The organism is Limibacillus sp., assembly GCA_037379885.1.
Classification (GTDB): domain Bacteria; phylum Pseudomonadota; class Alphaproteobacteria; order Kiloniellales; family CECT-8803; genus JARRJC01.
On sequence record JARRJC010000009.1, the window covers coordinates 1 to 52,690 of the forward strand.

At 66.4% G+C, this 52,690-nt stretch carries 48 protein-coding genes, 1 tRNA gene, 1 pseudogene and 1 riboswitch; of the genes and pseudogenes, 29 read left to right on the forward strand and 21 right to left on the reverse strand.

What is annotated here, in order from left to right:
* The 11 genes from P8X75_04510 to P8X75_04560 form a co-directional block, all read left to right on the forward strand.
* Window positions 1-809 (forward strand): D-alanine--D-alanine ligase (locus P8X75_04510; GenBank protein MEJ1994464.1); only part of this gene is annotated, 809 nt, incomplete at its 5' end.
* Complete coding sequence (locus P8X75_04515; GenBank protein MEJ1994465.1) at window positions 797-1,642, forward strand: FtsQ-type POTRA domain-containing protein; 846 nt, start codon at window positions 797-799, stop codon at window positions 1,640-1,642. The genes P8X75_04510 and P8X75_04515, both read left to right, overlap by 13 nt.
* A gap of 34 nt (window positions 1,643-1,676) precedes the next feature.
* Entirely contained in the window at window positions 1,677-2,990 is a 1,314-nt protein-coding gene (ftsA, locus tag P8X75_04520) for a cell division protein FtsA (protein MEJ1994466.1), read from the forward strand.
* Window positions 2,991-3,131: 141 nt separating this feature from the next.
* Window positions 3,132-4,940: a cell division protein FtsZ gene (gene ftsZ / locus P8X75_04525; protein ID MEJ1994467.1), complete on the forward strand. Its 1,809-nt coding sequence runs from the start codon at window positions 3,132-3,134 to the stop codon at window positions 4,938-4,940.
* Between the two features lie 372 nt (window positions 4,941-5,312).
* A complete protein-coding gene (lpxC, locus tag P8X75_04530) occupies window positions 5,313-6,254 on the forward strand; it encodes a UDP-3-O-acyl-N-acetylglucosamine deacetylase (protein MEJ1994468.1) in 942 nt (313 codons plus the stop codon).
* 164 nt (window positions 6,255-6,418) lie between these two features.
* On the forward strand, window positions 6,419-7,285 hold the full coding sequence (locus P8X75_04535; GenBank protein MEJ1994469.1) for an outer membrane protein assembly factor BamD: 867 nt from the start codon (window positions 6,419-6,421) through the stop codon (window positions 7,283-7,285).
* Between the two features lie 31 nt (window positions 7,286-7,316).
* Window positions 7,317-8,981, forward strand: coding sequence for a DNA repair protein RecN (gene recN, locus P8X75_04540; GenBank protein ID MEJ1994470.1), 1,665 nt, complete (start codon window positions 7,317-7,319; stop codon window positions 8,979-8,981).
* A complete protein-coding gene (gene ligA, locus P8X75_04545; GenBank protein ID MEJ1994471.1) occupies window positions 8,978-11,071 on the forward strand; it encodes an NAD-dependent DNA ligase LigA in 2,094 nt (697 codons plus the stop codon). Before recN ends, ligA begins: the two co-directional genes overlap by 4 nt.
* Window positions 11,068-12,009, forward strand: coding sequence for a threonine/serine dehydratase (locus P8X75_04550; protein MEJ1994472.1), 942 nt, complete (start codon window positions 11,068-11,070; stop codon window positions 12,007-12,009). The genes ligA and P8X75_04550 overlap by 4 nt, the downstream gene beginning before the upstream one ends.
* On the forward strand, window positions 12,009-12,326 hold the full coding sequence (locus tag P8X75_04555; protein MEJ1994473.1) for a hypothetical protein: 318 nt from the start codon (window positions 12,009-12,011) through the stop codon (window positions 12,324-12,326). The genes P8X75_04550 and P8X75_04555 overlap by 1 nt, the downstream gene beginning before the upstream one ends.
* 29 nt (window positions 12,327-12,355) lie before the next feature.
* A complete protein-coding gene (locus P8X75_04560; protein ID MEJ1994474.1) occupies window positions 12,356-13,294 on the forward strand; it encodes an AEC family transporter in 939 nt (312 codons plus the stop codon).
* On the opposite strand, the gene P8X75_04565 is transcribed toward P8X75_04560, so the two are convergent.
* A complete protein-coding gene (locus P8X75_04565) occupies window positions 13,288-16,065 on the reverse strand; it encodes an ATP-dependent DNA helicase (protein ID MEJ1994475.1) in 2,778 nt (925 codons plus the stop codon). The two genes, P8X75_04560 and P8X75_04565, sit on opposite strands and share 7 nt — an antisense overlap.
* Before the next feature lie 112 nt (window positions 16,066-16,177).
* Here P8X75_04565 and P8X75_04570 point away from each other — a divergent pair, with 112 nt between their 5' ends.
* The 4 genes from P8X75_04570 (at window position 16,178) to P8X75_04585 (ending at window position 19,467) form a co-directional block, all read left to right on the forward strand.
* Complete coding sequence (locus tag P8X75_04570) at window positions 16,178-16,735, forward strand: sigma-70 family RNA polymerase sigma factor (GenBank protein ID MEJ1994476.1); 558 nt, start codon at window positions 16,178-16,180, stop codon at window positions 16,733-16,735.
* A 61-nt stretch (window positions 16,736-16,796) separates the two neighbouring features.
* Window positions 16,797-17,300: a hypothetical protein gene (locus P8X75_04575; protein ID MEJ1994477.1), complete on the forward strand. Its 504-nt coding sequence runs from the start codon at window positions 16,797-16,799 to the stop codon at window positions 17,298-17,300.
* A 15-nt stretch (window positions 17,301-17,315) separates the two neighbouring features.
* Window positions 17,316-17,795 carry a Spy/CpxP family protein refolding chaperone gene (locus tag P8X75_04580; protein ID MEJ1994478.1) on the forward strand — a complete coding sequence of 160 codons (480 nt, stop codon included), beginning with the start codon at window positions 17,316-17,318 and terminating at the stop codon, window positions 17,793-17,795.
* Window positions 17,796-17,868: 73 nt separating this feature from the next.
* A complete protein-coding gene (locus tag P8X75_04585; protein ID MEJ1994479.1) occupies window positions 17,869-19,467 on the forward strand; it encodes a lysine--tRNA ligase in 1,599 nt (532 codons plus the stop codon).
* A gap of 307 nt (window positions 19,468-19,774) precedes the next feature.
* On the opposite strand, the gene P8X75_04590 is transcribed toward P8X75_04585, so the two are convergent.
* The 7 genes and pseudogenes from P8X75_04590 to P8X75_04620 form a co-directional block, all read right to left on the reverse strand.
* A complete protein-coding gene (locus P8X75_04590; GenBank protein ID MEJ1994480.1) occupies window positions 19,775-20,224 on the reverse strand; it encodes a molybdenum cofactor biosynthesis protein MoaE in 450 nt (149 codons plus the stop codon).
* 13 nt (window positions 20,225-20,237) lie between these two features.
* Window positions 20,238-20,489: a molybdopterin converting factor subunit 1 gene (moaD, locus tag P8X75_04595; protein ID MEJ1994481.1), complete on the reverse strand. Its 252-nt coding sequence runs from the start codon at window positions 20,487-20,489 to the stop codon at window positions 20,238-20,240.
* 2 nt (window positions 20,490-20,491) lie between these two features.
* A complete protein-coding gene (locus P8X75_04600) occupies window positions 20,492-21,745 on the reverse strand; it encodes a molybdopterin molybdotransferase MoeA (protein MEJ1994482.1) in 1,254 nt (417 codons plus the stop codon).
* A gap of 5 nt (window positions 21,746-21,750) precedes the next feature.
* Window positions 21,751-22,266: a molybdopterin-guanine dinucleotide biosynthesis protein B gene (mobB, locus tag P8X75_04605; protein MEJ1994483.1), complete on the reverse strand. Its 516-nt coding sequence runs from the start codon at window positions 22,264-22,266 to the stop codon at window positions 21,751-21,753.
* Between the two features lie 97 nt (window positions 22,267-22,363).
* Entirely contained in the window at window positions 22,364-22,921 is a 558-nt protein-coding gene (gene pgsA, locus P8X75_04610) for a CDP-diacylglycerol--glycerol-3-phosphate 3-phosphatidyltransferase (GenBank protein ID MEJ1994484.1), read from the reverse strand.
* A gap of 95 nt (window positions 22,922-23,016) precedes the next feature.
* The gene (rsmD, locus tag P8X75_04615) at window positions 23,017-23,595 is read right to left on the reverse strand and encodes a 16S rRNA (guanine(966)-N(2))-methyltransferase RsmD (protein MEJ1994485.1); all 579 of its coding nucleotides are present in this window, start codon (window positions 23,593-23,595) and stop codon (window positions 23,017-23,019) included.
* A gap of 97 nt (window positions 23,596-23,692) precedes the next feature.
* Window positions 23,693-24,394 (reverse strand): annotated as a pseudogene (locus P8X75_04620) (pseudouridine synthase).
* A gap of 144 nt (window positions 24,395-24,538) precedes the next feature.
* Here P8X75_04620 and P8X75_04625 point away from each other — a divergent pair.
* Window positions 24,539-24,997 (forward strand): nucleoside deaminase, encoded by a 459-nt coding sequence (locus tag P8X75_04625; GenBank protein ID MEJ1994486.1) that lies wholly within the window; start codon window positions 24,539-24,541, stop codon window positions 24,995-24,997.
* On the opposite strand, the gene gluQRS is transcribed toward P8X75_04625, so the two are convergent.
* Entirely contained in the window at window positions 24,994-25,833 is an 840-nt protein-coding gene (gluQRS, locus tag P8X75_04630; GenBank protein ID MEJ1994487.1) for a tRNA glutamyl-Q(34) synthetase GluQRS, read from the reverse strand. The two genes, P8X75_04625 and gluQRS, sit on opposite strands and share 4 nt — an antisense overlap.
* Window positions 25,834-25,931: 98 nt before the next feature.
* On the opposite strand from gluQRS, the gene P8X75_04635 reads away from it, so the two are divergent.
* From P8X75_04635 to P8X75_04650, 4 genes are all read left to right on the forward strand, one after another.
* Window positions 25,932-27,677, forward strand: a complete 1,746-nt coding sequence (locus P8X75_04635) for an adenylate/guanylate cyclase domain-containing protein (GenBank protein ID MEJ1994488.1) — start codon at window positions 25,932-25,934, stop codon at window positions 27,675-27,677.
* Complete coding sequence (locus tag P8X75_04640) at window positions 27,674-28,327, forward strand: DNA-3-methyladenine glycosylase 2 family protein (GenBank protein MEJ1994489.1); 654 nt, start codon at window positions 27,674-27,676, stop codon at window positions 28,325-28,327. Before P8X75_04635 ends, P8X75_04640 begins: the two co-directional genes overlap by 4 nt.
* Before the next feature lie 75 nt (window positions 28,328-28,402).
* Entirely contained in the window at window positions 28,403-29,080 is a 678-nt protein-coding gene (locus P8X75_04645) for a dienelactone hydrolase family protein (protein MEJ1994490.1), read from the forward strand.
* A gap of 194 nt (window positions 29,081-29,274) precedes the next feature.
* Entirely contained in the window at window positions 29,275-29,829 is a 555-nt protein-coding gene (locus P8X75_04650; GenBank protein ID MEJ1994491.1) for an HNH endonuclease, read from the forward strand.
* 33 nt (window positions 29,830-29,862) lie between these two features.
* On the opposite strand, the gene P8X75_04655 is transcribed toward P8X75_04650, so the two are convergent.
* The 7 genes from P8X75_04655 to P8X75_04685 all read right to left on the reverse strand — a co-directional run bounded on the left by P8X75_04655 (window position 29,863) and on the right by P8X75_04685 (window position 35,281).
* The gene (locus P8X75_04655) at window positions 29,863-30,429 is read right to left on the reverse strand and encodes a demethoxyubiquinone hydroxylase family protein (GenBank protein MEJ1994492.1); all 567 of its coding nucleotides are present in this window, start codon (window positions 30,427-30,429) and stop codon (window positions 29,863-29,865) included.
* Between the two features lie 13 nt (window positions 30,430-30,442).
* The gene (locus P8X75_04660; GenBank protein MEJ1994493.1) at window positions 30,443-30,940 is read right to left on the reverse strand and encodes a disulfide bond formation protein B; all 498 of its coding nucleotides are present in this window, start codon (window positions 30,938-30,940) and stop codon (window positions 30,443-30,445) included.
* Window positions 30,941-30,976: 36 nt separating this feature from the next.
* Window positions 30,977-31,558: a DedA family protein gene (locus P8X75_04665; protein ID MEJ1994494.1), complete on the reverse strand. Its 582-nt coding sequence runs from the start codon at window positions 31,556-31,558 to the stop codon at window positions 30,977-30,979.
* A 139-nt stretch (window positions 31,559-31,697) separates the two neighbouring features.
* Window positions 31,698-32,462 carry a class I SAM-dependent methyltransferase gene (locus P8X75_04670; protein ID MEJ1994495.1) on the reverse strand — a complete coding sequence of 255 codons (765 nt, stop codon included), beginning with the start codon at window positions 32,460-32,462 and terminating at the stop codon, window positions 31,698-31,700.
* A 175-nt stretch (window positions 32,463-32,637) separates the two neighbouring features.
* Window positions 32,638-33,375: an ABC transporter ATP-binding protein gene (locus P8X75_04675; GenBank protein ID MEJ1994496.1), complete on the reverse strand. Its 738-nt coding sequence runs from the start codon at window positions 33,373-33,375 to the stop codon at window positions 32,638-32,640.
* The gene (locus P8X75_04680; protein ID MEJ1994497.1) at window positions 33,368-34,240 is read right to left on the reverse strand and encodes an ABC transporter permease; all 873 of its coding nucleotides are present in this window, start codon (window positions 34,238-34,240) and stop codon (window positions 33,368-33,370) included. Before P8X75_04680 ends, P8X75_04675 begins: the two co-directional genes overlap by 8 nt.
* A gap of 27 nt (window positions 34,241-34,267) precedes the next feature.
* Window positions 34,268-35,281 (reverse strand): aliphatic sulfonate ABC transporter substrate-binding protein, encoded by a 1,014-nt coding sequence (locus P8X75_04685; protein MEJ1994498.1) that lies wholly within the window; start codon window positions 35,279-35,281, stop codon window positions 34,268-34,270.
* A 164-nt stretch (window positions 35,282-35,445) separates the two neighbouring features.
* Window positions 35,446-35,524: riboswitch (SAM riboswitch) on the reverse strand.
* 159 nt (window positions 35,525-35,683) lie between these two features.
* On the opposite strand from P8X75_04685, the gene P8X75_04690 reads away from it, so the two are divergent.
* Both P8X75_04690 and P8X75_04695 read left to right on the forward strand, forming a co-directional pair.
* Window positions 35,684-35,770, forward strand: a tRNA-Leu gene (locus P8X75_04690).
* 152 nt (window positions 35,771-35,922) lie between these two features.
* A complete protein-coding gene (locus P8X75_04695) occupies window positions 35,923-37,032 on the forward strand; it encodes a hypothetical protein (protein ID MEJ1994499.1) in 1,110 nt (369 codons plus the stop codon).
* A 37-nt stretch (window positions 37,033-37,069) separates the two neighbouring features.
* Here the strand turns inward: P8X75_04695 and P8X75_04700 are convergent, their stop codons facing one another.
* The 3 genes from P8X75_04700 to P8X75_04710 all read right to left on the reverse strand — a co-directional run bounded on the left by P8X75_04700 (window position 37,070) and on the right by P8X75_04710 (window position 39,907).
* The gene (locus P8X75_04700; GenBank protein MEJ1994500.1) at window positions 37,070-38,653 is read right to left on the reverse strand and encodes a glycosyltransferase family 39 protein; all 1,584 of its coding nucleotides are present in this window, start codon (window positions 38,651-38,653) and stop codon (window positions 37,070-37,072) included.
* Window positions 38,654-38,722: 69 nt separating this feature from the next.
* The gene (locus P8X75_04705; protein MEJ1994501.1) at window positions 38,723-39,277 is read right to left on the reverse strand and encodes a hypothetical protein; all 555 of its coding nucleotides are present in this window, start codon (window positions 39,275-39,277) and stop codon (window positions 38,723-38,725) included.
* 144 nt (window positions 39,278-39,421) lie between these two features.
* Complete coding sequence (locus tag P8X75_04710; GenBank protein ID MEJ1994502.1) at window positions 39,422-39,907, reverse strand: hypothetical protein; 486 nt, start codon at window positions 39,905-39,907, stop codon at window positions 39,422-39,424.
* A gap of 298 nt (window positions 39,908-40,205) precedes the next feature.
* Here P8X75_04710 and P8X75_04715 point away from each other — a divergent pair, with 298 nt between their 5' ends.
* The 5 genes from P8X75_04715 to ccoS all read left to right on the forward strand — a co-directional run bounded on the left by P8X75_04715 (window position 40,206) and on the right by ccoS (window position 45,378).
* Entirely contained in the window at window positions 40,206-40,676 is a 471-nt protein-coding gene (locus tag P8X75_04715; GenBank protein ID MEJ1994503.1) for a MaoC family dehydratase, read from the forward strand.
* 224 nt (window positions 40,677-40,900) lie between these two features.
* Window positions 40,901-42,385, forward strand: a complete 1,485-nt coding sequence (gene ccoG / locus P8X75_04720; protein ID MEJ1994504.1) for a cytochrome c oxidase accessory protein CcoG — start codon at window positions 40,901-40,903, stop codon at window positions 42,383-42,385.
* 5 nt (window positions 42,386-42,390) lie between these two features.
* Window positions 42,391-42,912 (forward strand): FixH family protein, encoded by a 522-nt coding sequence (locus P8X75_04725; protein ID MEJ1994505.1) that lies wholly within the window; start codon window positions 42,391-42,393, stop codon window positions 42,910-42,912.
* Window positions 42,913-42,925: 13 nt separating this feature from the next.
* Entirely contained in the window at window positions 42,926-45,205 is a 2,280-nt protein-coding gene (locus tag P8X75_04730; GenBank protein ID MEJ1994506.1) for a heavy metal translocating P-type ATPase, read from the forward strand.
* On the forward strand, window positions 45,202-45,378 hold the full coding sequence (gene ccoS, locus P8X75_04735; GenBank protein ID MEJ1994507.1) for a cbb3-type cytochrome oxidase assembly protein CcoS: 177 nt from the start codon (window positions 45,202-45,204) through the stop codon (window positions 45,376-45,378). The genes P8X75_04730 and ccoS overlap by 4 nt, the downstream gene beginning before the upstream one ends.
* Window positions 45,379-45,405: 27 nt before the next feature.
* On the opposite strand, the gene P8X75_04740 is transcribed toward ccoS, so the two are convergent.
* The gene (locus P8X75_04740) at window positions 45,406-48,903 is read right to left on the reverse strand and encodes an indolepyruvate ferredoxin oxidoreductase family protein (GenBank protein ID MEJ1994508.1); all 3,498 of its coding nucleotides are present in this window, start codon (window positions 48,901-48,903) and stop codon (window positions 45,406-45,408) included.
* 235 nt (window positions 48,904-49,138) lie between these two features.
* Between P8X75_04740 and P8X75_04745 the strand changes: the two genes are divergently transcribed.
* Window positions 49,139-49,720: a LemA family protein gene (locus P8X75_04745; protein ID MEJ1994509.1), complete on the forward strand. Its 582-nt coding sequence runs from the start codon at window positions 49,139-49,141 to the stop codon at window positions 49,718-49,720.
* 1 nt (window position 49,721) lies between these two features.
* Entirely contained in the window at window positions 49,722-50,669 is a 948-nt protein-coding gene (locus P8X75_04750) for a DUF3137 domain-containing protein (GenBank protein ID MEJ1994510.1), read from the forward strand.
* A 3-nt stretch (window positions 50,670-50,672) separates the two neighbouring features.
* Here P8X75_04750 and P8X75_04755 read toward each other — a convergent pair whose 3' ends face one another.
* On the reverse strand, window positions 50,673-52,466 hold the full coding sequence (locus P8X75_04755; protein MEJ1994511.1) for a long-chain fatty acid--CoA ligase: 1,794 nt from the start codon (window positions 52,464-52,466) through the stop codon (window positions 50,673-50,675).
* Window positions 52,467-52,690 lie beyond the last annotated feature (224 nt).

The window sequence follows — 52,690 nt, forward strand, 5'->3', positions numbered from 1 at the left end:
GCCTGATGATCGACCCGAAGGAGGGCGTCCTCGCCCTGATCGCCAAGCTGGAGCCGCGGCCCGACGTGGTCTTCAACGCGCTGCACGGCCGCTGGGGCGAGGACGGCTGCATCCAGGGCCTCCTGGAGCTGCTGGAGCTGCCCTACAGCCATTCAGGCGTGCTGGCCTCCGCGCTGGCCATGGACAAGGTCATGGCCAAGGAGATCTACGCCCGCCACGGCCTGCCGGTGGCCGAAAGCGTGGTCGCGACCCGCGAAGCGGTGCTCGCCGAGGACGTGATGGAGCGCCCCTACGTGGTGAAGCCGGTCGCCGAGGGCTCAAGCGTCGGCGTGAAGATCATCCTGCCGGGCGCCAACGCCGCGATTCTGGACGAGGAAAGCTGGCCTTACGGCGACGAGGTCATGGTCGAGCGTTACGTTCCGGGACGCGAACTGACCGTCGCCGTGATGGGCGACCGCGCCCTGGCGGTGACCGAGATCAAGCCGCGCGAGGGCTTCTACGACTACCGCGCCAAGTACACCAGCGGCGTGGCCGACCACTTGATCCCGGCCCCCATCGAACCTGAGATCGAAGAGGCGGTGAAGGCCATGGCCGTGACGGCCCACCGCGCGCTCGGTTGCCAGGGCGTCAGCCGGTCCGACTTCCGTTGGGACTCGGACAAGGGCAAGGACGGCCTGGTGATCCTGGAAACCAATACCCAGCCCGGCATGACGCCCCTGTCGCTGGTGCCCGAGCAGGCCCAGCACATCGGGGTTTCCTTTGCCGAGCTGGTCGACTGGATGCTGGAGGACGCGCTATGTCGGCAGTGACCCAGCAGAACCCCCGCGCCAAGCCCCGCATGACTCTCCGTGGTCTGGCCGCGCGCATCGGCTGGCGCCGGATCGCCAAGTCCGTGGCGCTTCTCGTCTTTGCCATCGGCAGCGGGCTGATCTGGCGCTCGGGCTTGCCGCAGTCGATCTGGGCCGACCTTGAACGCCATGCCGTGCGGGAAAGCGCGGAGGCCGGTCTGGTCCTGGAGGACCTGCTGGTGACCGGCCGCAAGCGCACGGAACAGGCGACCCTGATCGACGCACTGGGCGTTCGGCGCGGCCAGCCGATCCTGACCTACGACCTTGAAGGGCTGCGTCAGCGCCTGGAAGCGCTTCCCTGGATCGCCTCCGCGCGTGTCGGGCGGCAACTGCCGGGCAGCCTCACGATCCAATTGGTCGAGCGCGAGCCGCTCGCCGTCTGGCAGCACCGTGGCCGCCTGACCCTGATCGACCACCAGGGCGCCCCCATCGCGATCGAGGATCTGCGCCCCTACGCGCACCTGCCGCTGGTGGTTGGACCGGACGCGCCGCAGCACGCGGGGCAGCTCGTGGCGCTCCTGGCCCGCGAGCCTGACCTCAGCAGCCGCGTGGTGGCGGGCGTGCGCATCGGCGGGCGCCGCTGGAACCTGCGGCTCATCGGCGACATCGACGTTCAGCTGCCCGAGCAGAAGCCCGAGGCGGCCTACAGCCAGCTGGCGCGCCTGGCGCGCGAACACGGACTCCTGGAGCGCGATCTGCGGGTCATCGACCTGCGGCTGCCGGATCAGATGATCCTGCACGGCGTGCCCCAGGGCGGGGGAGAAGAGGGAGAGGCGAGCGGTCAGGCGACCTGACCTGCTCCGCCAATGGAGAGGTAATGGAAAGACCATGAAGCGAGCACCGGGTACAAACCGCAACGGACTGATAGCCGCGCTGGACGTCGGCTCCAGCAAGGTCTGCTGCTTTATCGCCGAGCCGGGGGGCAACGGCGCGGTCCCTCGCGTGCTCGGCATCGGCCAGCAGGCCAGCCGGGGCATCCGAAACGGCGCGATCGTGGACATGGAGGCCGCCGAGGCCGCCGTGCGCAACGCCGTGCATGCCGCCGAGCAGATGGCCGGCGACACCATCGAGCGCGTCATCATCGCGCTTTCCGGCGGCAAGCCCGCATCCCGGCAGATCGCCATCGAAGTGGCGCTGGACGGCCAGCAGGTGAGCGAGCGGGATCTGCGCCGCGCCCTCTCCCTGGGCCGCGAGCCGACTTACCTCAACGGACACATCGGCGAAGGCCGGGAGCTGATCCATTCCATCCCGCTGGCCTATGCCGTGGACGGCAGCCGCGGGATCCGGGATCCGCGCGGCATGGTCGGCGAGCATCTGGCTGTCGATCTGCATCTGATCACAGCGACCTCCGGACCCGTGCGCAACCTCGCCGGCTGCGTCGAGCGCAGCCATCTGGAGGTCGGCGGCTTCGTGATCTCGCCCTACGCTTCCGGTCTGTCGGCCCTGGTCGAGGACGAGCGGGAGCTCGGCGTCACCTTGATCGACATGGGCGGCGGCACGACCTCCATCGCCGTGTTCTTCGAGGGCAAGGCCATCCACACAGATGTGGTGCCGGTCGGCGGCATCCACGTCACGACGGACATCGCGCGCGGGCTTTCCACCCCCGTCGCGCACGCCGAGCGCATCAAGACGCTCTACGGCCACGCCATCGCATCGAGCGGCGGCGACCGGGAAATGATCGACGTGCCCCAGGTCGGCGAGTACGACGAGGGCAGCGTGCAGCAGGTCCCGCGGTCCCTTCTGAACGGGATCATCCAGCCGCGCCTGGAGGAAACCTTCGAACTGGTCCGCTCGCGCCTGGAGCAGAGCGGCATGTACCAAGTCGGCGGCCGCCGGGTGGTGCTGACGGGCGGCGCCTGTCAGCTGCCGGGCGTCCCGGACATGGCGTCGCTGATTCTAGACAGGAAGATCCGCATCGGCCGGCCCCAGGGCATTGGCGGATTGGCGGACTCCACGGCCGGCCCCGCCCACGCGGTCGCCGCCGGTCTTATCCGTTACGCCGTCGAAAGCGAACGCTCGATGGAGCCGCAGCCCGCGTCTCCGCCGGTCGTGCAGCAGACGAACGGTATGGGAGCCGACGAGGGAGCGGCTCTGCCCGGCTTTGTGGGCCGGTTGGGTCACTGGTTCCGGGAGCACTTTTAAAGAGCGCGATCAAGCGCCCGGAACCGAGAAGAGAAGCATTCGAGGAGGTCCCGCCTCGCGCCACGGGACGAAGCGAAGCCCGGTTAGAGACCACCGGGCATTTTAGGAGGCCCCGGACCCCCCGGGGGAATGGAGGAGAAAATGCCGTTGAACCTTAGCGTCCCCAGTGACGAGAAAACGCACCTGAAGCCGCGTATCACGGTTGTCGGCGTCGGTGGCGCCGGCGGAAACGCCGTGAACAACATGATCACCAGCAAGCTTGAAGGCGTGGAGTTCGTGGTTGCGAACACCGACGCCCAGGCGCTGGAGCATTCCCAGTGCGAGCGCCGCATCCAGCTCGGCCGGCACATCACCTCCGGCCTTGGCGCCGGGTCCCGCCCCGATGTCGGCCGGGCCGCCGCCGAGGAGGCGATGGACGACATCCTGGAGCATCTCGAAGGCTCCAACATGGTCTTCATCACCGCCGGCATGGGCGGAGGCACCGGCACCGGTGCTGCCCCGGTCATCGCCCGCGCGGCGCGCGAGCAGGGCATCCTGACCGTGGGCGTCGTGACCAAGCCCTTCCAGTTCGAGGGCATCCATCGCATGCGCATGGCCAGCAACGGCCTGGAGGAACTCCAGCAGTTCGTCGATACCCTGATCATCATCCCCAACCAGAACCTCTTCAGGGTCTGTGACGAGCGCACCACCTTCGCCGACGCCTTCAAGATGGCCGACGACGTGCTGCACGCGGGCGTGCGCGGCGTGACCGACCTGATGGTCATGCCGGGCCTGATCAACCTGGACTTCGCCGACATCCGCACGGTCATGTCGGAGATGGGCAAGGCCATGATGGGCACCGGCGAGGCGGAAAGCGACGGCCGCGCCGTGGCCGCCGCGGAAGCCGCGATCTCCAACCCGCTTCTGGACGATGTTTCGATGCGCGGCGCGCGCGGCGTGCTGATCAACATCACCGGCGGCATGGACATGACGCTGTTCGAGGTCGACGAGGCCGCCAACCGCATCCGCGAGGAAGTGGATCCGGAAGCCAACATCATCTTCGGCTCGACCTTCGATGAATCCATGAACGGCCTGATGCGGGTCTCCATCGTGGCGACCGGCATCGACGTGGAGGAGGGCGAGCGCCCGCAGCCGCTGACCCAGCCGGTCCGCACCGCGGCGATCGCATCGGCCAAGGCGGCCGAGGAACTGCGCCTGACCGCTGCTTCCGCTGCGCCGGAAGAGGAGGTCGAGGAGCTGGAAGTCGCCGAGATCGAGGAGACTCCCGTTGAGGATATCCCGGTCGAGGAGACCCCGGAGGAGCTTCCCGTCGCCGCCGAGCTCGAAGAGGCCGACGAAAGCGGTTTCGACGAGCGCGAGGAGTTCGATCAGGCGGTCGCCGCCTTCGAGGCGCGCCAGAACGGCGCCCGCGAAGCGACCGGCGGCAGCCAGGCCGGACCGGAACTCTCCGGCGAACCGCGCCGGGCCGTGCCGCGCATGGACGACGCCTTCATCCCGCCCGAGCCGGTCGAATCGCCGCGCCGTCCGGTGATGGAGCAGGCCGCCAAGCCTGAGCCCTTCGCCGAAGCGGCCATGACCAACGGCGGCGGGACCGGTAAGGGCCCCAAGGAAGCGCCGATCGCCAAGCGCAGCCGCAGCGCGACGCTGTTCGGTCTGATGACCGGCGCCGCCAAGGCCATCCACAACGCTGAGAAGAAGGTGGAGAAGACCGTCACCGGCGTTTCTGAGGACGCCAAGGCGCCGCAGGCCTCCGTCACCCGACGGGAGCCGCAGATCGAACGCCGGACCCAGCGCAGTGAGCCGGTGGCCGAGACGCCGAAGCCGGCGCGCCAGGAGGAGCCTGCCCAGCAGAGCCTCTCCGGCGTCGAGACCAAGGAGCGCAAGGCCGAGAGCGACATGGACGAGGATCTCTTCGAGATTCCGACCTTCCTGCGCCGCCAGGCCAACTGACCAACGCCGAAGTCAGCCGGAGAGGGGGATCAACGGCCCCTCTCTCCGGCGGCGTTGAACGATCTCGGGGGAGCAAGCCCGCTCGCCGGACCGCGAATCGAAGGGGTGCGGTCCCATGGCGAGCGGGCTTGTCTATCCAGGCGCCGGGATCCACGTCTTTTCGTGGAAAAAACAAAGCCGCGCTGCTCTCCCGCAAGGCGGCGGAAATCAGCCGTTTTTCGGCGTAACATGCTGTAACAAACAGTGATTTCACACTAGCTGCAGCGCAGCATATCTTAGACGGATGCCGAGTAGCTTTAATCCAACTGCGGGTCGGCACCAAATTAACAGATCAATAAAGGCCGAACGGTCGGCCGGTGGGGTCATCAAGCCATGTCAACGCTCTCCCAGCATACTCTGAAAAATCCGATCCATTGTTCGGGCATCGGTGTTCACAGCGGTCTTCGGGTCTCCATGACCTTGAATCCGGCTGAAGCCGACAGCGGTATCGTGTTCCGCCGCACCGACGTCGAAGGCGTCGAGTTGCAGGCGCATTGGAAGAACGCGGTTGAGACGCCGCTCTGCACGACCCTTGTCGCAGAGAATGGCCAGAAGGTCAGCACCATCGAGCATCTGATGTCGGCCTTCGTCGCCTGTGGCATCGACAACGCGCTGGTCGAGATCAGCGCCGAGGAAGTGCCGATCATGGACGGCTCCGCCGCTCCCTTCGTGTTCCTGATCGAATGCGCCGGCCGCGCGCGTCAGGATGCGCCGCGCCGCGCCATCCGCATCTTGAAGGATGTCTCGGTCGAGGAGCCGCATCGCGCCGCCTCCTTCGTGCCCGGCGAAGGCTTCACGGTGGACTTCGACATCGATTTCGACAACGACTTGGTTTCCCGCCAGAGCTGGTCGGGCGCGATCACCGAGGAGACCTTCAAGTCCGAGATTTCCCGTGCCCGCACCTTCGGCTTCCTGCATGAGGTGGAGCAGCTCCGCAAGATGGGGCTGGCCCGTGGCGGGTCGCTGGACAACGCCGTGGTGATCGACGGCGACAAGGTCATGAACGAAGGCGGGCTGCGCTTCAAGGACGAGTTCGTGCGCCACAAGGTGCTGGACTCGATCGGCGACCTCTATCTCGCCGGTGCTCCGATTCTCGGCCACTTCACCGGTCACAAGGCGGGCCACGCCTTGAACCTGCGCCTGCTGGTCGAGCTGTTCTCCGACCAGGACGCCTGGGAGTGGGTGGAGATGACCGAGGACGACCTGGAGCCGGGCATCATCGCCGCTGCTGGCAACGCGCTTCCCTCTATCCGCGCCGCCGCCGCCAGCGTTTGATATCCGCCGCCACGCGCGGCAGGAACAGAGCCTCTTTAAAAAGGCCCCTCATCAAGTCCCGCAAAGCGTCGGGGCGGCTTGAGGGGCCTTCTTCTTTTGCCCTATAGTCATCGCGGCAAACGCCCGAAGCGGCGATTCTCTTCTTGGGATTAAGAGGCATAAAAATGAGGCGACAGCCAAACGGCCCCCATACCTGGACTGCGACGCCGCGGCGCGGGCGGCTCTTCCTGCGGGTCCTGGCGCCGATCGTTCTGGTCCTGCCGCTGCTCGCGGCCTGTTCGTCCGATGATGAGGTGGCGCCCTATGTGGAGCGGCCCGTTGAACAGCTCTACAACATCGCCGCCGACACCTTGGCCGCGGGCGAGGACTACGAGCTGGCCGGTCAGCAGTTCGAAGAGGTCGAGCGTCAGCATCCCTATTCCGTCTGGGCCGCCAAGGCCCAGCTCATGGCCGCCTATTCCTACTATCTGGCGAACCGCTACGACGCGGCCGTCAACGGCCTGGACCGCTTCGTCGCGCTGCATCCGGGCAGCCCGGACGTCGCCTACGCCCTCTACCTGAAGGGGCTCTGCTACTACGAGCGCATCTCCGACGTGCACCGGGACCAGAAGATGACCCAGGATGCTCTCGACGCTCTTGGCGAGGTGGTTAGGCGCTTTCCCGACAGCCAGTACGCCCGCGACGCGCGCTTGAAGATCGACCTGGCGAACGACCACCTGGCCGGTAAGGAAATGACGATCGGGCGCTTCTATCTTCAGCGGAAGAACTATCTGGCCGCGCTGAACCGTTTCCAGGCCGTGGTGCGCGACTATCAGACCACCACCCATGTCCCCGAAGCCCTGCATCGCCTGGTGGAGGTCAATCTGGCGCTGGGCATCGACAAGGAAGCGCAGGCGACCGGGGCTGTCCTGGGCTACAACTTCCCGGGCAGCGACTGGTACCTCGACAGCTATGCGCTTCTGACCGGGGAGGACCTGAGGCCCGAAGCGCAGGAAGACTCCTGGATCGGCTCTGTTTGGAACATCTTCTGATCCCGCGCGGCGGGGAGGCTAAGTAGACGCGATGCTGGTCAGTCTGGCCATCCGCGACGTGGTGTTGATCGATCGCTTGGACCTGAACTTCGAAGCCGGCCTCGCCGTGCTCACGGGCGAGACCGGCGCGGGCAAGTCGATCCTTCTGGATTCCCTGGGACTGGCCTTGGGCGAGCGGGCCGACAGCGGCCTTCTGCGCAAGGGGGCCGAGCGCGCCAGCGTGGTCGCGGCCTTCGACCTGCCGGAGGGACACCCGGCCCATGCAACCCTGGAAGAAGGTGAGATCGAGCTGGAACCCGGCGAGCCCCTGCTGCTGCGCCGACAACTGGGCGCCGATGGACGCAGCCGCGCCTTTGCCAACGATCAGCCGATTTCCGTGGCCCTGCTGCGCGCCCTGGGCGAATCCCTGGTCGAGGTGCAGGGACACTTCGAGCAGCGCGGCCTCATGGACCCCAAGACCCACCGCCAGACGCTGGACGCCTTTGCTGGACTCGCCTCCGAAGTGTCAGCGGTCGGGGCGCTTCACGCCGCCTGGAAGGCAGCGGAGCGGGACCGCGCCGAGGCGGCCGCGCGGTTGGAGAAGGCGCGCGGGGACGAGGCCTTCCTGCGCCATGCCCTGGGTGAGTTGGAAGCGCTCGATCCCAAGGAGGGCGAAGAGGAAGAGTTGGCCGAACGTCGTTCGCTGCTGATGCATGCAACGCAGGTCCTTGAGGCCATGGAAGAGGCGCTCACCCAACTCGATGGCGCGGAAGGCGGCATGGCGGCCGCCCAACGGCGTCTGGAGCGGGCGGCGGACAAGGCCGGGGGCCGCCTGGACGCGATCATCGCAGGCCTGGAGCGCAGCGTCGCCGAGCTGGAAGAAGCGCGCATCGGGCTACAGTCCCTGGCCGGGGACGAGGAGTTCGAGGCGGGCGGCCTGGAGCGGATCGAAGAGCGCTTCTTCGCGCTCAAGGACCTTGCCCGCAAGCACCACGTGGAGGTCGCCAGCCTGCCTGCCCTGCGCCAGGAGATGACCGCGCAACTTGGCGCGATCGAAGGCGGCGGCGACACGTTGAAGGCCCTGGAAGCCAAAGCAGCCGAGGCCCGCAAGAGCTATCTGGCCGCGGCCCGCGCCCTGCACGAAAAGCGCTCGCAGGCCGCCCTCAAGCTCGACGAGGCGGTCAATGCCGAGCTCCCGCCCCTGAAGCTGGAGAAGGCGAATTTTCGCACGCTGGTTGAAGAGCTCGATGAAGCGGACGCGGGGCCGCTTGGCCTGGACCGGGTTGCTTTCGAAGTCTCGACCAATCCCGGCAGCGCGCCCGGCCCCCTGGGCCGCATTGCCTCGGCGGGCGAGCTCTCCCGCTTCCTGCTCGCCATCAAGCTGGTTCTTGCGGGTGCGAGCCCGGTCGGGACGCTGGTTTTCGACGAGGTGGACAGCGGCGTCGGCGGCGCCACGGCGGCGGCGGTGGGCGAGCGTCTCGCCCGGCTCGCGGGCAGCCGCCAGGTCCTGGTCGTGACCCACAGCCCGCAGGTCGCCGCGCGCGGCGATTGCCACTGGCACGTGCAGAAGGAAAGCGATGACGCCTCCACCCTGACCCGGGTCCTGCCGCTTGACAGCGGTCAGAGGCGGGAGGAGATCGCGCGCATGCTGTCGGGCGCCGAGATCACGGAAGCCGCCCGCGCCGCCGCCGATCAGTTGATGGGAGCGGCGGAATGAGCCAGGAAGGCGGCGAGGCTCTGAGCAGCAAGCCGGTTGAGGCGCTGAGCGAGGAGGAGGCCGCGCGGGAACTCGGGCGGCTGGCCGCCGAGATCGCGCACCACGATCGCCTCTACTATCAAAAGGACGATCCCGAGATCAGCGACGCCGACTATGACCGGCTGCGCCAGCGCAACGAGGCGATAGAGGCGCGTTTTCCAAAGCTTGTACGCGACGACAGCCCCTCGAAGCGGGTCGGCGCTGCGCCTTCCTCCGAGTTCTCCGAGGTGCGGCACGCCGTCCCGATGCTCTCGCTCGGCAACGCCTTTTCGCGGGCGGACGTCGAGGACTTCCTGGCCCGCATCCGGCGCTTCCTGGACCTGCCCTCGGAAGACGCCCTCGATATCTTGGCGGAACCCAAGATCGACGGCCTTTCCTGTTCGCTGCGCTATGAGAAAGGGGCACTGATCCAGGCGGCCACGCGCGGCGACGGGCGCAGCGGCGAGGATGTCACCGCCAACGTGCGCACCATCGAGAGCGTGCCGGAGACGCTTTCGGGGCCGCGCATCCCCGAGGTGCTTGAGGTGCGCGGCGAGGTCTTTATGGAGCGCCAGGCCTTTCAGGCGCTGAACGAACGGCGCGAGGCGAAGGGCGAGAAGCTCTTCGCCAATCCGCGGAACGCCGCCGCGGGCTCCCTGCGCCAGCTCGATTCCCGCATCACGGCGGAGCGGCCCTTGAGTTTCCTGGCCTACGCCTGGGGCGAAATCAGCGAGCCGCTCGGCGCGACCATGATGGAGGCACGGGAGCGTCTGGAGGCGCTGGGCTTCACGGTCAACGGTCCGGCTGAGCTCTGCAAGGGCGCGGATGCGCTGCTGGATTACCACGCGCGCATCCTGGCCGCGCGCCCGGAGATGGCGCATGAGATCGACGGCGTGGTCTACAAGGTCGACCGATTGGATCTGCAGGAACGCCTCGGCTTCGTCAGCCGCGCGCCGCGCTGGGCCATTGCCCACAAGTTCCCGGCGGAAAAGGCGCAGACGCGGCTCAACAAGATCACGATCCAGGTGGGGCGGACCGGTGCGCTGACACCCGTCGCAAACCTGGAGCCGATATCGGTCGGCGGCGTGGTGGTGGCCCGCGCCACGCTCCACAACGAGGACGAGATCCGCCGCAAGGACATCCGCGAGGGCGATCTGGTGGTGATCCAGCGCGCCGGGGACGTGATCCCCCAGGTGGTCGAGGTGGTGCCGGAGCCCGAACACGAGACGCGCCCGGTCTTCCAGATGCCGGCGGTCTGCCCGGAGTGCGGCAGCGACACGCTGCGCGAGGAGGACGAGGCGGTGCTGCGCTGCCAGGGCGGCCTGATCTGCCCGGCACAGGCGCGCGAACGCCTGCGCCATTTCGTCGGTCGCGAAGCCTTCGACATCGAGGGGCTGGGCGGACGGCACATCAACGCCTTCTGGGAGGAGGGGCTGATCAAGTCGCCCGCCGACATCTTCCGCCTCGCCGAGCACCGGCAAGCGCTGGAGAAGCGCGAAGGCTGGGGCGAAAAGTCGGTTGCGAACCTGTTGCAGGCGATCGAGGAGCGCAAGACGATCACCCTGGACCGGCTGATCTTCGGGCTCGGCATCCGCCATGTCGGACAAGCCACCGCCCGGCTTCTGGCGCGGGCCTACGGCGATCTCGCGACCTGGCGCGAGCAGATGGAGAAGGCCCACGATGGCGATGAGCAGGCCCTGGACGACCTGCTCTCCATCGACGGCATCGGCGCCGCCGTCGCCAAGGATATCCTGGGCTTCGTGGTCGAGGAGCATAACCGCAAGGTCTTGGACGAGCTGGCCGAGATACTGGACGTGCAGCCGGTCGAAGCGCCCTCCGGTGATTCACCGGTCGCCGGCAAGACCGTCGTCTTCACCGGATCGCTTGAGACCATGACCCGCAGCGAGGCCAAGGCGCGGGCCGAAAGCCTCGGCGCGAAGGTCTCCGGCTCGGTCTCCGCCAAGACCGACTACGTGGTCGCCGGGCCGGGCGCGGGCTCCAAGGAAAAGAAGGCGCGCGAACTCGGCGTCACCCTTCTGACCGAAGATGAGTGGCGGGAGCTGATCGGATGAGCCTCACGCTGGAGGATATCCAGGCAGCCCAGCGCCGCCTTAAGGGCCGCGTGCGCCGCACGCCGCTGCTGCCCGCGACCCAGATGCGCGAGCCGCCGACCCAAGGCGAGCTTCATCTGAAGCTGGAGAGCCTCCAGGTCTCCGGCTCCTTCAAGGCGCGCGGCGCGACCAACGCTCTCCTCAGTCTCTCCGAGGCGGAACTGCGGCGCGGCATCTGCTGTGCCTCGGGCGGCAACCACGGGCTCGCGGTCGCCTTTGCGGGCTGGACGGCGGGCACGCGGGCCGTGGTCTTCCTGCCGGAATCGACGCCGGAGAAGAAGGCGGCGGAGATCGCCTCCTGGGGCGCTGAGGTGCGCGTCGAAGGCCAGGTCTTCGACGACGCCAACATCGCGGCCCAGGCCTTCTGCGAGGCGGAGGGCCTGACCTACCTGCATCCCTTCGCCGATCCGCGGATCATGGCCGGTCAGGGCACGGTGGGATTGGAGATTCTGGAGGATATGGCCTCGCTCGACCTTCTGCTGGTCGCGATCGGCGGCGGCGGCCTGATCTCAGGCGTCGCGCGGGCGGTCAAGGCGCTGAGGCCGGAGGTGCGGGTCGTCGGCGTGGAACCGGAAGGCGCGCCGACCCTGAAGCGCAGCCTGGAGGCCGGGGAGTTGATCACTCTCGAGGCGATCGAGACCGTCGCCGGAACCCTAGCGCCGCGCCGCTCGGCCAAGGCCAACTTCGAGATCATCCGGGAGACGGTCGAGGATATCGTCCTGGTCTCCGACGAGCAGATGCGCGAGGCGGCCCGCTGGCTCTGGCGGGAGTTCGGCGTGGGCGCGGAACTCTCCGGCGCTGCCGCCCTGGCCGCCCTCCGCAGCGGCGCGGTCTCGCTCGATGAAGGTCAGACAGGCTGCGCGTTGGTCTGCGGGCGCGGCTCGGACGGGATCGCCTGATGCAGGAATTCGAGGAAGAGCGCGGCGCGGTCTGGACCCAGGGCCCCTCCGGCGAGCGGCAGGAGGTGCACGAATATCTGGGCGGCGACTATGGCCTTTTGGATGTCGCGGAGCTGTTCCAGTTGGGGCGGGGGCATCTGGACGAGGCCGAGCAGGAAGTCCTGGACATCACCGCCGCTGAGCTTGATAAGCTGAAAATTCAGGCAGATGCCTATTCCTTCGACTACGAGGAAGGGCTGATCGCGCTCTGTCTGGATCTGCACCGCTATGCTCAGGCGCGGCCGCAGCAGAGCTATCGCTTCATCGCCGACTTCTAGGACGCCCGCGTCGAGCCGGAAGGGGAACCATGCAAGCCGTCATCAACGTTGTGCTGCCGGTCTTCGGGATCATTCTCGCAGGCTACGTGACGGGGCGCGCCGGCCTTTTGGGCGAGGACTCGAGCAGAGCGCTGAACGGCTTCGTCTTCTATGTCGCGCTGCCCGCGCTCTTCTTCATCTCCATGGCCCGCGTCGATCTCTCCGATCCGAACCTCGTGCCCTACATGATCGCGGTGGGCGGCGGGATGGTGGCGACCTTCGTGCTGGCCGTCGCCATCGCCAAACCCGTGCTGAAGTACGGCCTGGGCGAAGTCACGATGCACGGGCTTTCCGGCGTCTTCGCCAACACCGGCTACATGGGCATTCCCCTGCTGCTGACCGCTTACGGCAGCGAGGCCCTGCTGCCGGGCGTGATCGCGACGGTCTTCAACGGAGCCGTGGTGATCGGCCTCGGCTCGGCGATCATGGAGATCAACAAATCGGCGAGCCGCGAACTCTGGCCGGTGGTCAAGCGGGCCTGGCGCGGTCTGTCGCACAATCCCCTGGTGCTCTCCGCCGTCGCCGGGCTGATCTGGGGCATCCTCTCGCTGCCCTTGCCCGCGCCTCTGGTGACCTTCTGCGAGCTGCTGGCGGATTCCGTCGGGCCCTGCGCGCTCTTCGCCATGGGGCTTTTCCTGGTCGGGCGCTCGGTCACCCGCGGCGCCCTGGAGGTCGCCTGGCTGACGGTTCTGAAGCTGCTGATCCATCCGGCCATCACCTTCGTGATCGCCTTCTGGTGGCTCGATCTCGATCCCTTCTGGGCCGCCTGCGCGGTAATCCTCGCGGCGCTGCCGCTGGGCGCGCTGACCTTCGTTCTGGCCCAGCAGTATCAGGTCTACATTCAGCGTGCGGCGGCGGCGATCCTGATTTCCACCGTGGTCTCGGTGGCCACGCTCTCCGCGCTCATGGCCTATCTGGGCGTTCAGTAACCGGTCAGGAAGTCGCGGGTCTCCGCGACCGCCTCGGCCAGGCCGCAGCGCCGCACCTCCACCCCCTCCGGAAAGGCCCCGAGCAGGCGCGAAGGCATCATGGGGTCGAGCAGCACGAAGACGCCGTGATCTTCCGCCCGGCGCACCAGCCGCCCGAAGGCCTGCTTCAAGCGCAGCCGCGTCAGCATGTCGTCGTAGCGCTTCTTGCCGAAGTGCTCGCGCCGCGCCCGATGCACCAGAGAGGGGCGGGGCCAGGGCACGCGGTCGAAGACGATGAGGCGCAGGGCGCGCCCCGGTACGTCCACGCCGTCGCGCACGGCATCGGTCCCGAGGAGACAGGAATCGGCCTCGGCCCGGAAGATCTCGACCAGGGTCGAGGTGTCCAGACGGTCGACATGCTGGGCGTAGAGCGGCAGTCCCGCCTCCTCCAGCTCGGCGGCGATCTTCTGCTGCACGGCCTTCAAGCGGCTGATCGCCGTGAAGAGGCCGAGCGCGCCGCCGCCCGAGGCCTTGAAGAGCGCGCGGTAGGCGGCGGAGACCTGGATCAGGTCGTCCTTGCGCACGTCATTGACGATGAAGACCTTGGTCTGGGCCGGATAGTCGAAGGGGCTCGGCATCTGGGCGCGCCAGGCTGCCTCCTCCAGATGGATCGTGCCGGACCGCTGCTCGGCGGCGCGCCAGTCCTCCTCCACCTCGCCGCTGCCGTCGGTCAGCGTCGCCGAGGTCACCATCAGCCCGTGCGCCTTCTTATAGACGGCCTCGGCCAAGGGCGCGGTCGGGTCGATGAAGTGGCGGTGTGCGCCCATGTCCAGCTCGCGGCCCTCAATGCGTTCCACCAGGAAGGAATCGACGAAGGCGCCGGGCGTCTCCCCCTCCAGCAGGTTCTCCAAGAGAGAGCCCCAGGCAGAGAGCGGCAGCAGGCAGCGCCGCTCCAGGCTGCGCACCAGGGAATCGATGCGCCGCCGCGCTTCGCTCTCCAGCTCGTCGGCCTCCTCCTCGCCCAGGCGCTGGGCGAGCCGCTTGGCGATCTGCGTTAGAGGGCGCTCCAGCTCGGCCAGGGCGTCGCGCAACCGCTCGGCCGCCACCGCGACATCGGGGTTCAGCGGATAGGGTTCGCACTCAACGGAATAGGGGTCGCCGACCCGCTCGCTGCGGGCGAAGACCTGAGTGCGCAGGGCGGCCAGAAAACCTTCCAGCGGCCCCTGTGGCTGGCCTTCCAGCACGCGCTTGTGCCAGCCGTTGGCGGGCAGGGCGCGGGCGGCGCGCAGCGCCTCCTCCAGCCATTCCAGGTCTTCGGGCCGATCGACGATCAGGTCCTCGACGCGGCGTTTCAGGCCGCGCAGCCGCCCGGCCGTGCGGCCGCTGGCGTCGGCGCCCAGGAGCCAGCGGCGCAGCTCTCTGGTCTCCAACCCGGTCAGGTGGGCTGCAAAGGCGCTGTCGGCGGCATCGAAGAGGTGGTGTCCCTCGTCGAAGACGTAGCGCGTGGGCAGACGCCCCTCGTCCCCGCCGCCGAGCGCCGCCTGCACCATCACCAGGGCATGGTTGGCGATGACGATGCGCGCGCGCCGGGCGCGGCGCACCGATTTCTCGATATAGCAGCGCGAATAGTGCGGGCAGGCCGAATAGATGCACTCGCCGCGCCGGTCGGTGAGGCCCAGGGTGCGCGCCCTGCCGGCGAGATCGGGCAGCCAGCCCGGAAAATCGCCGCCCACCATGTCGCCGTCGCGCGTGGCCGCCGCCCAGCGCGCCATCAGGCCGACGGCCACCACCTCCTGCGGGCGGGCGGGCAGCTGCGCGACCGCCTCCTCGTAGTTCAGCAGGCAGAGGTAGTTCTCGCGGCCCTTGCGCACCACGACGCGCCGCGCCTTGGTGGCGGCGTCGGGATAGAGGCGGTCCAGCTCGCCGTCGATCTGCTGCTGCAGGTTGCGGGTGAAGGTGGAGATCCAGACGCTGCCGTCGTTCTTCTCGGCCCAGAGGCTGGCGGGCGCCAGATAGCCCAGGGTCTTGCCCACCCCGGTTCCCGCCTCGGCCAGCAGCGCGCGCGGCCTGTCGGGCGCCTCGCGCGGTTGAAAGACCTCGGCGGCGGAGGCGGCGTAGTCGGACTGCTGGCGGCGCGGCTCGGCGTCCTCGCCCAGCATTTCGGAGAGCCGCTCGCGCGCTTCCTCCGGCGAGACGGAGAGCTGACCGGGCGGCGGTTCGGGCGCATGTTCCGACCACTGGCCGAGCTGCTCCCAGACCGCGAACCCCCGGTTGCCGTCGGTACCGCCGATTTGCTGGTCGCGTCCGTAACCCAAGGCCGCAAGGACGTAGGGCCCCCATAGCCAGCCGCCCCGGGCCATGGTCCAGGCGACGGCGGCGGCCTGCCGGCGCGCCTTGGCCTCCTGCGCGGCCAGTTCGGTCAGCAGCGCCTCGGCGGCGCGCGGCAGGGTGAGCGCCTGTTCCTCCAGGCTGTGGGGCGCGGGGAGCCCCAAGACCGCGGCCAGGCCGCGCGGCGTCGGGGCGGCGGTGCGCGCCGGGCGCACGAAGGCGAAGAGTTCGAGCAGGTCGTAGGCCTCGATACGCTCCAGCCCCACCCGCCGCGCCGAGGCGGGCGCATGGCAGAGCAACGGCGGCTGCTTGGCCGTGCGGCGCTGGACCTCCAGGCGGTCGAGATGCTCCACCTCACCATCGGGCGTCAGCCAGACGGCTTCGCTGAACCCGGCAACCAGAGCAGGCGCCGGCGGCAGGCCGGGCCGGCTGTCGGGGGGAGGGGGAGAGGCGGGATGAACCATGGTGACAAGGAGACTAGCCCTCCGCTCCGTTGCCTGTCATCACGCCGTGAGGGATGTTTTTCGCCGCCGACCCGTATCAAGAGCTTATCGGCGCGCCTATAGTAGAGAGGCCATGACCAAGGGCCCAATCTGGAGCGAAAACGAGATCCAAGAACTGATGACCGGCGGCAAAGGGCTGTGGGATCGCTTCGTGCGCGACCATGCCCCGCTGATCTATGCCGCCGTGCAGCGCAAGCTGGTGCCCGCCGGGCGTAGCCAGGACCGCGAAGACGTCGCCCAGGATGTCTTCATCCGGCTCATCAAGAACGATTTCAAGCTGCTGAGGTCCTTCGACGCCTCGCGCGCGAAGCTTTCGACCTGGCTGACCATCGTCGCCAGCTCCACGGCCATCGATCATCTGCGGCGCAACGCGCGGCCCACCACGGACATCGACGCGCTTCCCGAGGGACTGCTGAGCGAGCCGGGCAAGGAATACACCTGGATCAACATTCCCGAGGGTCTGTTGTCCGAGCGCCAGGCGCTGGTCCTGGAACTGCTCTATCAGAAAGACATGGAGGTGGCCGAAGCGGCGGAATTCATGGCGGTCGATCCGCAGACGGTCCGCTCCATGCACCACAAGGCGCTGACCAAGCTGAGGGCGCATTTCGAAGCCGAGCAAGAAGCGATCTGACGGGGATGAAGCAGCGGCGGGCTGCGTAGAAGAAACACAAGAGGGCTAAAGGAAAAAAGAAATGACCGAAGAAACCCAAAAGAACCGAGAAGCAGCCGCTCTCTGGCGGGAGGCGCGGACTGCTTGGAGCGAAGAGCGGACGGAGCGGAAGCCTGAAGATGCGGGCGCCGATGCCATGCTGCTGGCCGCCTACCTCGACGGCGGACTAGGCGAGGCGGAGAGCGCCGGGCTGGAAGCGCGGCTCGCCCGCGACCCGGCACTGCTCGAAGAGCTCCTGGCGCTGAAGGAGCTGGAGCCGGTGGAGCCGCCCATCAACCTGATCCTGAGGGCCCAGGGCTTGGTGCGCGAGGCGCCGAGGACGGCGCAGCCGGCTAAGAAGCAAGGTTGGTTTGCCGGCGGACTCCTGCAGCCTCTCGGCTGGGCAGGCGCGCTGGCCGCTCTGGTTGTGGTCTGCAGCCTTTCCTTCGAGTTGGGCCGTGAAGGCTGGGCCGCGGCGAGCGAGTTGGAAAGCGCCTCGGCCTCGGTCGAGACGCCCTTCGACGGCACCGCCGATTTTCCGCTTTAGGAAGGGTCCTTGGCGATGAACAAGAGCCGCATCCTCTGGGTCGTTCTGATCTTCTCCCTGCTCGCCAACGTCTTCCTTCTGGGCGGGGCGCTCTATACCCGTCACATCATGGAGGGCTACCGGGACGGCGAGCCGCAGGTCGAACGGATCGTCGAGGAGCTCGACTTGACCGCCCCGCAGCAGGCCAAGCTGCAAGGGGTCGCAAAGGAAATGCAGGCCTGGCGCGCGGAACGGAACGAGAGACGCGAGGAAGGCAGCGACGAGACCCGTGAGGAGATGTTTGCACTGCTCATGGTTCCCGAGTTCGACGAAGCGCGCCTTCGCGAGTTGCTGCAAGTCCGACACGCCGAACGCAACGAGCGTTTCGTCATGATGGGCCGCGAGATGCATGGCTTCATGCAGACGCTTAGCGCCGAACAACAGGCCAAGGCGCTGGAGATGATGCGCGACCGCAGCTTCTGGCGTTACATCATGGGCGGACGCGGCCGGCGTTGACCTAGCGGCTTTCTGGACATAGCTTCTGCGCCGACTTGAACTCCCTGAAGCCTGGGTTGGAAGGAACGGCGCGATGTCGGAACAGCAGGTGCTTGCCGAGCGGCAGTTGGCGGAAGAGGCGCGGGCCTGGCCCTTTGAGGAAGCGCGCAAGCTGATCGCGCGCACCGGCGGCAAAACCCCCGAGAAAGGCTACGTCCTGTTCGAGACCGGCTACGGCCCCTCCGGCCTGCCGCATATCGGCACCTTTGGCGAGGTGGTCCGCACCACGATGGTGCGTCAGGCCTTTCAGCGGCTTTCCGACATACCGACCCGGCTGTTCTGCTTTTCCGACGACATGGACGGGCTGCGCAAGGTGCCCGACAACGTGCCCAACAAGGAGCTTCTGCAAAAGCACCTGCACAAGCCCCTGACGCAGGTGCCCGATCCCTTCGGCACCCACGAGTCCTTCGGACACCACAACAATGCGCGGCTGCGCGCCTTTCTGGATTCCTTCGGTTTCGAGTACGAGTTCCAGTCTTCGACCGACTGGTACAAGTCCGGGCGTTTCGACGAGGCTCTGCTTCAGGTGCTGCGCTGCTACGACGAGGTCATGGCGATCATGCTGCCGACCCTCGGCGAGGAGCGGCGCGCGACCTACAGCCCCTTCCTGCCGGTCAGCCCCAAGAGCGGCCATGTGCTGCAGGTGCCGATCCTGGAGCACGACGCCCAGGCCGGGACCGTCGTCTTCGAGGACGAGGACGGGACCAAGACAGAGCTGCCGGTGACGGGCGGCAACTGCAAGCTCCAGTGGAAGCCCGACTGGGGCATGCGCTGGTACGCGCTGGGCGTCGATTACGAGATGTCGGGCAAGGACCTGATCGATTCCGTGAAGCTCGCCAGCCGCATCTGCCAGACGCTGGGCGCTCAGGCCCCCGAGGGCTTCAACTACGAGCTCTTCCTGGACGAGAACGGCCAGAAGATCTCCAAGTCCAAGGGCAACGGCCTGACCGTCGACGAGTGGCTGACCTACGCCCCGGCGGAGAGCCTGTCGCTGTTCATGTACAACAAGCCGCGCGCGGCCAAGAAGCTCTACTTCGACGTCATCCCAAAGACAGTGGACGACTATCTGACCTTCGTGGAGAAGTTCTCGGAGGAGGAGCCCGCAAAGCGGCTTGAGAACCCGGTCTGGCACATCCATGACGGCCAGACGCCGGACACGGCCTCGCCGGTCTCCTTCGCGCTGCTCCTGAACCTGGCGAGCGCTGCCAACAGCGAGGAAGCCTCGGTCCTCTGGGGTTTCATCGAGCGCTACAACCCCGGCATCACGCCCGAGACCTCGCCCATGCTGGCGCGGCTGGTCGAGTTCGCGCTGGTCTACTACCGGGACTTCGTGAAGCCCAACAAGTCCTACCGCGCGCCCAACGATATGGAGCGGGCCGCGCTTGAGGACCTGAAGGCGGAGCTGGAGGCCCTGCCCGCCGACGCGGACGCCGAAGCCATCCAGTTCCAGGTCTACGAAGTCGGCAAGCGCCATGAGTTCGAGAGCCTGCGCCATTGGTTCAAGGCGCTCTACGAGATCCTTTTGGGCCAGGAACAGGGGCCGCGCATGGGCTCCTTCATCGCGCTCTACGGCAAGGAGAACTTCCTGGACCTCTTGAAGCGCGCGCTGGCGGGCGAGGACCTGAGCGCCTGAGGCAGGACGCCCGGACGCCCTTGCGCCGGCTGCCCATCCTTCGAGACGGACCCTCGCGGGCCCTCCTCAGGATGAGGATGGAGGGGGAGAAGGCTCACGCTCGTGCGGCGGCTGCCCATCCTACGAGACGGACCCTCGCGGGTCCTCCTCAGGATGAGGATGGAGGGGATCGGCGTTGCGAGGGCTGCTGAAAGCCGCAACTTCTCTCCCTGTCGCCAGCCCCGCCCCTTGGCTCGACCCTCATCCTGAGGAGGCCGCCAAGGCGGCCGTCACGAAGGATGGGCCGCAAGCGATCAGCCGCGAAAGGCTACTTCTTCCAACGCTGGGCGGCCTTGTCGTCGCTGTCGCGGGCTTCGACCCATTCCGCGCCGCTTTCCTTGTCCTCCAGCTTCCAGAAGGGCGCTTGCGTCTTCAGCCAGTCGATCAGGAAGTGGCAGGCCTCGAAGGCCGCTTCGCGGTGCGGGGAGGCGGTGGCGACGAGCACGATCTGCTCGCCCGGCTCCAGCCGTCCGTAGCGGTGGATGATGAGGCTCGCCTCCAGGGGCCAGCGCTGCTTCGCCTCGGCCTCGATCCGCTCCAGCATCTTCTCGGTCATGCCGGGGTAGTGCTCCAGCGTCATGGCGCCGATCTGCTCGCCGCCGGCCATGTCGCGCACCAGCCCGACAAAGCTGCACAGCCCGCCGATCTTAGGGTTCCCGGCGGTGAGCGCCGCCAGTTCGGCGCCAAGATCGAAGTCGTCGCGCTGGACGCGAATCATGGAAGAAGCCTCCTCAGCCGCCGGTCACGGGCGGGAACAGGGCGATCTCATCACCCTGGGCCACGGGGTCGCTTTCCTTGGCGTACTCCTGATTGACGGCGATGCGCAAGGCACCGCGGTCGGAAAGCGCCTCGGCGTAGCCGGGGCCGCGGGCGGCCAGCCAATCGACCAGTTCGCCCACGGTTGCGACGTTGTCGGGCAGCGTTACTTCCTCCTCCCCGACTCCGGTCTTCTGTCTCAACCAGGCGAAATAGAGAATCTTCATGTTTAGAGAACCTCGCTGAACGGAAGGAAATCGACCAGGGCCCCGGGCTCCAGCAGGGTCATGTCCTCGGGCAGCTCGACAAGCCCGTCGCTCTCCACCAGGGACGAGAGGATGCCCGCACCCTGCCGGGAGAACTTCTGCGCGGCGAAGCCGCCGTCCGGCAGAGCGACCAGGGAGGCGCGGACCCATTCGCGCCGCTCGGCCTTCTTCTTGTGGGTGAAGTCGGAACGCACGAGGAAGCGCCGGGCCGGCAGCATCTCCGCGCCCATCAGGCGCAGGATCAGGGGGCGCACGATGGTCAGGAAGGTCACCATCACGGCCACCGGGTTGCCTGGCAGGCCGACGAAGGGCACGCGCGCAATCTGGCCGAGCGCGATGGGCCGTCCCGGCTTGATGGCGAGCCGCCAGACATGAAGGTTGCCGAGCGTCTCCACGGCCTGCTTCACGTGGTCTTCCTCGCCGACGGAGATGCCGCCTGAGGTGATCACCAGATCGTGGGCCGCAGCCGCCTCGGCCAGCGCCGCTTCGATGCCCTTAGCCTTGTCCCGCAGGATGCCGAGGTCGGTCACGGCGCAGCCAAGGCCGGTCAGCAGCCCGGAAAGCACCGCGCGGTTGGAATCGTAGATGGTCCCGGCCTCCAACGGTTCGCCGGGTTGGCGCAGCTCGTCGCCCGTGGAGAAGAGGGCGACACGCAAGGGGCGGTAGACGGAGAGTTCGGTCAGGCCGCAAGCCGCCGCCTGTCCCAGGTCCTGGGGCCGCAGACGCCGGCCCTGCGGCACCAGAAGGTCGCCCGTCTTGAAATCCTCGCCCCGCTTGCGGCGGTTCGAACCCTGCTTGATGCCGGGTGCGATCACCACGCTGTCGTCTTCCTCGCGGCAGTCCTCCTGCATCATCACGGTGTCCGGGCCCTCGGGCATGGCCGCTCCGGTGAAGATGCGGATCGCCTCGCCGCGCTTGCCCGGGCGGTCCAGTGCGTGGCCGGCGGCGACCCGCGCGCCGATCGGCAGGCGGGTTTCGCTCCCGGCGTTCAGGTCCTCGAAGAAGACCGCGTAGCCATCGACCGCCGAGTTGTCGTGCGGCGGCACGTCGAAGGGCGCGACCAGCGGCTCGGCCAACACCCGGTCCAGACAGGCGGCGAGCGGGCGGGTCTCGGGCGCGGTCACCGCTTGCGTGCGCTCGGCCAGCAGCTCAAGCGCCGCCGCCACCCGCATCAGCGGGCCGCCATGGGCAAAGCAGTCGTCGCTCAGTTGGGCCATGGCCGCTACGCGCCTTTTCGCTGAGGCAGGCCGCAGTGGGCCAGGATGAAGTCCGCGAGACCCGCGATGTCGTTGAGGTCGAGGCGCGGCACCGGCAGCCCCTCCAGCGCCTCGTCGCTGGCGACCGCGACGATCTTGGGGTCGTCGGGTTGCAGCAACGGCTTGCCGACGCTGGGACGGTGGATCTCAAGCTTTTCGTGATCTTCCTTCTTGAAGCCCTCGATCAGGATCAGGTCCACGGGGCTCATCTGTTTCACCAGTTCGGCGGCGCTGGGCTCCGGCTGGCCGCGATGCTCATGCATCAGCGCCCAGCGGTTGGCGGAGGAGACCATCACCTCGGTGGCGCCCGCTTCGCGATGTTCGTAGGAGTCCTTTCCGGGCTTGTCCACGTCGAAGGCATGGTGGGCGTGCTTCATGGTCGAGACGCTGTACCCGCGCCCCACGATTTCCGGCAGGAGCCGGGTCATCAAGGTGGTCTTGCCGCTGCCGCTCCAGCCGGCCAGGCCGAAGATCTTTGTCACGCCGCTTCCTTTTGCTTCCATCCCTTTGATTCCCTTGCCTAGAAGAAAGGCACGGGCGGGCGGAAAGTCAATGCAGGAAAGGCCCGGAAAGAGAGGCTCAAGAAACGCCGAGATGGGGCAGCGCGCCGCGCAGGTAGGTCCAGCCCGTGATCGCCGTCAGGCCCGCTGCGATCCAGATCAGGACGATGCCGATCTCGTTGCCCATCCAGGCGGCGGGCAGGCCCGGCGCCAGGATCAGCGCGCCCTGTGCGACCATTTGGGCGGCCGTCTTCCACTTGGCGAGCTTGGTCACGGGCAGTGCGACGGACTTCTGGCCCAGGTACTCGCGCAGGCCCGAGACGATGAATTCGCGGCCCAGAATCACCAGGACCGGCACGAGATTCCAGCCATCCAGGTGGCGCCCCGCGACCAACAGGATCAGGACCGCGGCGACCAGCAGCTTGTCGGCGATGGGATCGAGGAACTTGCCGACGTCGGAGACCGAGCCCCACTTGCGGGCGAGATAACCGTCCAGCCAATCGGTCAGGCCCGCCGCCACGAAGATCACGAAGGCGCCCCAGGCCGCCCAGGGCTTGTCGATGGTCATGAAGGCGGCCAACGGCACGATCGCGAGGATGCGCAGCAGCGTTAGATGATTGGGAATGTGGCTCGCCATGTCAGAGGGTCTCTTGAGGGCCGATGAAAGGGTTAGTCCCTAAAACAACTGTGATTAATCGTCATAAGAGCAGCTTGGGGCTGTGCTGTCACGTATCAGACCGGGCCGTAACGCAAGAATAACAGCTTGGCCTTGCCGTAGCGCCGCTCCTCCAGAAGGGTGAAACCCTCCGGCGGCTCCAGGTTCTCGCTCCGGTCGCATTCCAGCACCGTCAGGCTCTCCGGTCCGATCCATCCGGCTTTCGCCAGCGCCAGCAGCGCCGGTGCGCCCAGGCCCTTATTATAGGGCGGGTCCAGCAGCACGATATCGCAAGCGCGCTCCGCTGTTGGCGGATTGGCGACATCGGCGGGCACCACGCGGCCCTGCCGCTCCAGCCCGCAGTGCTTCAGGTTGCCCCTCAACAGCTTCAAGGCGCCCGCATCCTTCTCCATGAAGAAGGCCTCCGTCGCGCCGCGCGAGAGCGCTTCGATGCCGAGCGCTCCGGTGCCCGCGAAACCGTCCAGCAGGCGCGCGCCGATCAGGGGATTGCCGCCGCCCGCCGCCTCCCTGGCCACGCGGCCCTGGGTCAGAAGATTGAACAGCGACTCCCGCGCGCGGTCGGAGGTCGGTCGAAGCTGGCCGCCTTCCGGCGCTTCCAGTCGCTTTCCCTTAAGGCTTCCGCCGACGATCCGCATTGGGGGCTCCCTGGCTTCTCACCTTGCGGCGGCCGGGCTTGACCGGCTTGGGTTTCGCCTTGGCGAAGCCGGTTCGGTCTTTCACCTGCGGGCCGATGCCGAGTTGGTCGCGCATCTGGCTCTTGGGCACCTCCAGCAGCCCGCGCTTGGGCAACTCGCCCAGCAGGAAGGGGCCGTAGGAGACCCGGATCAGCCGGTTCACCCTCAGGCCGAGATGCTCCAGCACCTTGCGGATTTCCCGGTTCTTGCCTTCGCGCAGGCCCAGGGTCATCCAGGCGTTCGCGCCATCGCCACGGTCCAGCGTCGCCTCGATGGGGCCGTAGTTTACGCCCTCGACCGTGATGCCTTCCTTGAGCCGGTCCAGCGTCGCCTGTTCGATGCGCCCGTAGGCGCGCACGCGGTAGCGCCGCAGCCAGCCGGTCGAGGGCAGCTCTAGCCGCCTCTTCAACTCGCCGTCGTTGGTCAGCAAAAGCAGGCCTTCGGTGTTGATGTCCAGGCGTCCGACCGCCTGAAGGCGCGGCAGCTTTTCCGGCAAGAGATCGAAAACCGTGTCGCGGCCCAGTTCGTCGCTCGCCGAGACCACGTAGCCCGCCGGCTTGTGGAACCGGAAGAGGCGCGGCGGCTCGGCCTCGGGAAGAGGCTTTCCGTCCACTGCGACCTTGTCGGCCTCGGTCACGTTGAAGGCGGGGGAGGTCTGGAGCTGGCCGTTCACCGTGACGCGGCCCGCTTCGATCCAGGTTTCCGCCTCGCGGCGCGAGCAGAGACCGGCGCGCGCCATCACCTTGGCCAGGCGCTGTCCGGGGTTCGCGGTCTGCTCTTCGCTCATGATCCTTGGCTTTCGGGCCGGTGGTGGAAAGGCGCGGCACTCTAGGCCCAGCCCAGGCGGCGCGCAAGCCGCCGCGCTTGACCGCAAGCGGCTTTTGAGCGCAGTTTCGCCGCCGTCATGAAGGCCAGGGCCGATCATATGGAAAGCGCGCTGGAAGAAGCGCGGGCCGCCGCCGAGGCGGGCGAGGTGCCGGTCGGCGCCGTCCTGGTGGATTCGGTCAGCGGCGAGGTGCTGGCGCGCGCCCACAACCGGGTCGAGCGGGACCATGATCCCACTGCCCATGCCGAGCTTCTTGCGATCCGCGAGGCCGCGCGGAAGCTGGGCGAGGCGCGCCTGACATCGGCGGACCTCTACGTCACGCTGGAGCCTTGCGCCATGTGCGCCCAGGCCATCGCCTTCGCGCGGCTGCGCCGGGTCTACTTCGGCGCCTACGACCCCAAGGGCGGGGGCGTCGAGCACGGCGCGCGGATCTTCAGCCAGCCGACCTGTCACCATAGGCCCGAAGAGGTCCTGGGCGGCCTGAAGGAGCGGGCCGCCAGCGAGCTGCTTCAGGGTTTCTTCAAGGCGCGGCGCTAGTCCGGCCAACCGGCGAGGGCGCGCACCTCGGCGGGACTGCGGCCCGCCTCGCGCAGATCACGCAGGGTCTTGGCGCTGTCGCGCTTTGCGAAGCGCTTCCCCTCGGCATCGGTCAGCAGTCCGTGGTGCCGCCAGCGCGGCACCGGAAGGTCCAAGAGCTTCTGAAGCAAGCGGTGGACAGACGTGGCGGGTATCAGGTCCTCCCCCCGGGTCACCAGGGTCACGCCCTGGGCGGCGTCGTCCAGAGTGACGGCGAGGTGGTAGCTGCCGGGGGCGTCCTTCCGGGACAGCACGACATCGCCCAGCAGTTCTGGTTGGGCGCGCTGCTCGCCACGCTCCAGATCGGTCCAGGTGAGGGGGCCCGCGCGCCTTGCCGCCGCGGCCATGTCCAGGCGCAGGGCGTGGGCCTCTCCGGCGGCAAGCCTCTCCGCGGCCTCGGCCTTGTCGAGCTGGCGGCAGGTGCCGGGATAGAGCGGACCCTCGGGCCCCTGCGGCGCGCCGCCGGCGGCCTCGATCTCCGCCAGGATTTCCTTGCGGGTGCAAAAGCAGGGGTAGAGCAGACCGTCGCCCGACAGCCGGTCGAGCGCCTGGCCATAGAGCGGCAGACGGTCGGACTGGCGCAGCAGCGGTTCCTCCCACCGCAAGCCCAGCCAGGCCAGGTCCTCCAGGATCGCCGCTTCGAACTCTGGCCGGCAGCGCCCCTGGTCGATGTCTTCGATGCGCAGCAGGAAGCGCCCGGCCTCGCCCGCCGCCCGCGCGGCGAAGAGCGCGGAGTAGGCGTGGCCGATATGGAGCAGGCCGGTGGGGGAGGGCGCAAAGCGCGTGGTTTCGGTCATGGGAATGGCTTGCCGCGAAATCACCTCAGGCTCAAGCGGGTTTATTTGGACCTTTGAGTGAGGGTCCCATAAGATTCGGCGTATCGGGGAGAAAACTCATGGGACGTCGTCTTGCAGCGGTATTGGCCGCTGACATGGTGGGCTTCAGCCGCCTGATGGAGCGTGACGAAGGCGGCACCATCGCGCGCCAGAAGCACTACCGCGAATCCCTGATCGATCCCAAGATCGCGCAGTACGGCGGCCGCATCGTGAAGACTACCGGCGACGGTCTTCTGGTGGAGTTCCCGAGTGCCGTAGACGCCGTCCTCTGCGCCGCTGAGGTGCAGCAGGCCATGCGCAGCAACGAGCAGGACGAGCCGCCGGAAACGCGCATCCAGTACCGCGTCGGGGTCAATGTCGGCGACATCGTGATCCAGGAGGACGATATCCTGGGCGACGGCGTCAACGTGGCCGCCCGTCTTGAAGGCCTGGCCGAACCCGGCGGCCTTTGCATCTCCGACGTCGTGCATCAGTACCTCCAGGGAAAAAGCGATCTGGGCTTCACGGACCTGGGCATGCAGTCCCTGAAGAACCTTGAGCGCCAAGTCCGCGCCTGGAGTTGGCAACCCGGTCAAGGCAAGACGCAGGCACCCGAAGTATCCGCAGCGAAGGAAAAGCCCTCCATCGCCGTTCTGGCGCTGGACAACATGTCAGGCGACCGGGAAGAGGACTTCCTCGCCGACGGCATCAGCGAGGACCTGATCACCGCGCTTTCCAAGGTGCGCTGGCTGATGGTGATCGCGCGCAACAGCACCTTCACCTACAAGGGCCAGGCGGTCGACGTGAAGCAGGTCGGGCGCGAACTGGGGGTGCGCTACGTGTTGGAAGGCAGCGTCCGCAAGGCGGGCAACCGGGTCCGGGTGACGGTGCAGCTTCTGGACGCCCTTACCAGCCACCACGTCTGGGCGGAGCGTTATGACCGGGAGATCACCGACATTTTCGAACTCCAGGACGAGATCTGCCAGACCATCGTCGGGTCGCTGGAACCGGAGCTCTCGGCGGCGGAGCGCGAGCGGGTGCGCACGAAATCACCCGACAGCCTGGACGCCTGGGAGACCTATCAGCGCGGGCTCTACCACATGTGGAACTACGACCTGGAAGGCCATCCAAAGGCGCGGAAGTTCCTGGAGAAGGCGACGCAGCTGGATCCGAACTTCGCCCCCGCGCACGCCTACCTCTCCTATGTCCACTATCAGAGCGTGATCATGGGCTGGGCGGAGGACTCGCAGGCGGCTCTGGCGTCCGGCTACGCCTTGGCGCAGCGCGCGCTCAAGATCGACGACAAGGACCCGCTGCCCTACTTCGCGAGCGGTCGCATCCTCATGATGCGCGGGGAGCACGACGCCTCGATCGCCGCTTTGCGGCGTTCGATCTACCTGAACCCCAGTTTTGCTCAAGCCCATCACGGATTGGGCATGGCGCTGGTCCTGGCCGGCGAACTGGAGGAAGCAAAGCAGGCCCTGGAGATGGCCGAACGCCTGAGCCCCCTCGACCCCATCCTCTGGGCCTCCACGGTGGTGCATGCGCTCGCCGACGTGCTCAGCGGGGATACCGCCCAGGCGCTGGAATGGGCGCAGAAGACGCTGCGCAATCCCCGCGCCAAGGGCTACTGGCCCCATGCGGTCTACGCCGCGGCCCTGGTCCAGGCGGGCCGTCTGGAGGAGGCGAAGAGCGCCGTGCAGGACGCGGTCCGCGAACTGCCGGGCCTCTCGGTCGACTATCTCGTCACCACCCTTCAGACCAAGCATCCGGGTGGACTGGATCCCTATGTCAATAACCTCCGCAAGGCCGGCCTTCCGGAATGAGCGCCGCCCCGGCAAAGCCCCCCGCCCCGGCAAAGCCCGACCAGACCCTGCGTCCGGCGCTGGAGGCGCTCGCCTCGGCCGACCCGCTCTTCGCCGAGGCCTATGAGCGTTGCGGCCTGCCGCCTGAGCGGGGGCATCCGCCGGGCTTCGACGGCCTGGTGCGGATCATCGCCGCTCAACAGGTTTCAGCCGGGGCCGCGCGAGCCATCGTGGCGCGGCTCGCCGAGCGTTTTCCTGCGCTGACGCCGGAGGCCGCGCTGTCGGCAGGCCCGGAGGGCTTGCGCGCCTGCGGCCTCTCACGCCCCAAGGTCGCCTATTGCCTGGGTCTGGCCGAGGCGAGCCAAACCGGCGCGCTGGACTTCGCGGCGCTGGAGCGGATGGAGGACGAGGAAGCGATTTCCGCGCTCGTTTCGGCAAAGGGGGTCGGGCGTTGGACGGCGGAGGTCTATCTGCTGTTCAGCCTGAAGCGCCCGGATGTCTTCCCGGGCGGCGATCTCGCCCTGCAGGCGGGCGTGCAGCGGCTCCTGAACTTGACGGAGCGGCCCGGTCCCGAAGCGGCGGCTGAGGTCGCCGCGGCGCGCTGGCGGCCGCACCGCTCGGCGGCGGCGCGTTTCCTCTGGCACTACTATCACCACGAGGCGGGTTTCTAAGTCGGCCCTCGACAACGCGGGCACAGCCTCTAGACTGCGCGGCGTTTTCAATCGTGGACAAGGAAGAGCGAAGGCATGGCGGAAGAGACACTCGAAGGCCCGCGTCAGGAACCCAAGTCCGGCGGACCGGCCAAGGCGCTGGTCGTGCTGCTGCACGGCTGGGGCGCGGACGGCAACGATCTGATCGGGCTCGCGCCGCTTCTGGGGCAGGTGCTGCCCGATGCCGCCTTCGTCGCGCCCAACGCCCCGGACCCCTGCGAGATGAACCCGGCGGGCCGTCAGTGGTTCTCGCTCCAGGACCGCACGCCAGCCGAGATGGAGGCGGGCGCCGCCGCCGTCGCCCCCAAGATCGACGCCTACATCGACAAGGAGATGAAGCACTACGGCCTGACCGCCGACAAGGTGGTGCTGCTGGGCTTCAGCCAGGGCACCATGATGGCGCTCTACGTCGGCCCGCGCCGCGAGGAGCAGTTGGCCTGTATCCTGGGATATTCCGGGGCGCTGCTGGCGCCCGACGCCATGGCCGAAGCGGTCAAGAGCAAGCCGCCGGTGCTGCTGATCCATGGCGAGGACGACCCGGTGGTGCCGGCCGCCGCCCTGACGGCTGCCGCCCAGGCGCTTCTCCACATGGACTTCGAGGTCTATTCCGACCTGCGGCCCGGCGTGCAGCACTCCATCGACGAGGAAGGGCTGAAGCTCGGCTGCGCCTTTCTCTACCGTCAGCTCATCGGAGAGATTCCGAAGGAGGCCTGATGCGCCGCCCCCGGCTTTTCGCGGGGCGTTGACTCACCGAGGGCCTCCAAGGTTAGGGTTCTGTTCCAGGCGCTTTACAAATCTATGAAGAGTATAGCGGCCAACCTACAACATCTTGTAGCGAAGCCGGGCTTGGAGTAAAACTGAATGAGGAAAGGGCCACGAGGGCGTCTTCAGGCGGACGCAGAAGAAGGATGCAGCCGAACCAATTTCTTACCCTGGTGTTGAACGCGGACTTCCGCCCGCTCAGCTACTTTCCGCTCTCCGTCTGGTCCTGGCAGGACGCGGTGAAGGCGGTCTTCCTGGACCGCGTGAACATCATCGCCGAGTACGAGCAGGCCATACACTCTCCTTCCTTCGAGATGCAGCTGCCCAGCGTGATTTCGCTGAAGGAATACGTGCGTATGGACCGCCGTCCGGCCTTCACACGCTTCAACGTCTTCCTGCGCGACGGCTTCACCTGCCAGTACTGCGGCGACCGCTTCCAGACAGAGGTCTTGACCTTCGATCACGTGATGCCCCGCTCGCGCGGAGGGCGCACGACCTGGGAGAACGTGGTCGCGGCCTGTCAGTCCTGCAATCTGAAGAAAGCCAACCGCACGCCGCGGGAATGCGGCATGCCCATCCTGCGCCCGGCGAGGGTCCCGTCCACGATCGAGCTGCAACGGAACGGGCGGAAATTTCCGCCTAATTTTTTGCACGAAAGCTGGAACGACTATCTCTATTGGGATAGCGAGCTGGAGGAGTAGGTCCAGGCGCCGCCGACCTTATACCCGCCGGCCTCAAACCCGTTCGGAAAGCCAGATCGCGAGTTTGGAGCCGCGCTTGATGGCGGCGCTCAACAGAGGGTAGGCGGGGGCATCCTCGGCGCCTTCCTCGAGCCCGGTGTCGCGGTGCTCGAGTTCCTCCTCCCGGAATTTCTCGATGGTGGCCTTCAACTCGGCCTCTTCCGCGTCGCCTTCCAGCGCCGTGGCCTGGGCCGAGTAATGCTCGTCGATCGCTTCTTCCACCGCGACCGTGCAGGCCATGGCCGCCTTCTCGCCCATCAGCGCGGTGCCGGCGCCCAGAAGGAAACCCGCAACGTGCCAGACCGGCTGCAGCGCGGTCGGGCGCACGCGCCGGGCCACCACCATCTCGTCGAAGGTCTTCAGGTGGTTCAGTTCCTGTTCGTACATGTGACGGATCAGGGGGCCGGACGGGCTCTTGCCCAGGACGGCGAGCTGGCCTTCGTAGATACGGCGCGCGCCGTACTCACCGGCCTGGTCCACGCGGACCATGCGTTCGATCAGGGCGTCCCGGCCGGGGTCTCCCGGCAGGCGGCGCTTTCTTGGGGTCGGTTCTTTCTTCATGACAAAGGCTAATCTAGCGCCCGGACACCCGCCCGGCCAGCCATAGCGTGAAACCCGCCAGAACGACCGAGGCCAGGAAGTTGTATCCGGCCATGGAAACGCCGAAGAGGGTCCAGGCCGGTTCGTCGCAGGGCACCACCTTCTCGCGGCCCATGATGGCCTCGCGCATCTGGTCGAGCGTCATGTCGGTGAAGGAGGGTGCGGAGCAGCCCGGCAACCCCTCCCACCACTTCTGTTCGACGCCGACGTGAAAGCCCGCGAGGGCGGCCCCGGCGGCGAAGGTCAGCGCGGCCAGCAGCAGACAGGAAAGACGCAGGCCGCGCGGCAGGGGCAGGGCCGCCAGCAGTCCCAGCGCGATGGTCACCACATAGGGCGCGCGCTGATAGAGGCAGAGCTGGCAGGGCTCCAACCCGCCCCAGTATTGCGAGGCGAGCGCGCTGCCGAGAATGGCCGCGGAGAGCAGGGCGATCAGCAGGCCCGCTCCGGCGGCGGTGCTTGAACGGTCGGTCACGGTGTTTCCGGTCCTTCTGGTTCTCGAAAAAACCTGTCAGAGAAGATACTTGAGCGCCACGAAGCCGCCGATCAAGAGCAGGAAGGAGAGGCCAGCCACGAGACCGAGGCGCTTTTCGACGAAAGCGCGGACCGGTGGGCCGAAGTACCAGAGGATCGCCGCCTCCAGAAAAAACCGGGCCGAGCGGGACAGCGCGGAGGCGATACCGAAGATCACGAGATCGAGCTGCGTCACGCCCGAGGCGATGGTGATCACCTTATAGGGCAGCGGCGTGAAGCCGGCGGCGGCCACGAACCAGGCGCCCCATTCGTTGAAGAAGGCCTGAACCTGATCGAATTTCTCCTGATAGCCATAGAACTCCAGCAGCGGCAGGCCCACCGCGTCGAAGAAGAGGTAGCCGATCAGGTACCCGAAGAATCCCCCCAAGACGGAGAAGACCGACGCCACCGCCGCGATGCGCCAGGCCTTGGTGCGGTCGGCCACGATCATCGGGATGATCATGGCGTCGGGCGGGATCGGGAAGAAGGAGGACTCGATGAAGGCGACCCCTGCCAGCACGCGAGTCGCGCCGGGCCGGGCCGACATTTCCAGGGTCCAGTCGTAAAGCCGTCTCAGCATCCGGGAATCGCACCGATCGGGGGTTGGCGGAAAGCTGGTTTCTGCTAGCAGGCGCCGGGCGGCGCGTCCAGCAAAAGAACCCCGGCCCGGCCGGTCGGGCCGGGTCGGGGCACGGCCCCTCGGTGCGGCGGTCCTTCGCCTAGGAGAGGTACCTGTCGCTCTTCACATCGGGGTAGATGTTCAGGGTCGGATAGCCAAAGCGCGGCGCCTCGCTGATGCGCAGGCCGGGAAAACGCCCGGGAAGCTCGCTCTTCAAGTGCGCAAACATCGCCTCGGCGTAGCCGATGTGGGCGAGCAGCAACTTGTTGCAGGTAAAGGCGATGGGGATGAAACGGGGCAGGCTGTTCAGGTAGAGCCTCACCGTGCCCTCCTGCACGCCGGGCCAATCCTGGTTGTAGTAGTCGTCGAGCAGGATGAGGCCGCCCGGCTTGGTGAGCTCCATGGCGATCTGAAGGTCGTTGACCGTGTGCTCGGCCCGGTGACAGCCGTCGACGCTGAAGAGCGAGAAGCCGCCGCCGGTCGCGTCGCGGACTTCTTCGATGTCGCGTGCGGTTATGGCCATGCTGTCTACCTGCCGGATCTCCACCTTGGAGGCCTCCACGCCCGCGGCTTTCAGGTTCTCCTTGAAGATCTCGAGGTTGCCCCTGGGGCCGCCGCCCAGATTGAACTGGGTCAGGTCGAAGACATCGAAGGCGAAGTGCGGCCCGTAGGCGTCCTTGGCCAGGGCGAGGGCGGCGAAGAACTTGCCGAGCATCACGCCGATCTCTCCGATCGGGCCGGTGACGCCTTCAGCTTCCTGCCACTCGTGGAGCGGCTGCAGCGCGTTCCAGATGTAGGGGTTGGAATACCCTCTGATCTGTTGGAAGTGACCCGACAGATAGCCGGCGACTTTTGGATTGACCACTGGATTCCCCCCAAAGGCAATTCTGACACTTCGAGATCCCCCACCGCCCCGGACCGCGTTCCACTCCCTTGCGTTTCATCGCAGGAAGGGCCGTCCGGGAAGAGGATGTCTCTTCTGGGTTTCTAGACCATAAAGTGTTGTCTGCCCAGAGCCGAAGACGCCCGGTCCGCTTGCCTCAGGAAAGATCGAGTTCGGAGACGATCTCCCGCTTGATCTCCTGCAACGCCTCGGCGCTGCGCTCGCGCGGACGCGGCAGGTCGACCTCGACGATCTTCGCGAGACGGCCGGGATGACCGCGCAGCACCGCGATCCGGTCGGACAGCACGGCGGCCTCCTCCAGGTCGTGGGTCACGAAGACCATGGTGAAGCGCGCGCGCTCCCAAAGCTCCAGCAGGTGCTCCTGCAGCTTCTGCCGGGTGAAGGAGTCGAGCGCGGAGAAGGGCTCGTCCAGCAACAGGATCTTCGGGTGGCGCGCCAGGGCCCGTGCGATGGAGACCCGCTGGGCCATGCCGCCGGACAGCTGACGCGGCAGCAGCTCGGCAGCCCGGTCCAGGCCGACCTGCGCCAGCACGTCGGCGATCAGTTGGTCCTGTTCCTGGCGCGGCAGGTCGAGCAGCGCCAGACGCACGTTCTCGCGCACGGTGAGCCAGGGCATCAGACGGGGTTCCTGGAACACCATCGCGATGTCCGGGTTGGGACCGGTCACCGGCACGCCGCCGATGGTGACGGCGCCGCCGCTGGCGTGGTCCAGGCCGGAGAGGATGCGCAGCAGCGTGGACTTGCCGCAGCCGCTGGTGCCGACGAGGCTGACGATCTCATGCTCGCCGACCGACAGGTCGAAGGTGTCGAGGGCCAGCGTGCGGCCGCCGTCCGGGGCGTCGAAGGACTTTGTGACAGCGCTGATCTCAAGCATTGCCGCCTCCCTGGTTCATCTTTGAGAAGGAATCCTGCCAGCGCAGCAGCGGACGGGAGGCCAGCGCGACCGCGCCGTCGCTCGCCTTGCCGACCAGCGCGAAGAGGATGAGGCTGCAAACGATGATGGCGGGGTGGCCGGTCATCTGGCCGTCGATCATCAGGAAGCCCAAGCCCTTGGAGGCGCCCATGAGCTCGGCGGCGATCACGAACATCCAGCCCAGCGCCAGGCCCGAGCGCAGGCCGACCACGTAGGACGGCAGCGTCGAGGGCACCAGGATGTAGCGCAGCTGCTGCCACTGGGTCAGGCGGTAGATGCGCCCGACCTCGACCAGCTTGCGGTCGCTGTCCTGGATGGCGCTCATCAGGTTCAGGTAAACCGGAAAGAAGACGCCGACGGCGATCAGCGTGACCTTGGAGGTCTCGAAGATGCCGAACCAGAGGATGAAGAGCGGGACCCAGGCGAGCGAGGGCACGGCCTTCAGCGCCTGGATCGTCGGGTCCAGAAGCTCACGTGCGAGCCGCGAGGCGCCGGTCAGGGAGCCCAGCGCCGTCGCCACGCCGACGCCCAGGGCGAAGCCCAGGATCACGCGGTAGGTGGTGGTCCAGATGTGCTCGACCAGCACACCCTTGTTCCAGAGGTAGATCGCCTCGTTGGCCACCGCGGTGGGTGAGGGCACGAGGTGCTCCGCGAAGACGCCCAGGCGGCTCAAGACCTCCCAGGCGAGCAAGAGGCCCAGGGGGAAGATCAGGCCCTTCACTTTGGACAGCAGTCCGGATGCGACCCCCTGGCGGAGGCTGACGGCGGCGTCCTCGAACGCCGCCGTCTCGACCGGACGCCGTCGGATTCTTTCGACCAGCGCCATGTCTTTGCTCCTCTCGTCTATCGTTCGTTACTTCGCGGCGAGGCTGGAGATGTAGGAGCTGTCGATCAGCTCGTTCACCACCTGCTCGACGTTGACTTCCGGCTTCAGCACGCCGATCGACTGCAGGACCTTGCCGGTCTCGACGAAGGTCTGGCGGTGCTCCGGACCGACCACCGGGTTGGTGATGTCGGTGCGCTCGCCAAGCTGCTTGGCGGCGACCTCGTCGGTCAGGCGGGCGGCGTCAACCAGGGCGGCGCGCAGCTCTTCCGGGTGCTCGATGGAATAGCGGCGGGCCTTCTCGTAGACGCGCAGCACGCGGGTCACCAGATCGGGATGCTCGGCCGCGAACTCCTCACGCACGTTCAGAATGCCGTAGGTGTTGTAGTCGGCATTGCGGAAGAAGAGACGCGAACCGCTCTCCAGCTCCGCTTTGGCCATGTGCGGGTCCAGACCGGCCCAGGCGTCAACCTGCCCCTTCTCCAGGGCGCGGTAGCCGTCGGGGTGCTGCAGCAGCACGGTCTCGATGTCGCCTTCCGAAAGGCCGGCATCGGCGAGAGCGCGAAGCAGGAAGATATGCGGGTCGGTGCCGCGGGTGACGGCGACGCGCTTGCCCTTCAAGTCCTCGACCTTGGTGATCTCCGAGTCCTTGGCGGTGACCAGGGCGGTCCACTCGGGCTTGGAGTAGACATAGACCGCCTTGATGGGGATGCCGTTCGCCCTGCCGACGACAGCGGCGGAGCCGGCCGTCGAGGCGAAGTCGGCGCTGCCGCCGTTCAGGAACTCCAGCGCCTTGTTGGAGCCGAGAGAGAGCAGCCAGCGGATCTCGATATCGTCCTTGGCGAACTCCTCTTCCAGCCAGCCCTTGTTCTTCAAGAGCAGGGCGACGGGGTTGTAGTAGGCGTAGTCGACCGTGACGGTGTCCGGCAGCTCCGCCGCCGCCGCCGTGCCCGGGGTGGCGCCGAGACCGACGCCGAGGGCGAGGCCCAGGCTGAGTGCGGTGCCGGAGACAAGCTTCAGAAAGCTTCGCTTGGTGGTGTTCATCGGTAGTCTTCCTTTCCAGTTACGGCGCCCCAATGGAGGCCCCTTCGGTTGATCCGAGGCTCCAAGGGCGGGAAAGGAGGTTTACCGTTTTGCTGTTGATTGCCGGGGCCGGCTTCTTGCACCTTTGCTTCAGGCACAAAAAAAGACCCGGCACAGCTTTTTGCGGCGGGTCCTACCCACTCGCTTTAGCAGAATTTATAAGGCGCCCTGCAAGCTGAGCCTCAAATCAGCGCCGTGAAGCGATATAAGATTATCCCCGATCCAACTGTCAACTAAAAAAACAACACGCCATTTCACCGTAAAATTTTCCTGGTGTTTTTCGTCTGGCCGCAACGCCGCTCTTGCGTCCGGAATGCCCCTCGCTATAGTGCGCGGATTCCGCGCGCTGAAGCGCTCTCCCGTGCCCGGGTGGCGGAATTGGTAGACGCACTGGACTCAAAATCCAGCGGTAGCAATACCATGTCGGTTCGAGTCCGACCCCGGGCACCACTCCCCCTTCCCAGTCCGGCAGTCTTTCGGGCGGTTCGAAGGCCAGAGCCGTAAGAAAGAGCTGCGACCCGGCCCCCGAGGTCCAGCCTGAAAGGCAAAGGCGCACTCATCGCCTGCTTGTCTTTTGCTCCAACAGATCAGACCCTGACTGTATGCGCGCGACCCAAAAAGCACTTTTCTTATGGGGTTTCTTGATACTCCTCCTCTTTGCGGTGGCGGAAGGCTTTTCATACTTGGTCCTCCAGGAGTTCTCAGAATCAGGGATCGTCTACGACAGGAAGACCATCGACAGAAGCTACCAGGACTATTTGGAGCGGCGCGATGCGACCTTGGGCTGGTTGCCCGGTGAGCGCGACTCCCTCGGAGCGCGGCCGGATCCATCGCTCCCTCCCGACAGCAGCGCTTGCTTGGAGGCCTACGGCGATTCCTTCACCTGGGGGGATGAGGTTGGCCACGCAGAGGCGTGGGGCAGCCTGCTTTCGGCGAGATTCGGGTGCCGCATCCTGAACTTCGGCGTCAACGGCTATGGCACGGACCAGTCGTTGATCCGCTACCTGGAATCAGAGAACAGGCCGCCAATAGCCCTTCTCAACCACACCTCTGCGGACATCGTGCGGAACGTGAACCAGTTCCGTAACCTCATATACAAGCTCGACAATGTCGTTCTGAAGCCGCGGTTCATTCTAGAAGACGATGACCTCCGTAGGGTTGGCCTTCCTGAGTTCAGCAGCGAGGAAGCTTCCGGCTTCCTGGCGTCGCCGGAGGAGTACTTGCAGCATGAGTACTTCGCGCCGGGCGGTCCTTCAGGCTTGAAGAAGGGCCCGTCGTTCCCCTTTTCGGTCAATCTGCTGGGCTCTCTCGCCCATTACCGCATCCGCTCGTCCCTGTCCGGCGAACCCTCCTATTCGCGCTTCTATGATCCAGAGCACGACAGCGGCGCCTTGCGCCTCACCGGGCAAATACTCCTGACATTTCAAGAGACGGCGTTGCAGCGGGATCAGCTGCCGGTCGTGACCATCATCCCGACCTGCGCCGACTTCGCCTTTTTCGCGGAAAACGGGGCATTTCCCTACCGCACGCTGTCCTCCTTCGCCGAGGAGAATCTTGAGCATTTCATCGACTTGGGACGCGAAATCCAAGGCCGTGGCCTTCGCTACCAGGACCTCTTCTTCAGTTGCCGTTCTCATTTCAATGCCGAAGGAAACGCGCTCCTCGCCCAAATACTGGAGGAGAAGCTTCGTGCTTGGGACCTTTTGCCCTGAGCCGAGGCTTTGGCGCCGCGGCTTTTGAATAGCGTTCCTAGTCTTTCCTCGGCTCGGCGCAATGACCGTCGCGCGCGCGCAGATAAAGCCGCGGGGTCCATTGCTCGGAGTTGTAGGGTCCGCTGGTCCAAGCCTCAAAGGACCCGGTAGACAGCCGATAGCAGTTCCTGAGGGCCCAGTTCTCCAGCGCCTCGTCACTGGGCGCGCCGACCAGCACGGCATCGGGAGCACCCTGCGCGGTGAACACCAGGTCGAGAGACTGCGGTGTAATGCCGCCTCTTTGGAGCACCTCCTCCGGCGGGTAGATGTCGCCGGAGCGGTAGAAGTAGGGACCCAGGGAAAAGGCTGCGAAGATTGGGGAGCCGGCCTCCAGCACCAGAAGGCTATGCACGCTTGCTATGGGCCCCTTGAGGCCGTTTGCGCTCATGGCGTCCTCAATCCGCTCGGCAACGCTTGTGACGGACGCCACCGGGCGCAACTCCGGGTCGAGCAAGCGCGACAGCGTGGTCGCCATCTGGAGGGTCTGGAGCGTCAGCAAAGCGAAGCAGCCGATGATCACTCCGCGCCAGCCCGTGGCGGAAAAGCGCTGCCGGATCTCTCCGATCAGAAGCCAACTGAGCAACAAAAGGTAGGGCGTGACCGGCAGAATGTGCGGATAGAAGACCGGCGCGGGAATGAAGACGCAAAGGAAGCCAAAGGCGACAAGCAGGCCCAGCCTCCGCTTCTGCCTTCCCGACGCCGGCGGACCGGCTCCCCGCGCGCGCCGTGAGAAGAGCGCCAAGACCGGCAGCATCACCAAGGCGAGAAGCAATGTGGGGTTTCTCAGCAAATAGACGCCGATGTCATCCGCAGAGGCCAAGCGCTGCGCAAGCAGGCTCTCCGGCCCCTCCGGAAAATAGAAGGACCCCGCCGTTTCGGGGTGCAGCCGGAAGACCCCGAAGATAAAGGGGCCGGGCGCGCTCCCCAACGCGGCAAGAGAGGGAAGGGCCCCCAGGAGCCCGCCGAGGGCCAAGGCAACAACCTCGACGGGCCGGCGCCGCTCCAGCAAGAGGAAGAGAAAGAGACAGAAAGGAACGAACGCGGCCGTCAACTTGACGCCCACCGCCAGGCCGCCCGCCGCACCCGCCAGGACCAACCAGGAAATCCCTGCGCCCGCCTTGTCGGCTTTCAGGAAGCAGAAGAGGGCCAGGAGGCAGAGGACGAGGGCGAGACCGTCATTCCGCGCCGAGACGAGGAGTGCGCCGGCCACCGGCAAGGTAATGAAAAGGAAGGTGAGGAACAGCGCCTGCCCGCGTCCCGCTCCCAAGAGACGCGCCGTCCCGTGGAAGACCAGGGCCGCCGCCAAGGCGATGACCGCGCCAAGCAGGCGCGCGGTCAGGAAATAGCCCGTTTCCAAAGGCTGGAAGAGCAGACTCATCAACCAGGATTGGATGGGCGGTTGATTGACCAGGATGCCGCTGTATAGCGCATGGTCACGCGCCAGCGCCGCGACCGCGATATAGGCTTCTTCATCTTGATCTAGAGGGACCGCGAGTGCGTTCGCGAGAAGCAGGGGGGCGCCAAGCGCGAAGATGACCCAGGCGCCAGACGCCTTCTCCCGAGACTCCAGAAGCGCTGTCATTTCTGCGGTATCCACCGGATCGTTCACAGGTTGCCGCTGAATTTAATCCAGGCTGCCCGGATTTACCCCTCAAGCCTCCAGGCGCGAAAGCTGATAGCGCCGATTGGCTTCCTCGAAGACTGCCAGGGTCCGCTCCATCGAGTGATCGTGCGGGGTCAGCGCCTGCGAGTCCCATTCCTTGCGGGCGGTCTCATAAAAGTCCCCGCCGTAGACGTGGATGGCGCCGGTCAGCTTGTCGACCGGGTTCATGACCGAGTGAACAACCTCCGGCCCGAGCGGCAGCACCTCGCGTTCGCGAAGCGCTCTCGCACCGGCCGCCTCGACCTTGCCGTCTTCCGTGCGGCGCCAGAAGATGTTGTCCTCGGCGCCGCCGTAGACGCCGATCACCGCCCACATTTCGTGGTTATGAGGCATGACGGACATGAAGGGCGCCCAGATGACGTTGACGACGGTGACGTCGGGCCCGCAATAGAGCTTCTGGACCCCGGCTGCCTCAGGCTCGCCCAGGGCGGACAGGACGCCCCGCGGGTCTGCCACGGCGGCGGCCACCAGTTCCCGGATGGCGCGCGGCCCCTCTTCAGCGGCCTGGCGGCAATCCTCGACAAAGCGCTCGCTGTCAAACATCGGACAGGCTCCTGAGTTCCGTGGGGACGTTGTTCCTGAGGATACAACAAGCGACGGGGCGAAACCATAAGGGTAAGGCTGGGCCTGCCGGGGCGGGGCCGCCTTCCGGTTCGTCTCGAATAGCCCCCTTGGGATCGCCCCGGCTCAGGGGACGATCTTGACCGTGTCCTCGTCGAAGCTGTCCTCGGCGGTTTCCTCCAGCTCCTGGCGGCGGCGCAGATGGGCAGCGACCAGGGTGGCGGTCAGCGCATCCTCCTGCTGGTCGCGGCGGCGGTTCTCGGCGGCCACGCTATGGCGGTTGAGCGTGAAGAGGAGTTCGCGGCGAATCTGCTCGCGCTGATCGACCCGGCGGCGAAGCGGGCGGTAGATCAGGCAGAGCAGGGAGAGGACCAGGACATCGGAAAGAAAGATAACACCGACATCGAAAGCGCCGACATAGTCCAGCAGGAAGCAGAAGATATGCGCGATCAGCAGGGTGGCGGCAATGGCCCAAAAGGGATCGCTGACCTCCTGAGGGGACTCGCGCTCAAGGACCCGCTCAACGGCCTTGTCAACTGTCGGAAAGCTGACGCCGCTGCGGAAATCGATCTCTTCCAGTACCTTGAATAGGACGTCGCCGCCTCTTTTCATGGAACTCCAACCAATTGAGGGTCCTTCTACGATCTATTGCACGAAAAGCGTTAACGTCAGCTTAACACAACTCTAGACTCGTTCTTCAAGGCAAGTTCTGCAATCAGTGAGGGAGTTGCCGTGAAAAGCAGCCTTGCAATCGGCAAGAATCTCTCGCTAGAGTGCAGTGCAACAAAACTCTATTGCGCCGCAAAATAACAAAGCACAGCGATACCGCCGGGGAGAGGCATCAGGATCCTGTATGGCGCTGAATTGAGGGCTGGCAGCCCTTTGACCGAGACCAAAGAGGAACGAGTCCATGCAGGAACTACACGGCTACTACATCGAGGATCTTAAACCCGGCATGACGGCGGTCTATGCGAAGACCGTCACCGAGGCGGACATCGCCCTTTTCGCCGGGGTATCGGGTGACACCAACCCGGTGCATCTGAACGAGGAGTTCGCGGCCTCCACCATGTTCAAGGAGCGCATTGCCCACGGCATGCTTTCCGCCAGCTTCATCTCCACGGTATTCGGCACCCGGCTGCCGGGTCCGGGCTGCATCTATCTGAGCCAGACCCTGAACTTCAAGGCGCCGGTGATGATCGGCGACACCGTGGTCGCGCGGGTCACGCTTCGTGAGGTCGACACGGATAAGAAGCGCATCCTGGTCGATACGGTCTGCAGCGTCGGCGAGAAGGTCGTGCTGGACGGTGAAGCCAAGCTGATGGTGGCCAGCCGCGCACGGCTGCACGCCAGCAACGAGGAGAAGACCGTCGCCGCCGAATAGGCCGGACGGGAACATCGGCCCTCGGCCTGTTCTGACTACCAGAAACGCGGCTCCGCTCTCCGGCGGGGCCGTTTTCTTTCGCCCCGGCCCTCAATTGATCCATCGCAATGCAGCAAAGCACCCAGCGACTAGTCTTCGAATGACAATGAAGACGCTGTTCCCGCGCTGAGGCGCCGGCAAGGCGTCCGCCATGCCACGACCGGAGAGAGGCACGGGATTACGTCATGAGCGAAGCGAGCAAGGTCGAAGACATCGACGTCTTGTCGCGCAAGGAACAGCGGGCCGAGGGCAAAGTCGACCTGCCGCTCTACGCCGACCGGGTCAAGGTCTATCCCAAACGCATCTGGGGAACCTTCCGCAAGCTGAAATCGGCGGCGCTGGGTTTGCTGCTCGCGATCTACTATCTCGCGCCCTGGATCCGCTGGGACCGGGGCCCGAACGCGCCGGACCAGGCGATCCTCGTCGACATGCCGGGCCGCCGCCTCTACTTCTTCTGGATCGAGCTCTGGCCGCAGGAAATCTATTACCTGACCGGGGTTCTGATCCTGGGTGCCGTCGGCATCTTCCTCATAACCAGCCTGCTGGGCCGCGTCTGGTGCGGCTATGCCTGCCCGCAGACCGTCTGGACCGACCTCTATCTTTTCGTCGAACGAAAGGTCGAGGGCGACCGCAACAGCCGCATGAAGCTGGACCAGGGGCCGCTCACCTTGGAGAAGGTCCGGAAGAAGGTGATCAAACACGCCATCTGGCTGCTGATCGCCTTTGTCACCGGCGGCGCCTGGATCATGTACTTCACCGATGCGCCGACCCTGGTTCAGGAGTTCTTCGTCGGTCAGTCTTCCACGGCCGTTTACGGCTTCACGGCCCTTTTCGCCGCGACGACCTATCTTCTGGCCGGCTGGGCGCGCGAGCAGGTCTGCACCTACATGTGTCCCTGGCCCCGCTTCCAGGCGGCGATGATGGACGAAGACAGCCTCATCGTGACCTACCAGAAGTGGCGCGGGGAGCCGCGCGGCAAGCCCTCCAAGGATCCTGCCAAACAGGCTGAACTGGGCGATTGCGTTGACTGCAAGCTCTGTGTGGCGGTCTGCCCCACGGGCATCGACATCCGCGATGGCGTGCAGTTGGAATGCATCGGCTGTGCGCTCTGCATCGACGCCTGCAATTCGGTCATGACCAAGCTCGACCGCGAGCCGAACCTCATCGCCTACGACACGGAATACAATCAGGCCGCCCATGCCGCGGGCGGGACACCGAGGATTCGCCTGATCCGGCCGCGCACCATCGTCTATGGGCTTATCCTCTTGATGGTGGCTGGCTTCATGATCATGACGCTGGCGCTGCGCGCGACCACGGACATCTCGGTGCTGCACGACCGCAACCCCCTTTTCGTCAAGCTGTCGGACGGGTCGATCCGCAACGGCTACACCGTCAAGATCCTCAACATGCGGCGCGAGGCGCGCAGCTACGACCTCGTGATCGAGGGCCTCAGCGGCGCGGAAGTCTCGGTGGTCGGCGCGGGAGAGGTGGAGGGCGCCTCGGCGGTGCTGCCCGCCGCGCCCGACGATGTGGCCACCTATAAGCTTTACCTGTCGGTGCCGCCGGGAACTTTGGACAGCGGCATCGAAGATGTAACCTTCGTACTGACCAACCAGGCAACCGGAGAGACCGTGCGGCGCGAAACCGTGTTCCGCGGTCCGGAGCAGTGAGCGCCATGCAGAGTCTGTTCTTCCGTGCGGGCAAGCCGCATCACAAGAGAGAGCGTCAGAAAAGCTTCTGGATCCCTTACGTCTTCTTTGGAATGTTCGGCGTCATCATCGCTGTCAATGGCGCGCTCATCTACTGGGCGACCGCCTCCTGGCCGGGGCTTTCCAGCGATAACCACTACGAACGTGGGCTGGAGTACAACGAGGTGCTGGAAGCCAAGCGCCAGCAGGCGGCGCTCGGGTGGAGCATCCAGGCGGACCTGGGCCAGCCTCTCGACGGCAAGGCGGATCTGATCGTTTCTCTGACCGGCAAGACCGGCCAGCCGCTCTACGCCGACAACGTCACGGCCGAACTGCGCCGCCCGGCCGTGGAGGGCTTTGACAGCCGCATGCAGCTTGTCTCCCTCGGGGAAGGCCGCTACCGGGGCGAGGCGGCGCTGCCGCAGCCGGGCGTCTGGGACCTCGTCCTGCTGATCGAGCGCGGCGCCGACCAGCACGTCAGCAAGCAGCGACTTTACGTGAAGCCTTGAGGAGCGGCGGGACATGACTGAGGCGACAGAGGCGCTCTCGCCCGCGAACATCGAGTCCGCGCCGCCCCGGCCGGGCGACGTCGCGCCCTATCTGCGGGAGGCGGCGGACGGCAGCAAGCTGCTGCATCTTCTGGTCGAAGGCGTCCATTGCGGCGGCTGCATCAGGAAGATCGAACGCACGCTGGGCGCCGAGCCGGACGTCACCCAATGCCGCCTCAACTTCACCACCCGCCGCCTGACCCTCGCCTGGCGGGGCCCGGCTTCGCGCGGGAACGAACTGCTGGAGGCCCTGTTCGCGCTGGGCTACACGGCCGTTCCCTACGATCCCGAGCGCCTGGGCCGCCAGGAAAAGCAGGACGAGAAGGACCTGCTGCGCTGCCTCGCCGTGGCGGGCTTCGCCGCCGCCAACGTCATGCTGCTCTCGGTCGGCGTCTGGGCGGGCGCCTTCGAGGGCATGGGGCCGGCCACCCGGGGGCTGCTGCACTGGTTCTCCGCGCTGATCGCGTTGCCCGCGATCCTCTATGCGGGTCGTCCCTTCTTCCGCTCTGCTCTGGGCGCGCTTTCCAAGGGCCGCACCAACATGGAGGTGCCGATCTCCCTCGCCGTCCTGCTGGCGGGGGGCATGAGCCTCTTCGAGGTGATCCGGGGCGGGGAGCACGCCTACTTCGATTCCGCCGTCACCTTGCTCTTCTTCCTGCTGATCGGCCGTTATCTCGACCGCCGTGCGAGAGGACAGGCCCGCTCAGCCGCCGAGCGCCTGCTGGCGATCCGGGGCGAGGCCGTCACCTTGCTGCTGCCGGAAGGCGGGACGCGGGTGGTTCCGGCCGAGCAGGTTCTGCCGGGCATGCGCGTGCTGGTCGCCGCCGGAGAACGGCTGGCGGTCGATGGGGTCGTGCGCGAGGGCCTTTCCGACATCGACGCCAGCCTCATCACCGGGGAAAGCCTGCCTCAGACCCTGGGCCAGGGCGCCCTGCTTCATGCCGGAACCCTGAACCTGACCGCGCCGCTCACCCTGGAGGTGACGGCGGTCGGCGAGGACACGCTTCTGGGGGAGATCGTGCGCTTGATGGAGGCTGCGGAGCAGCGCAAGGCGCGCTACGTCGAACTGGCGGATCGTGTCGCCCGTTTCTATGCGCCGGTCGTGCACTTCCTTGCCGCCGCCGCCTTCCTCGGCTGGTTCCTGTTCGGCGGTCTCGCCTGGCAGGAGGCGCTGATGATCGCGGTCGCGGTGCTGATCGTGACCTGCCCCTGCGCCCTGGGGCTGGCGGTGCCGGCGGTCCAGGTGATCGCCAGCGGGCGGCTGCTGCGTCAGGGGATCCTGCTGAAGTCCGGCAGCGCCCTGGAGCGTTTCGCCGAGACGGACAGCGTGGTGTTCGACAAGACCGGCACGCTGACGCTGGGCAGCCCTCGGCTGGTCGCGGGGCAGGGGGACGGGCCGGCGCTTGCCGCCGCCGCCCGGCTCGCGGCGAACAGCAAGCATCCGCTGGCCCAGGCGCTGATGCGCGCCGCGCCGCCGGTCACGCCGCTTTCGGGCGTGCGCGAACTGCCCGGACAGGGCCTCTCCTGGCAAGACGCAGAGACGGGTGGGGAATGGCGGCTCGGGCGCGCGTCCTTCTGCGGTCTCGCCAAGGAGGTGGCGGACCGGGAGGAGGCGGGGGCCGTGGGGCCGCTGCTCTGGTTCGCCCGACCGGGCGCCCAACCGGTCTGTTTCCGCTTTGAGGATTCTTTGCGCCGCGATGCCGCCGAGGTCGTGGCGGCGCTCAAGCGCGACGGCAAGGAGGTCGCGCTGCTGTCGGGCGACCGTCCCGCCGTGGTGGCCGCCGTGGCCCGTGATCTGGGGATTGCGCGCTGGCGCGCCGGGCTGACGCCCGCTGAAAAGGTGGAAGCCTTGGAAGAGATGGCGGCGGAAGGCCGCAAGGTGCTGATGGTCGGAGACGGCTTGAACGATGCGCCTGCGCTGGCCGCCGCTTACGCCTCGCTCTCGCCGACGACGGCGGCCGATATCTCCCAGACGGCGGCGGATGCGGTCTTCCAGGGCCGCTTGCTGGCCCCCGTGATTGAAACCCTGACGGTCGCCGGGCGCTCGGACGCGCTGGTGCGCCAGAACTTCATGCTGGCGATCGGCTACAACCTGATCGCCGTGCCGCTGGCCGTCTGCGGCTTCGTGACGCCCTTGGTGGCCGCGCTCTGCATGTCGGGCTCCTCCCTGATCGTCACCGGCAACGCGCTGAGGCTGGCGCTTGGGTCGAAGTCCGCCAAACCGTCCCCGGCTCTGAGGGAGCAGGAGGCGTGAGCGTCCTCGTCTACCTGATCCCGATAGCGATCTTCCTGGGGCTCTTGGGGTTGGCCGCCTTCCTCTGGTCTCTCAGGAGCGGCCAGTACGACGACCTGGACGGCGCCGCAGAACGCGTCCTCTTCGACGATGAGGAAGAGGAAAGCCGCAAGGACCGGTCGGACAGGCCGTAAGGACGCGTCCAGCTACGACGCGCCCGGCTACTCTGCCGCGCTGGCGGCGGGGGCCGGTGAGGTGAAGCGGGCCAGCAGCTCGGCTTCCTTCTTCTTCACCTTGGCGACGGCGGCTTCCTTCACGTGGCCGAAGCCCCGGACCTCCTGCGCGAGGGACGCCAGCTCGACCGCCGCTCCATGGTTGTCGGCGTTCAGCTTGGGCAGCATCACCTCTTCGATCTGCGCCAGGTAGTCGTCGCGAAGCTGGCGTTCCATGCGCCGTTCCTCGCTGCGCCCGAAGATGTCGAGCGGCCCGCCGCGCAGGCCCTTCAGCTTGGCCAGAACGCCGAAGGCCTTCAGCATCCAGGGGCCGTAGGCCTTCTTCTTCAGGTGCCCGGTCGTGGGGTCGCGTTTGGCGAGCAGGGGCGGGGCCATGTGGAAGGTCAGCTTCATGTCCTTGCCCTCGAAGGTCTCGCCCAGGGCTTCGGCGAAGCTGCCGTCGGTGTAGAGCCGCGCGACCTCGTACTCGTCCTTGATCGCCATCAGCTTGAAGGCGCCGCGCGCCACGGCCTCGGACAAGGCGTCGCTGCCTGGCGCCGCCTTCGCCTCGGCCGCGCGGACCTTGGTAACGAGCTCCGCATAGCGCTTGGCGTAGGACGCGTCCTGATAGGCGGTCAGGAAGTCCACCCGGCGCTCGATCAGCTCGTCCAGCGTTTCGGAGAGCTTGCGGTCGCTGATCTCGTGCTCCGGCTTGGCGATTTCCTTCACCCGCTCCGGGTCGTGGGCCATGCGGCGGCCCCAGGTGAAGGCCTTCTTGTTGAACTCGACGGCCACGCCGTTCAGCTCGATGGCCCGCTCCAAGGCTTCGTGGGAGACCGGCACCAGACCCTTCTGCCAGGCATAGCCCAGCAGGAAGAGGTTGGCCGCGATGGAATCGCCCAGAAGCGCCGTGGCGACGGCGGTGGAGGGGATGAATTCGGCGGCGTCGGGACCCACGGCCTTGTCGATCAGGTCGTGCAGCTCCTCGCCCGGAATCCTGTACTCGGGATCGCTGGTGAAGAGGCCGGTGATGGTCTCCTCCGTGTTGACGATCGCCTTGGTGTAGCCGCGGCGCATCTTGGCGCGGGAGTCCTCAGCCGCGGTGGTGACGAGGTCCGCCCCCAGGATCAGCCGTCCGCCGCCCGCGGCGAGCCGCACGGCGTGGATGTCCTCGGGCGTCTCGGCGATGCGCACGTGGCTGGTGACCGCTCCGCCCTTCTGGGCGAGCCCGGCCTGATCGAGGATCGAGACGCCCTTGCCTTCGATATGCGCGGCCATGCCGAGCAGCGCGCCGATGGTGACGACGCCGGTGCCGCCGATGCCGGTGATGAGGATGCCGTAGGGCTCCTTCAGGCCGGGCAGCGCGGGTTCGGGCAGCACTTCCCAGATATCCTCCGACCCGGCGGCGGCCTTGCGCTTCTTCGGCTTGGCGCCGGACACGGTCACGAAGGAGGGGCAGAAACCCTCGACGCAGGAGAAGTCCTTGTTGCAGGAGGACTGGTCGATCTTGCGCTTGCGCCCGAACTCGGTCTCCAGCGGTACCACGGAGACGCAGTTGGACTTCACCCCGCAGTCGCCGCAGCCCTCGCAGACCAGTTCGTTGATGAAGACCCGCTTGTCGGGGTCGGGGAAGGTGCCGCGCTTGCGCCGGCGCCGCTTTTCCGCCGCGCAGGTCTGGTCGTAGATGATGGCGGTGACGCCGGGAACCTCTCGCAGTTCGCGCTGGATGGCATCCAGTTCGCTGCGGTGGTGGACCGTGACGCCCTTGGCCCAGTTGTAGCCTACGGGATACTTCTCGGGCTCGTCGGACACGGCGACGATGCGCTTCACGCCTTCGGCGTAAAGCTGGTGTGAGATCATGGCCGGATCGAGCGGGCCGTCCACGTGCTGGCCGCCGGTCATGGCGACCGCGTCGTTGTAGAGAATCTTGTAGGTGATGTTGGCGCCCGCGCCGACCGCCGCGCGGATCGCGAGCAGGCCGGAGTGGAAGTAGGTGCCGTCGCCCAGGTTGGCGAAGACATGCTTGGTCTTCGAGAAGGGCTGCTGGCCGATCCAGGTGGCGCCTTCGCCGCCCATCTGGGTGAAGGTTTCGGTCTCCCGGTCCATCCAGAGCACCATGTAGTGGCAGCCGATTCCGGCCACCGCCCGGCTGCCCTCGGGGACGCGGGTGGAGGTGTTGTGCGGGCAGCCCGAGCAGAAGTAGGGGATCCGCGAGGTCGCGCTCTTCTCCACCTTCAGCGAGGCTTCCTTCTTCGCCAGGAAGTCGAGACGCTCGGCGATGGCGGGGCTGTCATGGAACTTGGCGATGCGCCCGGCGATGACCCGCGCGATGCGCGCGGGCGTCAGTTCGCCGTGCGAGGGGAAAAGCGGCTCACCCGTCTCCTCGAACTTGCCGACGATGCGCGGGCGCTTGTCGGCGTGCCAGTTGTAGAGCTGTTCTTTCACCTGGTTCTCGATGAGCGCGCGCTTCTCCTCGATCACCAGAACCTCGTCCAGGCCTTCGCAGAACTCGCGGATGCCCGTGCGCTCAAGGGGCCAGACCATGGCGACCTTGTAGAGGGAAAGGCCGATCTCGGCGGCCATCTCCTCGTCGATGCCCAGGTCGTCCAGCGCCTGCCGCACATCCAGGTAGGACTTGCCGGTGGTGATGATGCCCAGGCGGCGCTTTTCCTTGTTGTCGATGACGCGCCGGTCGAGGCGGTTGGCCCGTGCGAAGGCCAGCGCGGCATAGAGCTTGTGGCGCATCAGGCGCTCTTCCTGCTCCATCCGGTCGTCCGGCCAGCGGATGTTGAGCCCGCCCTCCGGCATCTGGAAATCCGTCGGCGTCTGGATCTGCACGCGGTGCGGATCGACGTGGACGGAGGCCGAGGTCTCGACCGTCTCCGCCAGGGTCTTGAAGGCGATCCAGCAGCCGGAGAAACGGCTCATGGCCCAGCCGTAGATGCCGAGGTCCAGGAACTCCTGCACGCCCGAGGGGTTCAGGACCGGGATCATGGCGTCCATGAACGCGTATTCTGTCTGGTGGGCGACCGTCGAGGACTTGGCCATGTGGTCGTCGCCGGCCAGCGCGATGACGCCGCCGTGCTTGGCCGTGCCCGCCATGTTGGCGTGCTTGAAGACGTCGCCCGAGCGGTCCACGCCCGGCCCCTTGCCGTACCAGATCGAATAGACGCCGTCGTAGTTGAAGTCGCCGAAGATGTCGCCCTGCTGGCTGCCCCAGATGGCGGTGGCCGCAAGGTCTTCATTGACGCCCGGCTGAAACTTGATGTGGTTCTTTTCGACGAAACGCTTGGCGTGTTGCAGTTGCTGGTCGAAGGCGCCGAGCGGCGAGCCGCGATAGCCGGAGATGAAACAGGCGGTGTTGAGCCCCGCCGCCAGGTCACGCTGGCGCTGCATCATCGGTAGGCGGACCAGGGCCTGCGTGCCGGTCAGGAAGACGCGGCCCGATTCAAGCTCGTACTTGTCGTCGAGCGAAACCGCGTTCATCGAAACAGCATCTTGCGCCATGTATATAAAACCTCCCGCACCGGCTGCCTGAAGAGCGTGCGCTGCAGCGGGTGCTCCCTTGAAGCCTAACGGTCTTCCGGCCGCTTCTTCCAGACCTTATATGGGGCTTTCGCCGCCCCGCGTTGAGGGGCGCGATATAGGTAAGCTATACTGACCTAATTTTCAAGCTCAAACCTTTGGCCCTCCGGATGGTAAGCTCGCTGTCAGCAAGACAAGAAAAAGGCGAGGTGAGAGCATGAGTACAGGCGTTGTCGTCCTGATCGTGATCGCGGTTCTGGCGCTGATCCTCTATTGGCTTTACGTGAAGGTGATCTCGACCCGGAACCGGGCGCTGGAGGCGCTGAGCTCCATCGATGTGCAGCTGCGCAAGCGCTACGACCTGCTGCCGAATCTCCTGAAGCTGGCGCAGCGCTACATGGATCACGAGCGCGAGCTGCTGGAGGACGTCACCAAACTGCGCAGCCGTTTCCAGGAAACCGAGCGACCCAAGACCACGGAGCAGGCGAGCGAGCATCTGGGCGTCATCCAGGCGCTGGAAGGCAAGCTCGGCCGCCTGATGGTTCAGGTCGAGGCCTACCCCGACCTGAAGGCCGAGCAGCCGGTTCAGGAAGCCATGACCCAGTTCGGCGAGGTCGAGGGACACATCTCCGCGGCGAGGCGCTTCTACAATTCCGCCGTCACGGACCTGAACAACCTCGTCCAGATCTTCCCGACCTCCGCCATCGCCCGCATGGTGAACGTCCGGGAGATGCCCTACTACGAGGTCGAGGAAGCCGCCGCCCGCGAGCCGGTGAACGTCGACGACCACATGCGGTGACATGCAGAGCTTCGACGAACTGGGCGAGCGCTTCCAGGGCATGGAGAGACTCTGGCGCGAAACGATCGAGCCCGCCCTGGCCGACCAGAAGAAGCGGCGCGAGCGCAACCTGATCCTTTTCGGCCTGCTGGTCATCGTGACCGGGGCGCTGCTCTATTGCTCCTATCTCTTCGCGCCGCAGGACGAACCCGTCTCGGTGCCCATAATCGTCGGGGCTTTCATCGTCTTCGGCATGGGCTTCGGCTACCTGATGAACGACCTGAAGACGCGGGAGCAGGCTTGGATCACCAAGGCCATGGAAGGCCTCGGCCTGATCTACGCCACGGAGCCGGCGGACTTTCCGCTTGGCCGCTTCCGGCAGATGGGCGTGATTCCGAGCTACGACCGCAGTGCGCTGGAAGACCACATCCGCGGCGAGCACCAGGGCGTCGCCTTCGAGCTGTGCGAGGCGGAGTTGAAGGAAAAACGCACCACCAGTTCCAAGAACGGCACGAAGACCACCTACGTCACGGTCTTCGACGGGCTTCTGATCCGCTGCGGATTCAAGCGCTCCTTCACCGGGATCACCCGGATAAAAAGGGACGGCGGGTTCCTGGGAAACCTCTTTTCCAGTGGCAAGCAGGACCGGGTGCGGCTGGAGGACCCGGAGTTCGAGAAGGCCTTCGAAGTCTACTCCGACGATCAGGTGGAAGCGCGCTACCTGCTGAACCCCGGCTTCATGCAGCGGCTGCTGGACCTCGACCGGCACCTGGGATCAGGCAATCTGGCCCTGACCTTCCATGAGCAGGAGGTCTGGCTCTCGCTGCGGCAGAAGGGGGACTCCTTCCGCATGGGCGGGCTCTTCAAGGCCTATAGCCGGGAAAGCGTCGCCGAGTTCTTCAAGGGCCTGGCGGACCTCTTCCATATCATCGAGGAGTTGAACCGCCGCGAGCGGCGGCCCGGCGCCTGATCCTCACTTCTTGTTGTAGAGCGCTTCCAAGGTGGCGCCGTAGCGCTCCTTGATAACGTGGCGCTTGATCTTGAGAGTCGGGGTCATCATGCCGTTCTCGGTGGAAAAGGGCGCATCGGCGATGGTGAAGCGGCGGACCTTCTCCAGCATCGAAAGCGACTTGTTGACCTGATCGATCACGCCGGAGAGGGACTTTGCCAACGCAGGGTCGTCCGCCAGCGCGGAGAGGTCGTTGGGCTTGCCGTTCGCCTTGGCCCATTCGGCCAGCCAGTCCGGGTCGGGGACCAAGAGCGCGACCAGCGCGGGACGTTTGTCGCCATAAACCATCGCCTGGGCGATCTCCGGCTGGAGCGTCAGGAAGCCTTCCACGCGGGCCGGTGACACGTTATCGCCGCCAGATAGCACAATGATGTCCTTCTTGCGGTCGGTGATCTCCAGATAGCCGTCCTCGTCGAACCGGCCGATATCGCCGGTGTGCAGCCAGCCGTCCTGGATCGCCGCGGCGGTGGCCTCTTCATCGTTCCAGTAGCCCTGCATCACCAGTTCGCCGCGCACCAGGATCTCGCCGTCCCCGGCGATCTTGACCTCGACCCCCTTCAGCGGCAGGCCGACCGTGTGGATCTTGACCTTGCCCGGCGGGTTGGCGGAGATGACCGGCGAAGCCTCGGTCTGCCCATAGCCCTGGAGCAGGCGCAGGCCGAGCGCGGTGAAGAAGACCCCGATATCGGGGTTGAGCGCGGCCCCGCCCGAGACGAAAGCCTTCAGACGCCCGCCGAAGCGTTCGCGCACCTTCGCGCGCACCAGCCGCTCGCAGAGGATGTCGAGGAGCTTCTCCTTGAGCGTCAGGGAGCCCGGATCCTTGTAGCGCTTGGTGCCGATCTCCACCGCCAGATTGAACAGCTTCTCCTTGAAGCCGCCCTGCTTTTCCACGCCCCGGCGGATGCGCTGGTGCATGGCCTCATAGAGTCTCGGCACCGCCGTCATGATGGTGGGCCGGACCTCCGCCAAGTTGGTCAGGAGGCTCTCCACGCCCTCTGCGTAGTAGATCTGCGCGCCGATGGTGATGGGGAAGTACTGGCCCGCCGTGTGCTCGTAGGAATGGGACAGCGGCAGGAAGGAAAGGAAGACCTCCTCCCCGAGCCCGAAGGACTTCAAGAGGTCGTAGGCGCCCATGCAGTTGCACAGAAGGTTGCCGTGCGAGAGCATCACCGCCTTGGGCGTGCCGCCGGTGCCCGATGTGTAGATGAAGCAGCAGACGTCGTCGCGCTTGGCCTTGGGAACCAGGTCGAGAGCATCCTTGCCGCTCTGACGGCCCTTCTCCATCACCTCGTCCCAGAGATGGACCTCCAGCGGACCCGACTGCGCGAACTTGGTGTCCTCCATGGAGATTGCCCATTCGCACTTCGGCGCGTCGAGCGCCGCCGGGAAGAGGTTGCGGGACAGGGCCTTGGTGGAAACGATGGCGCCCACCGAGCCTGAATGGTTCAACACGTGCTTGTGGTCGCGCACCCGGTTGGTGGTGTAGGCGGGCACCGTGATCGCCCCGGCCGTGACGATCGCAATGTCGGCGATCAGCCATTCGGGCTGGTTGTCGGATACCAGGGTCACGCGGTCGCCCGGCTTCACGCCGAGTTCGCGCAGACCCAGCGACAAGGCCTTTACCCGCTCGGCGACCTCGTTCCAGGACATCGGCTGGTAGACCTTGTCGACCTTGCGCCAGAGAAAGGGGCTGTCGCCGAGCTCCTCGACCTTCTCGTAGAAGGCCTGGGTGACACTCTGGTATTCACTGTATTCCATTTATGCGTTTCCCCCGCAGATGCTCAGACGTCCGACCGGTAGCGCCCCCGCTGGCCCGAGTCTGTCTTTTCTGACCGCCCCCGTCCATCATGGCATAGGTGTTTTCAGCCTGAGGGCCGCTAAAACGCGGCTTGGATAAGAGCTTTTTCGGGACTATATGCTTGCCTAACAGCAGATGAGGAGTCCATGACCCGAGTTTTTACGCCCGACGACGCCGCGAAATC

Excerpts from the sequence above, each read along its gene's own strand:
- P8X75_04515 (MEJ1994465.1), top strand. The coding sequence starts at position 797 with ATGTCGGCAGTGACCCAGCAGAACCCCCGCGCCAAGCCCCGCATGACT.
- ftsA (MEJ1994466.1), top strand. The coding sequence starts at position 1,677 with ATGAAGCGAGCACCGGGTACAAACCGCAACGGACTGATAGCCGCGCTG.
- ftsZ (MEJ1994467.1), top strand. The coding sequence starts at position 3,132 with ATGCCGTTGAACCTTAGCGTCCCCAGTGACGAGAAAACGCACCTGAAG.
- lpxC (MEJ1994468.1), top strand. The coding sequence starts at position 5,313 with ATGTCAACGCTCTCCCAGCATACTCTGAAAAATCCGATCCATTGTTCG.
- P8X75_04535 (MEJ1994469.1), top strand. The coding sequence starts at position 6,419 with ATGAGGCGACAGCCAAACGGCCCCCATACCTGGACTGCGACGCCGCGG.
- recN (MEJ1994470.1), top strand. The coding sequence starts at position 7,317 with ATGCTGGTCAGTCTGGCCATCCGCGACGTGGTGTTGATCGATCGCTTG.
- ligA (MEJ1994471.1), top strand. The coding sequence starts at position 8,978 with ATGAGCCAGGAAGGCGGCGAGGCTCTGAGCAGCAAGCCGGTTGAGGCG.
- P8X75_04550 (MEJ1994472.1), top strand. The coding sequence starts at position 11,068 with ATGAGCCTCACGCTGGAGGATATCCAGGCAGCCCAGCGCCGCCTTAAG.
- P8X75_04555 (MEJ1994473.1), top strand. The coding sequence starts at position 12,009 with ATGCAGGAATTCGAGGAAGAGCGCGGCGCGGTCTGGACCCAGGGCCCC.
- P8X75_04560 (MEJ1994474.1), top strand. The coding sequence starts at position 12,356 with ATGCAAGCCGTCATCAACGTTGTGCTGCCGGTCTTCGGGATCATTCTC.
- P8X75_04565 (MEJ1994475.1), bottom strand. The coding sequence starts at position 16,065 with ATGGTTCATCCCGCCTCTCCCCCTCCCCCCGACAGCCGGCCCGGCCTG.
- P8X75_04570 (MEJ1994476.1), top strand. The coding sequence starts at position 16,178 with ATGACCAAGGGCCCAATCTGGAGCGAAAACGAGATCCAAGAACTGATG.
- P8X75_04575 (MEJ1994477.1), top strand. The coding sequence starts at position 16,797 with ATGACCGAAGAAACCCAAAAGAACCGAGAAGCAGCCGCTCTCTGGCGG.
- P8X75_04580 (MEJ1994478.1), top strand. The coding sequence starts at position 17,316 with ATGAACAAGAGCCGCATCCTCTGGGTCGTTCTGATCTTCTCCCTGCTC.
- P8X75_04585 (MEJ1994479.1), top strand. The coding sequence starts at position 17,869 with ATGTCGGAACAGCAGGTGCTTGCCGAGCGGCAGTTGGCGGAAGAGGCG.
- P8X75_04590 (MEJ1994480.1), bottom strand. The coding sequence starts at position 20,224 with ATGATTCGCGTCCAGCGCGACGACTTCGATCTTGGCGCCGAACTGGCG.
- moaD (MEJ1994481.1), bottom strand. The coding sequence starts at position 20,489 with ATGAAGATTCTCTATTTCGCCTGGTTGAGACAGAAGACCGGAGTCGGG.
- P8X75_04600 (MEJ1994482.1), bottom strand. The coding sequence starts at position 21,745 with ATGGCCCAACTGAGCGACGACTGCTTTGCCCATGGCGGCCCGCTGATG.
- pgsA (MEJ1994484.1), bottom strand. The coding sequence starts at position 22,921 with ATGGCGAGCCACATTCCCAATCATCTAACGCTGCTGCGCATCCTCGCG.
- rsmD (MEJ1994485.1), bottom strand. The coding sequence starts at position 23,595 with ATGCGGATCGTCGGCGGAAGCCTTAAGGGAAAGCGACTGGAAGCGCCG.
- P8X75_04625 (MEJ1994486.1), top strand. The coding sequence starts at position 24,539 with ATGAAGGCCAGGGCCGATCATATGGAAAGCGCGCTGGAAGAAGCGCGG.
- gluQRS (MEJ1994487.1), bottom strand. The coding sequence starts at position 25,833 with ATGACCGAAACCACGCGCTTTGCGCCCTCCCCCACCGGCCTGCTCCAT.
- P8X75_04635 (MEJ1994488.1), top strand. The coding sequence starts at position 25,932 with ATGGGACGTCGTCTTGCAGCGGTATTGGCCGCTGACATGGTGGGCTTC.
- P8X75_04640 (MEJ1994489.1), top strand. The coding sequence starts at position 27,674 with ATGAGCGCCGCCCCGGCAAAGCCCCCCGCCCCGGCAAAGCCCGACCAG.
- P8X75_04645 (MEJ1994490.1), top strand. The coding sequence starts at position 28,403 with ATGGCGGAAGAGACACTCGAAGGCCCGCGTCAGGAACCCAAGTCCGGC.
- P8X75_04650 (MEJ1994491.1), top strand. The coding sequence starts at position 29,275 with ATGCAGCCGAACCAATTTCTTACCCTGGTGTTGAACGCGGACTTCCGC.
- P8X75_04655 (MEJ1994492.1), bottom strand. The coding sequence starts at position 30,429 with ATGAAGAAAGAACCGACCCCAAGAAAGCGCCGCCTGCCGGGAGACCCC.
- P8X75_04665 (MEJ1994494.1), bottom strand. The coding sequence starts at position 31,558 with ATGCTGAGACGGCTTTACGACTGGACCCTGGAAATGTCGGCCCGGCCC.
- P8X75_04675 (MEJ1994496.1), bottom strand. The coding sequence starts at position 33,375 with ATGCTTGAGATCAGCGCTGTCACAAAGTCCTTCGACGCCCCGGACGGC.
- P8X75_04680 (MEJ1994497.1), bottom strand. The coding sequence starts at position 34,240 with ATGGCGCTGGTCGAAAGAATCCGACGGCGTCCGGTCGAGACGGCGGCG.
- P8X75_04685 (MEJ1994498.1), bottom strand. The coding sequence starts at position 35,281 with ATGAACACCACCAAGCGAAGCTTTCTGAAGCTTGTCTCCGGCACCGCA.
- P8X75_04695 (MEJ1994499.1), top strand. The coding sequence starts at position 35,923 with ATGCGCGCGACCCAAAAAGCACTTTTCTTATGGGGTTTCTTGATACTC.
- P8X75_04700 (MEJ1994500.1), bottom strand. The coding sequence starts at position 38,653 with ATGACAGCGCTTCTGGAGTCTCGGGAGAAGGCGTCTGGCGCCTGGGTC.
- P8X75_04705 (MEJ1994501.1), bottom strand. The coding sequence starts at position 39,277 with ATGTTTGACAGCGAGCGCTTTGTCGAGGATTGCCGCCAGGCCGCTGAA.
- P8X75_04710 (MEJ1994502.1), bottom strand. The coding sequence starts at position 39,907 with ATGAAAAGAGGCGGCGACGTCCTATTCAAGGTACTGGAAGAGATCGAT.
- P8X75_04715 (MEJ1994503.1), top strand. The coding sequence starts at position 40,206 with ATGCAGGAACTACACGGCTACTACATCGAGGATCTTAAACCCGGCATG.
- ccoG (MEJ1994504.1), top strand. The coding sequence starts at position 40,901 with ATGAGCGAAGCGAGCAAGGTCGAAGACATCGACGTCTTGTCGCGCAAG.
- P8X75_04725 (MEJ1994505.1), top strand. The coding sequence starts at position 42,391 with ATGCAGAGTCTGTTCTTCCGTGCGGGCAAGCCGCATCACAAGAGAGAG.
- P8X75_04730 (MEJ1994506.1), top strand. The coding sequence starts at position 42,926 with ATGACTGAGGCGACAGAGGCGCTCTCGCCCGCGAACATCGAGTCCGCG.
- P8X75_04740 (MEJ1994508.1), bottom strand. The coding sequence starts at position 48,903 with ATGGCGCAAGATGCTGTTTCGATGAACGCGGTTTCGCTCGACGACAAG.
- P8X75_04745 (MEJ1994509.1), top strand. The coding sequence starts at position 49,139 with ATGAGTACAGGCGTTGTCGTCCTGATCGTGATCGCGGTTCTGGCGCTG.
- P8X75_04750 (MEJ1994510.1), top strand. The coding sequence starts at position 49,722 with ATGCAGAGCTTCGACGAACTGGGCGAGCGCTTCCAGGGCATGGAGAGA.
- P8X75_04755 (MEJ1994511.1), bottom strand. The coding sequence starts at position 52,466 with ATGGAATACAGTGAATACCAGAGTGTCACCCAGGCCTTCTACGAGAAG.